Source organism: Crenothrix sp. (assembly GCF_043729335.1).
Taxonomy (GTDB): Bacteria; Pseudomonadota; Gammaproteobacteria; order Methylococcales; family Methylomonadaceae; genus Crenothrix.
Genome location: NZ_JAYTLQ010000026.1, coordinates 114,166 through 170,536 on the forward strand (window position 1 = coordinate 114,166; position 56,371 = coordinate 170,536).

Below are 56,371 nucleotides of genomic sequence, written 5' to 3' on the forward strand. Positions count from 1 at the left end.
AACACACAAAGTCAAAAAGTAGAAATTGCCAGTTTACCTCAAGTCACAATAACCGCAATTGCTGCACCGGGGGCGACGATATCAGCTCAGGTTAAGCCGACAGTGCCCATAGTTAAAGCAGAAAAACCTGCGAATATACCGGAAAAGACTGAGCTAAAACCAGTACAACAATCTCAAGGCCAACCCCATCGGCCATACAACAAGTGGTTATGGGCAGCCTGTGTATTTTTGGCAGCGGGTTGGTTGATTACCGTGATTTACTTTTTTGCTAAACGCTCGCCTAAAAAGCCAGTTATAGTTGAAAGTGAAAACGATATTAGTATTAAAGAATCTATTAAGCGACTCAAAAAAGCCTGTGCGGCTAACGATGTAGAAAAAGCCAAGGAAGCGCTCATGGAATGGGGGCATAAGCAATTTGGGGTGACCAGTCTGGGTGCGGTGGCTACGTTTTGTGAGGCACGTTTGCGAGATGAAATACTGCATCTTAATCAGATTTTATATGGTAAGGATGCTGAAGAGTGGGATGGTAAAAAGTTGTTTCAATATTTTATTGAAAACAAAGCCCGAAGCGCTATCGCCAATAAAGATAATAGCCTGGAACCGTTGTACCGCTTATAACTGACGACTTTTGAAATATTCGACTGTCATAAATAAAGCAGCAATGGAACGTGCTTCGGTGCATTCACCGGTTGCCAAAAGGGCATTGATTTGATCAAGTTTCCAAGGCACTACTTCCAGCTCTTCGGGTTCATCACCGATTAAGCGCTCTTCGTAGAGATCCTGGGCGATAACAATTTCGGTCATGTGTTCAAGATATGACGGCGCAATCGAAAACGAACTTAAATGGTGCAGGCTTCTTGCGCCATAGCCGACTTCTTCTTTCAGCTCACGATTGGCGGCTTGTAAAAACGATTCACCTGGGTCAGTTTTGCCTTTGGGTAATCCCAACTCATAACGATGTGTGCCGGCAGAATATTCCCTGATCAACAAGACTGTGTCGTTATCCAGCATGGGCACTACCAATACCGCACTGGTGTCGCTATTGCTGCGTGCCAGGCGCTCATAATTGCGCCGCTCACCGTTGCTGAACTCAATCTCCAGTGCTTCAATACGAAATAAACGGGTTTTTGACAGCGTAGTCTTGGAGAGAACAGTCGGTTTTTCAGCCATTGTGGTATTTTAGTCATCTATTTTTGTTAAATATAACGTACTCTGATGATAGATTGGAAGCAAATTGATACCGTGTTGCTGGATATGGACGGCACCTTACTGGATTTGAATTTTGATAATTACTTCTGGAAAGAGTTTGTGCCGCTTAAATTTGCCGAGCAGCGGGGGCTATCGATTGAAATTGCAAAACAACAGCTACAGCCGCGCTTTAAAAGCATGGAAGGTCAGCTAGAGTGGTATTGCCTGGATTATTGGAGTAACGCTTTGCAGTTAGATATTGCCGCGTTAAAAACTGAAATTTCCGAGTTGATTGCAGTATTGCCACATGTGCTTGAATTTTTAGAAAAACTTAAACTCAGCTCGCGCAAAGTGGTACTGGTCACCAATGCGCACCGTGACAGTTTGTCATTAAAAATGCAAAAAACCGCCTTGCAGCATTATTTTGATGACATCATCAGCTCCCATGATGTGGGGTTGCCTAAAGAGCATCAAGGTTTTTGGCAGGCATTGCAAACCATGCAGGTGTTTGAAAACCACAACACCGTGTTAATCGACGATAGCCTGGCGGTGCTGCATTCGGCCAAGCAGTTCGGCATTATGCACCTGGTATCTATTAGCAAGCCTGATAGTCAGTTACCCAGTAGGGAGATTACCGATTATCACGCCATTGAAGATTTTAGGGCGTTGATGGACGGGCTTTAGGCGGGCGTGATGTGCTAGAACCTGAACTTGGGCGCGGTTTTGGTGGTCGGGGCTTAGCTGGTCTTTTTTCAGGAATGATGAGTTCCGCCAAAAGATCAGCAGTAATCGGCTTAACTGGAATTTTTTGGCCGATATAATCTTCAATATCGGGCATGGAGTAGGCGTATTCTTCACAAATAAAACTGATCGCCTCACCGCTGGCACCAAAGCGTGCTGTTCTGCCTATTCGGTGTACATAATCTTCGACATCTTGCGGTAAATCGTAGTTGAATACATGCGAAACGTCGGCAATATGCAGTCCTCTGGCCGCCACATCGGTGGCAATCAATAAGGTGATTTTGTTTTCCTGGAAATCATTGAGAAGTCGCTGGCGTTTGTCTTGCGGAACATCGCCACTCAGCGCGGCTGTTTTATAGCCATTGGCATTCAAATAATCATCCAACTGTTCGGCGCAGCGCTTGGTATTGACAAAAATAATGCTGCGTAGCGGTTGATACTGGCGGAGTATGCCAACCAATAACGGTAACTTTTGCTGATTAGATGGGCAAAACGCGCTTTGTTGTATGGCTTTAGAGGTCACGTCTTCGCTTTCTATGCGCACCAGCACTGGATTATTCATGTGCTCATAAGCCAGTTCAGTCACTTTGTAAGACAAGGTAGCCGAAAATAACATGTTTAAACGCTGATCGGGTGCGGGCATGCGCCGTAGTAGAAAACGGATGTCTTTAATAAATCCCAAATCGAACATCCGGTCGGCTTCATCCAATACCGTTACCTGTACGTTGTTGAGTGTAAAAGCATTTTGCTTGTAAAAATCAATGATGCGGCCGGGTGTGCCGATGATGATATCAATATTGGATTTTACCGCGTCCAATTGTTTTTGGTAATCGGTGCCACCGTAAATCAGGGCAAATTTTAGATCAAGATGCTTACTGAGCAGCAACGCATCTTTGTGGATTTGTATGGCCAATTCCCGTGTCGGCGCTAGAATAATGGCTCTAGGGTATTTTACAGGGCTGGGTTGCGCCAGTTTGGCTGCGGCAACAGGCTTTTCTATGAAGTCCTCGTCCTCGTCATCGTAATGAATATGATCTTCTTCCTCATATTCGATTTCATTGATGAGATGCTGAAAAGTGGCCAGTAAAAATGTAGCCGTTTTACCGGTGCCGGTTTGCGCTTGCCCTGCAATATCTTTGCCGCGCAGCAGTAACGGTAGCGCTTTGTCCTGTATGGGCGTGCAATGGTTAAAATGAGCCTCGTTAAGGCTACGTAGGATGGAATCAGATAATTCAAGATTACTGAAGCGTGTTTGTGTCAAATGTTTATCGTTCATGTGCTATAGCATAACTTAAAAACGCATTGGTTTAAAATTCATTGACTCATTACATGATCCCTCCTATAGTTTGAGCTTTTTGGGAGACAACACATGAGTGATGCCGTTCTTCATGTCAGTGATAATGAATTTAACGAAAAAGTGATTTTAGCCAGCAAAGAACAGCCCATATTAGTGGATTATTGGGCGGAATGGTGTGGTCCTTGTAAACAAATCGCGCCACTCCTTGACAAGATAGCTGTTAAATATGACGGCAAGTTGACTGTTGTTAAGATTAATATAGATGATAACCCTGTAACGCCGCAGCATTATGGTGTACGGGGCATTCCAACTCTGATGCTATTTAAAGATGGTGAAGTGGAAGGTACCAAAGTAGGCGCATTATCAGAATCAGCGCTGAGTAGTTTTATTGATAGTAATCTGTAAATTTAAATACCTTGCTCAAACTCGTTACAAATGGTTGGACGAGTTTGAGACCTTAAGCTATACTTAGTTTGTGTGTTAATCTAACGCACTTAGTATATCGTCCGACAAAAATCACATCCCAATATTGTCAATCCTGTCCTGGTTGTTACTGCTGGTTAGCCACAGTAGCACTATTCTTCGAGTTATCCTTTTATATGAACCTTACCGAATTAAAATTAAAACAAATAAGTGAAGTTATTGATATAGCCGAATCTTTAGGGCTGGAAAACGTAGCCCGCGCTCGCAAACAAGATTTAATTTTTGCCATTCTTAAAAAACAGGCCAAAGCTGGCGACGACATCTCCGGTGATGGCGTTCTGGAAATTCTACAAGATGGTTTTGGGTTTTTACGAACGCCCGGCTGTTCTTATCTTGCAGGCCCCGATGATATTTATGTTTCTCCCAGTCAAATTAGGCGATTTTCTTTAAAAACCGGTGACACCATCACCGGAAAGATCAGACCACCTAAAGACAATGAACGTTATTTTGCTATGCTCAAGGTTGATCAGATCAATTTTGAACCCCCCGAAAACACCAAGAATAAAATCATCTTCTCCAACTTAACCCCGCTGTTTGCCAAAGAACGCTTTGTGTTAGAGCAGGGCAATGGCACTACGGAAGACCTCACCGGCCGTATCATTGATTTAATTGCCCCTATCGGTAAAGGTCAACGCGGCTTGATTGTCTCTCCGCCTAAGGCTGGTAAGACCATGATTTTGCAAAGCCTAGCTCAAGCCATCGCGGAACAAAATCCTGAATGTTACCTGATTGTCTTGTTAATTGACGAACGTCCTGAAGAAGTCACCGAAATGGAGCGCTGTGTGCGTGGCGAAGTGATTTCCAGTACCTTTGATGAGCCTGCGACCCGCCATGTCCAAGTGGCAGAAATGGTCATTGAAAAAGCCCGTCGCTTGGTGGAACATAAACACGATGTGGTTATTTTGTTAGACTCAATCACACGATTGGCTAGAGCCTATAACACTGTCGTACCGTCTTCCGGCAAAATATTGACCGGTGGTGTGGATGCCAATGCCCTGGAAAAACCTAAGCGCTTTTTTGGCGCAGCCCGTAATATTGAAGAAGGTGGCAGCTTGACCATTATCGCCACGGCCTTGGTGGATACCGGTTCCAGAATGGACGAGGTGATCTACGAGGAATTCAAAGGTACCGGCAACATGGAGTTGCATCTGGATCGGAAAATTGCCGAAAAACGGATTTATCCCGCGATTAATATCAACCGCTCCGGTACACGTAGGGAAGAATACTTAGTTGACCCTGATTCTTTGCAAAAAACTTGGATCTTGCGCAAAATTCTGCAACCTATGGACGAAACCGCAGCATCAGAGTTTTTGATTGGCAAGCTGAAAGATTTCAAAACTAACGCCGAATTTTTTGACTCCATGAAGCGTTAATATTAGCCGCACAGTTGTGAAGCCAGTTATATGGGGGGCACAACTGATTATTGCGCAGCCATTGGAATGGATAGTTTAGCAACAGTTATTTAACGTTCATTAAAATTACTTTCTAACGCATCATTCCATTAATTCAAAAAAGCATTGTTCAATTTGGGAAGGCTGTTGCTGTTGTAAAGGCAACAACATTCCCAATTCTTTTATTGTTAAATACATTAACGACATATCATGACTGATAGTACCCTCTTGTTGCACGGCCTTATTCTAGGTATTGTTGAAGGCCTCACCGAATTTCTCCCCGTATCTTCCACCGGACATCTCATTTTAGTGGGCCAATGGCTGGGTTTTAATGATGACAAAGGTAAGGTATTTGAAATTGCTATCCAATTTGCCGCTATTTTAGCAGTAGTATGGGAATATCGTGTACGCCTTTGGCATACGGTTATAGGTTTAAAATCTGAAGCAATGTCACAGCGCTTGGCTTTTAATCTTATCATTGCATTTTTACCTTCAGCAATTTTGGGTTTTTTGTTTTTAAAACAAATTAAATTCTATTTGTTTAATCCCATTGTGGTGGCATCTGCCTTTATTGTGGGCGGTATATTGATTTTGTGGGCAGAGCGTCGCCAACATACCATTCATGCCGAAACCATTGATGAAATTACCTGGAAAGATGCGTTAAAAGTCGGTTTTGCTCAGGCGCTGGCCATGATTCCAGGCACATCGCGTTCAGGCGCAACCATTATTGGTGGTTTGTTTTTTGGTTTATCGCGTAAGACTGCGGCAGAGTTTTCTTTTTTTCTCGCCATACCAACCATGTTTGCAGCCACTTCTTATGATGTCTACAAAAATCGGGACTTGTTCAGTGTGGATGATATTGGCTTGTTTGCAGTAGGTGGAATTGTTTCTTTTATCAGCGCATTTTTTGCCGTACGTGGCTTAATACGCTTTATCAGCAAACACGATTTTACCGTATTTGCTTGGTATCGCATTGTTTTTGGCATATTGGTATTGGTTTCCGCGCAGATGGGTTGGGTGGATTGGAAACAGCATTAGTAGTCTTTTTAAATATCGGGGTTTGAGGTGCAGTGCAATGGAAAATCGGGTTAGCGTCTATTATGAGGTGCTTTTGATGTATTCAGTTACTTTCCATAAATTTCCAAATCACCCGATGGCTATCCTCGCACCTAGCTAATATAGATAGCCCAATAGCAGTGGCCAAATTTCATTGCATTTCGTATTATTGGCCACATGTTTTATAGTTAGCCAAATTGAGTATACCCCTTTTGGCTAGCCAAAAGCGCATCAGAAAAGACGCTAACCCGGTTTTGCATGCTCTCCACAAAGCATAAGTTTTGCGACATTGCGCGATCAGTCAATACTGATTATCCTTAGTTAGTCAGAGTGGCTCACAATTACCTATACGTGTATGACTTTAAGCTATTTTAGCAAGTTTGTGAGAGGCCTTTACAGCTACTTATATCAATATAAATATTTGTTCCTTGTAGCTGGTATACAATACGATAGCCCTTTGAAAGTTTTATTTTATACTTAGCAATTGAACATCCATTTTTTGACACATTTTGATGGATTTTAAAATTAGCCTTAGCATTAACAATACCAACTACCTTTCCTTTGTTGTTAAATACAGGCTGCCTTTTAGGAACTACTGTGCAAGTCGCCGAGCCAGCGTTAACGGGAGTCACTGTTGCTAATAGACAAAATGATGCGCAAACTAATAATGAACGTACTTTTATATTGATTGATTTCATAATTGCGTTTTCCTATAGTTAAGTTTGTTATTCCCGATTGAAGGTCGCTATAGTTACTTGTGCCAGAATCGGAAAATATCGCGGCACTGTAAATGTCGCTTTTCATCTTTACACAACAAACCAAATATGTGTATCTTTATTTAACATGTTGGACAAATTGAACTCAATTAAAAACATATCTAAAGCATTGGCGAGGCTTTGTAAGGTTTATCAAGAATGATGCTACCCCAGTTTTTCTTTTTACTGCGCTTCTAACCCCAATACCTTATAGTCATTCTCATCAGGCATTGTTTAGTGCCCCAGTTTAGAGATTAATTTCGCGTTCTTATCTAGTGCCCTGATTTATTTAGCCCCATGACTCTCAAATTTGAGTAGAATAGAGAAATTTTAATCAGCTATAACTGTGAAACAACAACTCTATAATTTAGTACAGACACCTTTGCCCACTAAGCATGGCGACTTCATTCTCCATTACTACAGCAGCAACCTTGATGACAAAGAACACATTGCCTTGGTTAAAGGGGACGTTGCCGGTAGAAATAACGTGCCTGTGCGTATTCATTCGGAATGCTTTACTGGCGATGTGTTAGGTTCTCGTCGCTGCGATTGCGGCGAACAGCTTGATCTTGCCATGCAGATTATTAACGAGGCAGGTTTTGGTATTTTAATCTACCTTCGGCAAGAGGGGCGTGGTATAGGGCTGTTAAACAAACTGCGGGCTTATAATCTTCAAGATCAGGGTATGGATACCGTTGATGCCAATATCGAACTGGGGCATCTTGCTGACGAAAGAGAATACAGTATTGCTGGTTTGATATTGGAGAATCTGCAAGTAACCTCAGTTGAGTTAATTACTAATAATCCTAAAAAAATTGCAGCGCTGGAAAAAATGGGCGTTACCGTAGCAAAGCGCATTCCTGTCGAGGCTGTTGCACACCATGACAATATTGATTATTTAAAAACCAAGGCTAAAAAGATGGCGCATTTGTTATTTGAGCCTAAAAACAAAAAAAAATAGTGTGCTAGGCCAACTCTTTCAATACGGTTTCTACCAGCTTTACCCAATACGCCGCTCCCACGGACAAAATTTCGTCATTGAAATCGTAATGTGGATTATGGAGCAAGCAACTGTTTTCCGAGGCGCCATTGCCAATCCAAAGATAACATCCGGGTTTTTTCTGCAACATAAAAGCAAAATCTTCCGAACCCATGCTGGGTGTAGGATTTTGATTTACACATTGCTCACCCACTACGGCGATAGCGGCTTTTAAAGCCAGCGCTGTTTCTTCTTCACTATTAAAAGTGACGGGGTAACCTGGGTTTTCAGGATTAAAAGCTATTTCAGCGTTTATTCCAAAGCTTGCGGATACCGCATGAACCAAATGCTGGATTTTTTCGGTTATTGTTGTTTTAACGACAGCATCAAAACAGCGAAAAGTGCCTCTTAATAGCGCAGTTTCGGGCAGCGCATTCCAGGTATTGCCAGCATGAATTTGAGTAATGCTGACCACGGCGGGGTGAGCTGGGTCAAGTGTTCTACTGACTATGGTTTGCAAGGTATTAATGACTTGAGCGGCCACCACAATCACATCATTGCCCAAATGCGGCATAGCAGCGTGGGTTGCTTGTCCCGTTAAAGTAATTTCAAAACAGTCGAATGAAGCCATCATAGCACCGGATTTAACCGCAAAATGACCGACCGGAATATCAGGGAAGTTGTGCATACCAAAGACACTGTCTGCTGGAAATTTTTCAAACAAACCGTCATCGATCATACTTTTAGCGCCGGCACGACCTTCTTCGGCAGGTTGAAAAATAAAATACACCGTACCATTAAATTTTTTATGGCCAGCCAAATACTGTGCTGCCGCTAATAACATAGCTGAATGGCCGTCATGACCACAGGCATGCATGGTATTGGCATGACGTGATTTGTGGGAAAAACTATTTTTTTCCTGAATCGGCAGGCCATCCATGTCGGCGCGTAAGGCAATCTTTTTGTGACTATTTCCAGATGAAAGCGTTGCCACTACGCCAGTTTTACCTAAGCCTCGATGAACCTGTAAGCCAAATTCAGTGAGTTTATCAGCTATAAACTCCGCAGTTTGGTTCTCTTGAAAAGCAAGTTCCGGAATTTGGTGCAAATATTGCCGCCAGCTTTTAAATTCATTTTTTTTGCTTAAATCGAACATTTTTAAGGTATATCCAGTAGTTTATTCACAGGAATGATATTTTATTTCTGTGAGAGCTTGGTAGAAGATCATTTTTTGTACGCTATGAATTATAATTGGGCTGTGATTATTTTGAAAAATAATCAGCAGTTATTATGTAACCGTTCAATCCCCCTCTTTGAAAAAGAGGGGTTAGGGGAGATTTTTAAAATAAATCCCCCTTTTTCAAAGGGGAGGTGAACGCATACGTTATTGTCACAACCCAAAATTTGCTTGGAATTTAATTCTTATGACTCAAAAAAAACTGTCTTTACAAGAGCAGCTATTAAAAGCAGGTTTGGCCAGTGAGACAAAAGCCAAACAGATTAAAGCGACTAAGCATAAAGAATCTAAGTTGCAAAAACATAATAATGTACACATTGTTGATGATATCGCTTTACAAGTACAAAAAGCGAAAACCGAGCAACTTGCTAAAGATCGTGAATTAGGCGCGTTACAAAAAAAACAGGCAGAACAAAAAGCCACTGTGGCGCAAATTCGCCAGCTTATAGAGTTACATCGCAAAGCGCCTGATAATGAAAACGGGGTGGCTTATCATTTTAATGATAATAGTAAGGTAAAAACGCTGTATGTCAGCGAATTAATACGTGAGCAACTGATTAAAGGTCGTTTAGCGATAGTCAAGTTCGATCAGCAGTATGCGTTGGTGCCAGCAGACATTGCCGAAAAAATAAGGCTGCGTGATGCAGCCTATATGGTTGTGTTTAATGAAGTGGATGAAAAAGTCGGCGATGATCCTTACGCGGCTTATCAGATTCCTGATGATTTAATGTGGTAGCCGCAAGTGATGCACTCAATCGTCACAACACAAATTGCGTCCTTGCTGTTTAGCCCTGTATAAGGCATTGTCAGCACGGTCAAATGCAGTTTCTGCGCTATCGTCTTCAATAAATTCGGTTATTCCACAAGAGATAGTAATCGGTGTGGACTGTTTGCCGTTAAAATTAAAATCTGTTTGCTCAATAATATAACGTAACTGATTGGCTAATCGAATGGCCATTTGCTTATCGGTGTTGGGCAGCAGCATTATAAATTCTTCGCCGCCAAAGCGGGAAACAAAGTCGGTTTCCCGGCAATGTTCGGACAGCTTTTTTGAGATTATCTTCAGCACTTCATCGCCGTATTTATGGCCAAATTCGTCGTTGACGCGTTTAAATAAATCAATATCCCAAATAATCATACTGAGTGGCATATGATAGCGTTTCCAGCGGGCAAACTCATTTTGCAAGCGGTCTTCGTAAGCAAGTCGATTGGGCAGCTTGGTGAGTGCATCACGTAAAGCTTGATCGCTGGCCTGTTTGAGTTTCACTTTCAAATCATTGGATTCCGCTTCCATGTGCTTGACTTTAAGCGTTAATTCTTCTAGTTGTAACTGGGTTTTTTTACGATGAATAGACTCTTTTTGGGTATGGTCTTGTATTTCAAGCGTAATACATACTAATCGTTCATTAATAATTTCTTTGAGTGATTCTAGCTTGGTGGCAGTAGATGAGCTTATTTGTAATGCTTCCATTTGTGCCGACACAGAACTATCCAGTTTGTTGCGCATCAACTCCGATTCCATTGCGGACTCACTGGCGCCATGTACTGTTTGGCCTAATTCGGTTAACTGCTGGGTGATATGGGTAAGAAATTTATCAATATCCTGGCGTTCCAACTGGTTATGCTGTTTGACTTTCAGTAAAAGATTAATGGACTTGTCCAATACCGCCTGAAACGGCGTGGAGTCGTTAACGGTCATTAACTCATGCTTTACCGCTTGTGCTTGCTTATTGAAAACGATCGGAATATCAATGGCTTCTAATAAGCGCAGCAATTGGTTACTCACTATTTTGATATCGATTGTATGGGTAATCGATTTTGATGGGTCAGTGGAGGATAAGTCGGTGTTAAGGATGGCTAAGATAGTACCAAACAATTGCTCATGATTTACAATGTCGCTACTTTCTGATGCAATTTTTAATGCTTGCAGCGCCGCTTGATGCGGGGTGGAGGTATATTGGCGCAATAAGAAGTTGAAAAGTAGCTCGGTGCTTAACGAATGTTTTTGGGGCGATATCGTATTGATATCGCCCAGCACGGTGGCAAAGTTCTCTAAATCTTGTTTCAAGATATTGTTATTTATACCTTGTTCTAAATGAGCGCGGATATTTTGTAAGTGTGCATCGAGTTGCGCATCAAAACCCGAAGCAGCCAAAGACAAGCGTATTATTGTCTTGCACAATAACGCCTGTTTTTCGCTTTCCTCTATAACAAATTGCTGCTGCTCATCAAACAGTTTTAAATATTTGTTTTTCCACTTATCCTGGTCAGCATCTTTGGTAAAAAAACCCATAATCTAAGCCTTGTCAATGAAAGGGCAGGTCTTGGTGGACTGCCTGTGTGCTATTTTTTTGCGCCGCTTTCTTGCTTAACAAGGCGGGTCATCACTTCAAGCATTTTTTCGTGGGAGCCTGCTAAGGGTCCGTTGGTTTTATATTTTCCATTGATAATAACGGCAGGAACGCCTGTTAAGCCGTAACTTGCTGCCATAAGTGGGGCTTTACGCATTTTGGCATCTACAATAAAAGAATTAAAGGTATCGCGAAATTCAGTTTCTTTAACGCCATGTGCTACAAAAAATTTAGCCAGATCATCTTCAGTTTCCAGGCTTTGCTTTTTATTTTGTAGGGCATCAAAAAAATCATCATGGATTTTGTCGACAACACCCAATGCCTCAGCGGTATAGTAGGCTTTGGCATGTTTGGCCCACACTTCGTTAAATGCAGCAGGCTGTCTTATAAATTCAACATTTTTTGCCTGACTTTTTACCCATTTTTTAAGTTCGGGTTCAAAATCGTAGCAATGTGGGCAGCCGTACCAAAAAAATTCAATGACTTCAATTTTATCAGCATGTTGCGTGGGTTGTGCTGGGGATAGCACTTCATAGCCAAGACTGGCTTCTTCAGCTTTCAATGCAGATGACAACGAAAACAATACAATTAATAAGCCAGCTAAGGGGATTTTCTTAAGCATCGTAAACTCTCTAAAAATAAATTAGGCAAGTAAGATTATGGTAACACTAATTGACCGATGTGACTGAAACAATTCATGTTAATGTTTTATTTCATGGTCGAAAGTTGGTATGAAACGGCTTTAATTTGCTCATCAGTCATTTTTTTGGCAATCATAGCCATCATGTTGTCCGGGTTGGTGCTGCGAACCCCGTTTTTAAAGTCTGTCAGTGTCTGAATGAGGTAGTCAGCATGTTGCGATTGCAGGGTAGGGAACGCAGCCGGTTTGTTACCTTCGCCATTTGGGCCGTGACACGCAATGCAAGCGGATACTTCGTGGACTATGTCGCCATTACGATAAATATTGCTGCCTGCACTCAAAAGTTCTGGCATGGTTAGTTTGGGCATTGTCGGTTTTTGAGTATCGTCATCGTCATCAGGTGGCAAGCTCGGTGCGCCATTGACGGAGATCTTTTTGCTGGCATAATATTCGGCAATGTCGGCGATGTCCTGGTCTGTTAATGCGCTGGCTATAGCTGACATCATGGCATTGTTACGGCTACCGTCTTTAAAGGCATACAACTGTTTTTCCAGATACGAGGCGTGTTGTCCCGCCAGTTTTGGAAACGTAGGCGCAGAACTGTTACCATTTTCACCATGACAGCCCTGGCAAGACGCAGTTTTGTCTTTTCCTGCATTGGTATTGCCTTCTGCGTGTAGAATACACGGAGCACTAACAAACGCTAAAGAAAGTGAAAGTCCCAGCAGTTTTTTCTTCATCAGGTTCCCCTTCGGAATATTGAGTCATATGGTAGCCTCTAATGCACTTAAGCTACGAGGTTATGGTTGAATTTTATCTTAATTAACTTAGCTAAGCGAGACAACGATGAACCCAGTTTATCATCAAGCAAAATTTATTAATAGCTCCCCGCATCTTAAGGACACTCCGGACGATCAGGGATTAGAAATTGCTTTTGCAGGCAGGTCCAACGCTGGAAAGTCTAGCGCCATTAATACCTTGACCCGGCAAAATTCGCTAGCGCGTATCAGTAAAACGCCAGGACGCACACAAATGTTAAATTTTTTTGCCATTACCGAACACCAGCGCTTTGTCGATTTGCCCGGATACGGTTATGCAAAAGTACCAGAAGCTGTAAAAAAACAATGGCATGCGCTCATGGAAACCTATTTGAGTCAGCGAAAGTCGTTGTGTGGTATTGTTTTAGTCATGGATATTCGACATCCACTGACCGAGTTTGACTGGCAAATGATTGATTGGTGCCAGCACTCTGGGTTGCCGCTGCATATTTTGCTCAGTAAAGCCGATAAGCTTAATTACGGCGCGGCTAAAAATACTTTATTGGCAGTACAAAAAGAGCTAAAAGACAGTCCGGTGCCGATTACCTTACAGCTGTTTTCATCACTTAAGAAAACCGGTGTTGATGAAGTGCATCAGGCAATCGATCTTTTTTTTAGTTTATCTCAAGTGGAAATGAATCCAGTTGATGAATGAGTTTGATTATTTAAGGGATATTACACGTATCCAATAGCAATGTTGTCCACGAAGGACACAAATAGCAGCAGTGACTAGGTTTTGTTGGCCTAAATAAATACATTCGGTTATATTGCTTTAAGTTTACTTTTTCTGCTTTCATTTACCTCGCATATTAAATACCCACGCACCATGTCTACTACTGATACTCAAGTTCCAGCACATTTTATTCGTCAAATTATTGCCACTGATCTTAAAGACAACAAGCACAACGGTAAAGTTGTTACCCGCTTTCCACCCGAACCTAACGGCTATTTACACATTGGCCATGCCAAATCTATCTGTCTTAATTTTGGTATGGCCATTGAAAATAACGGGTTATGTAATCTTCGTTTTGACGATACCAATCCTGAAAAAGAAAGCATTGAATTCATGGAGTCTATTGAAAGAGATGTGCAATGGCTGGGCTTTACCTGGGCTGGGTTGTACCATGCTTCGGATTATTTTGAACAGTTGTACATCTACGCTGAAAACTTAATCGAACAGGGCAAGGCTTACGTAGACAGCTTGTCGGCTGAACAGATTCGCGCCTATCGCGGCACATTAATCGAGCCTGGTAAGGAAAGTCCTGACCGTAACCGGCCTATTCCTGAAAATTTGGATTTATTCCGCCGTATGCGTGCCGGTGAATTTGCCGATGGCCAGTATGTATTACGTGCCAAGATTGATATGGCCTCGCCCAATATCAATATGCGTGATCCGGCCTTGTACCGTATTCGCCGTGTCCATCATCATCGCACCGGTAATGAGTGGTGCATTTACCCAATGTACGATTATACCCATTGTATTTCCGATGCCCTGGAAGGGATCACGCACTCGTTGTGTACGCTGGAATTTGAAGACCACAGGCCGTTGTATGATTGGGTATTGGACGAGTTAAAAACACCGTGCCACCCACAACAAATTGAATTTGCCCGTTTGCAGTTGGAATACACTATTGTCAGTAAACGTAAGCTCAACCAGTTAGTCACCGAAAAACATGTTAATGGCTGGGATGACCCCAGAATGCCAACAATTGCCGGATTGCGCAGAGCAGGTTTTACGCCCAAGGCCATCCGTGATTTTTGTGAACGTATTGGTATTACCAAACAGAATTCCTGGATTGAAATGGGGGTTTTGGAACATTGTATACGTGAAAATTTGAATGAAAATTCATCGCGTGTGATGGCGGTTTTGCAGCCGTTGCGTGTGGTTATCGACAATTATCCTGAAGACCAAACCGAACAATTGGAGATCAGCAACCATCCGCAGCACCCTGAATTAGGTAAGCGGCAAGTGCCTTTTTCCAACGTTATCATGATTGAACGCGATGATTTTTCCGATAATCCGCCGCCTAAATACAAACGCTTAGTGGAAGGTGGCGAAGTACGTTTGCGTGGCTCTTACGTGATTAAATGCAATGAAGTGATTAAAGATGCTAATGGCGCCGTCACCGAGCTGCGTTGCAGTTATGATGCTGATACTTTGGGCAAAAATCCGGAGGGCCGTAAAGTGAAAGGTGTTATCCATTGGGTATCCGAGCAGCATGCGCTGTCAGCGGAAGTACGTTTGTACAATCGCTTGTTTGCACTGCCGCAGCCGGATAATGAAGCTAATTTTCTGGATGCCATAAACCCTAATTCGCTGGAAGTTTTAGCGGACTGCAAGGTTGAAGCCAGTTTAGCGGCTGCGTTACCGGAATCGCGTTTTCAGTTTGAACGGAACGGTTATTTCTGTCTGGATAAAGACAGTGTTGAAGGGAAGTTGGTGTTCAATCGCACCGTGACTTTACGCGAGAACTGGGAAAAAGATTGATGCTGTCGTAGAGACGCAAGTATGCGTCTCTACCTATCTTGTTTGTAATCATTCAGTTCCCCTCTTTGAAAAAGAGGGAAGCGAATACTTACTCTTGCTTTAACTTATGGCGCGACGTTTAACAACCAGCCGCCGCTGCCTTTGCAGCCGTTTGGCCCCATTGCGTTAATAGTAATACGGGCAAAATCGCCTTTTGCCGACTCAGGAATAATACCTGTGACTTCATTGCCCGCTTGATTTTTAGGGACGATGGTAATGGCTACCGGCTGGCCTTTAATGGTTACGCTGATGCTGTCGGTGATTGTTGGCGAAGAGGCTCTAAAAGAAAAGCTAGAGTTAGCCTCAACTACAGAGTTAGCAGCAGGTGTAAAGGTGCTAAAGGTAGGTTTTGTACAGTTTGTGCCGTTACTTTTGCTCCCACCGTAGGCTAAACCGCTACCAGTAACAGCCATTAACATAATGAGGCATAACACATTTTTTGTTTTCATTGAAACTCTCTGAGTGATAGCTGATTTTAATTAATCAGGTGCTTAACTTAACTGATTTTGCGGTTTTGTCAAAGCTATTCATGTGGGCAAGAGATAATCCAGTTGCCATTCTTAGCAACGCATTACTGCACGCAGAGTTTACCGCCGGCTTAAGGTAATACTTTTAATAGCCAGCCATCACCGCCTTTACAACCATTTGAACCTTCGGCGGCGATTTTAAGTCGGGCAAAACTGCCTTTTAGGGTTTCAGGAATAGTGCCCGTTACTTCAAAACCTGTTTGGTTTCTAGGAGTAATGTTAATGGCTATGGGTTGATCCTTAATGGATACGCTTATGCTGTCTGGATTGGTTTGTGTCGAAGCTAAAAAGGAAAAGCTGGAATTGGCTGCGACTTCGGTTTTATCGGCGGGCGTAAATTGGCTGAATTTGGGTTTGGCACAGGCTCTAACACTGCTGCTGGGGCTGCCTCCATACGCAAAAACAGTGCTGGAAATAGCCATTAATATCAGTGCACATAATGTATTTTTTGTTTGCATAGTAAGCTCCCCGATGAAAATAGTTAACTGATTGAGTAATTAAGACAATAACTTAACCGATTTTTAGAACCTGTCAAACGTGTTCATGCTGATGAGATATGATCCAAGGTGTGGATTTAGATATCCATAAACAGCATGGGAATACCGTAAGTTAAAATAAAATAGCTGAAGGCTAAAATAACACTGGTACTGGTTTTATAAAACAGTATTTTTCGTAAAATGTAGCTGACAATGGCGATATACCAGCCTACTAAGACAAAGCCTATTGCAATCGAAATTTCTTCTGCAAATTCAATGTGTTCCATCACCATAAAAAAATACATGGCCTCGGTGATGGTGGCTAGTGTCATTATGAAGTTTTCACAGACAAAAATAGCAGTGAACAGTTGCTTAAAATATCCCAGTTTTTTGACAATTAACAATAAGGTGGCACTGGATGCAAATGCCATGATGGTACGCAAAAATACTTCCAGCGAACCATCCGCAGGATCTGAAATCAGTCCTTCTACAATGCAGCCGGAAATCAGATAAAACGCTACGGTATTCCACATAAATGATTTATGTGGCATTAGATCGGCGGGGTTGTTTCTAAAAAAACACAGGGCGAGATATTTGAGTAGTAAGGTCATGTGGTCAACGGTATTTGCACTTGTGGTAAACGAGTGGATTGAGTGGGTTGTAAATAACCTTCTATTATAAGCTTTACAAAAATATCATTGGCGTTGCTTTTATATGGATTTGGGAGAGCACTTTGCCCCCACTAACGCTAGACATGCTCGCTGTTTCGGCTAGTGGGTGGTCGAGGGGTGTGATTGATTATGGAATACATAGATTATTTTGGGGTAAGCACAATCAGTCCTTCGGCGGCACATAACCTTCTGGCATTTCGGTGTTACCTTCGAACAGAAATTTTGTTCTTTCTTCTGCTAAAAAAGCCCGATGTTTAGGGTCAAAGCTGGCCAGTTTGTTTTCATTAATTAACATGGTTTGTTTGCTTAACCAGTCTTTCCAGGCTTGCTTGGATACTTTTTCAAATATCTCCTGACCTTTAAGGCCAGGGAAGGGCGGCTCATCCAAGCCTTCGGCGTTGATACCCAGTTTTACGCAATCTACAAATCTAGTCATTGTTACCCTCGTGGTTAAAGTGTTGTTGTAAGAGTTGTTTAATGGGTGCGGCCAAGCCTAGATTATTCATTAGCTCTGGACTGCACCATAGTTTTTGTTCTACATCCATAACGTTATTGACGACATTATTGTTAGTTTGTATCAACACGGGCGTATAGTCTAAATGATAATGCGAAAACGTGTGTCGCTTGATAGCTAACGTGCGCTGATTAATGATGGCTATATGGTGAGTTAAACACCAATTTTGCGCTGATTCTAGGCAGGAAAATTCAGGCAAACTCCATAATCCTCCCCAGATACCATAAGCCGGTCTTTTTTCAAGCAATACTTGTCCTGTAGTGTTATGCAGTAGCAATAAAACCAGTTGTTTGATCGGTATCTTTTTGCTGGCTTTGGGGGTAGGAAATAAGGATATAGTATGGGTCAATCTAGCTTGGCAGTCGTCATTAACAGGGCATAGTACACAGTTAGGCTTGCTGCGTGTACATACGGTTGCGCCTAAATCCATAATGGCTTGGGTGTAATCGGCAACCCGCTGTACAGGGGTTAAATGGGTACTGAGAGCCCATAATGCCTTATTAACAACACTATCGCCAGGCCAACCCGAAATGGCGTTAAATCGCGTTAATACCCGTCTTACGTTTCCATCCAGAATAGGCTGGCTTTTTTGAAAAGCAATACTCAGTATGGCGCCAGCTGTCGATAAACCTATACCGGGCAAAGCTAGCAGTGCATCCAGCGTGTCTGGAAAATAGCCTTGTGCGGCGATAATCTGTGCGCTTTTGTGCAAATTTCTGGCTCTGGCGTAATAGCCCAAACCTGACCACAGGCTCAATACCTCATCTATGGGCGCTTGTGCGAGATGCTCTACGGTAGGAAATTTTTCGGTAAACGCAGCAAAATAAGGCATGACCGTGGCGACTTGGGTTTGTTGCAACATGGTTTCAGACAACCAGACGCGATACGGGGTGATGTCGTGTTGCCAAGGTAAATCTTTGCGGCCATGCACATCAAACCAGGTCAGTAGCTTATCTTGAAAACTTGCAGCATCAATCATAGGTTTTACTCGCCCAGTGTAAGTTGAATATCTCGCAGGGTAGCGTTATTTATGGCCAGTTTATTGATGGCTAGCGACCCTGTTGTGCGTAGATTTCTTAATGTTTTAATGGGAATAGCGCTTAAAGTGGAGGCTGGGTCAGCGGGTTTTGAATGTTTATTCATAGGCGGCGGTAAATAACGGTCCATATTAATGGAGTCGATGGCTAAATTAAAGGTAGTTGATGGCCTGGCGTAATCGGTTATGATCACCGAGCCAGTTATCAAACTATCATCAAGCGTCATCATTAATGGGTTGAATTCAACGCTGTCGTGGGTGGCATGAAAAGAAAACTGGCTATCCAGATAGTTTAACGTGTTGCTATCTTTGCGTTCTGGTAGATGTAACGCTAACCGTGTCATCAACTGACTGGGATTAAACGGCATAATACGAATTTTGCCACTGAGTGTAGGCGGTGAATTCAAGTTGGCCACCATATCCGAAGTTATCAGTAAATTGGCTGATTTTAATTGTAATTCGTGGACTTTAATGGATTGCCGGGGTATATCAATTAACACTTCTGGGCTGTTTAAGGTAAACGTTACTGGTTTTTCAGCCATAAGTTTGCGGGTAACTGTAGTGTGTAAATAGGTGTTGTTCAGAGCAAAAATATCCAGATTATCTTTAAACGTTAGTGTGGTTTGCCCGGTGATTGATGCCGTTATCTGCTTTGCTTTATCAACTGCAAGCAGCGAAAAATCGCTGGTAACCGGTGTGTTTTCGGCAATAGATGAAGTGTTTATATTAAGGTTTTTAATTTCAATATTCTGGCCGGTTTGCTGATTGTCCCAGTTGATGTGCGCATTTTTTATATCGATGCCATTGAGAGATAGCCCAGCGATGAGTGCGGAACTATGGGTAGAGCTGTCGTTTATTTTGGTAAACACGGTATCCCAATTATGAATTCCTTGTGGCGTAGTGATTAAATTCAGCTTGAAGCCTCGTATTTGTACAGTATCGGCATCGATTTTTTTCAGTAGCAGTGGCAATGGTTTCAGGCGCAGACTAATATCGTCGACAGCCATAAAATAACCTTGAATGCCATCAGGATTGCCGAGCACAATAGCACCTGTTGAAAGGCTTAAGTCTGGAAACAGGGTTAGCTTGAGTTGTTCATTAAACGTTACATTGCGGCCAGTCCTGTTTTTTATTGCAGTACTAATCTCAGGTTTAAAATCATTAATATCAATGACAAGCAACAAGGTGCAAACGATGATTAATAGAATCAAAATCGATGCTACAATGCAAATGAGCATGATTTTAATCGGTTTGATCACTGTAAATTCTCCGTGTTTAAAAATGTTGATATTCACGTTTAATCTATAAATATGCGCATTTTTATTAGAATTCTTATCAAGACCGTAATCTAACTCATTGCATTAAAATAGAGACATTCTGTATTGTATTAGTTGGCTAACAGGCTCCTTCTGAGCTTGCTGAAACAATTGTGTAGTGCAGTAGTCAAAAAAATAGGCTATCGATTTAAGCCGGAACAATTTTTGTGGGTATGCGGCATCATGTTTTCGGGTTCCTAGCGTCACCCCAACCAGTCATTGCAATTTGTTCCAGCTTAAACGGGTAGCCAAAAAACTGAAGTATATAATAACTAAAATTAAAGGGGTGGAAGATGTCACTTTTAGCTAAGTTGGGAGCTATTGCCGTTATTGTGTGGTTTTATATGACGGCAAAAGAAAAAGGCGAGAATGCAACCAAATGGGCAATTGTTGGATTTATTGGCTATTGTTTATCGGCAGTTTTAGGTTATTTTGTGGTTTACAAGCCGTTGTCGGCGCTGTTTCTTACTCATGGTACGGCCAGCAGTCCGCTAATGGTGATGTTGATTAGCCAGATACCTGCGCTTGTTGCTATCGCTGCCGCTGTGTTAATCAGAAAGCGATTAATCGCCAGTATTCCGGAAAAATAAGCACACGCAAAAAAGGCGCATTGTGTTGAAACAATGCGCCTTTAAGAATGTTACGGATTAACGCTTACAATTTGTCCGCGTGTTTATCCAGGTAGTCCGCAACACCGGCAGGGCTTGCATTCATACCTTTGTCGCCTTTGTTCCAGCCTGCTGGGCAAACTTCGCCATGCTCTTCAAAGAATTGCAGGGCATCAATCATGCGCAGTAATTCATCCATGTTACGGCCTAGCGGCAGATCATTCACTACTTGATGGCGCACCATGCCGCTGCGATCAATTAAAAATGTACCCCGGTAAGCTACCGCAGGTGCTGCCGCTTCAACATCATAATCTTTACAAATACTGTGTGCCATATCGGCAGCCATTGTATAACGTACAGCACCTATGCCGCCTTTATTGACCGGCGTGTTACGCCAGGCATTATGGGTAAAATGTGAATCGATAGACACGGCAATCACTTCAACATTACGGCTGGTAAATTCATCCATCCGGTGATCTAAAGCAATCAATTCACTAGGACATACAAAAGTAAAGTCTAAGGGATAGAAAAATACTACGGCGTATTTTCCGCTGGTTGCCGCAGAAAAGCTGAAAGAATCAACAATCTGGCCATCGCCCAGAACGGCAGGAACTGTAAAATCAGGGGCTTGTTTACCAACTAAAACGCTCATCGATTATCTCCAAATAATATTTATTGTTCGGCTCAGGGGGAGTAAAGCTGGGCGTTCAAACATTAATGTCAATGGCTTGACATCCCAGCGGTACCTGAAGAATTTTACACTAAATCAATTAATAAGTGGTTAGTGTTATTTTTTGCTTGCTTTTTTTTTACATTAGCGATAATTTGTAGTCATTGGATTACAAAATTAACAGTAATTCTGAGTTTTAAAATACACTCACTGTTAAATTAAGTACTCTGGTGTGATCATCGTAATATTTAGCCAATGATTCTTGATGGGGGAATTGTTCCATGCCAAAAAATAAACATATTACCGAGCCTGACGTGTTCGGATTTCAAGTACGCATCGTAAGGCGCGGTAAAGAAAGCAGCCGTTATTTTTCTCACAAATTGTGGGGCAATAAAGGTAAATCTTTACAAGCAGCCATTACCTGGCGCGACCAAATGCTAGTGGTGTTAAAGGGTAGCAAAATGCGCTTCCTGAAACCGCCCAAAAATAAAACTACCACCGGTGTTACCGGGGTTTCCCGTACCATCAAATACGACCATCGTAAAGATAAGAGTTATTTGTGTTATACCGTTTTTTGGGTTAGCAATTGTAAATCCAGAAATAAAACCTTTCAAGTCGGTAATGTCGACAGAGTTACTGCGGATGATGAATTGCATGCATTTCGTACTGCTAAGTTGTTTAGAAGCTGCTATGAGTTCTCAATTGACAATGATATTGAATTTCATGATCACAAATTTGTGGGCTGGAAAAGAACTCGTTTGTACGACAATGAGAATTTAAATCCAGTATCCTGATATTTTTTTAAAAGTTTACTGAGTCGATTATCTAGTGGTTAATCTGTTCTGACTTTGTGAATTTTGTAAAATTGTAGATTGATTTTAAGTGCTGGATTTTTTTGTGTGAAAAATTGAAACAGTTTGGTTTCGCTTGCTGGGTAGTTTTTGGTATGCGCAAACAGGTAAGCCAATGACACAACATTATAGATAAATTAAGTGCTAAACAGCAGTCGTTCCAGCAACTGCTACGAGTTTGCCGAAACATGCACTATAAGTCCGTTATATGACGGACTTTACTAACATATTCAATCTCGGTTTTGCTTTTAACCAAAGGCAAATAAAGCGTCAGCTTGTTAATAGCCAGTGCTGATACGATGGTTATTTGCCTGTCACCTGAGCACTGACATTAGCCTACCGCATCCGAATTAAGCTGCTTTTTTTCATGGGGTATCCACGATAACAATATTTTCTCGATATCGGACGGTTTTACCGGTTTGGCGATGTAATCATCCATGCCGGCGGCTTTGCATATCTCATCATCACCCTTCATGGCGTTGGCGGTAAACGCAACAATTGTGGTTCTGATTAAATTTTTCTGATGTTCAATTTCTCTAATCAATTTGGTGGCTTCAAGTCCGTCCATCACCGGCATCAGGCAATCCATAAATATCAGATCAAACTTTTGCTGCCTGAAAAGCCTGACCGCCTCTTCGCCATTACCCGCTGGTGTTACATAGCAGCCATATTTTTCGATCATTAATATTGCCACCTGTTGATTTACCGGATTATCCTCAACCAGCATTATCTGCACATTAGTAAACTTAAGTTTATTGACAGTTTTATGCCTGTTGATATCATCAATTTCTTTAAGGGTATGCTGGGTAATAAACGGAATTGTTTTGCCTTGCTTTTTGGCGTTTACAAGTATTCCAACAATTTTCTTGAACACTTCCTGTTTGATGGGCTTACTGAGATACCCTGAGAATCCAGCATTTTCAAGCCTTTTTCTGTCCACTTGATTGGGCGCTGAAGTCACAATAAGCAGTGGCAGGTCTTTTATTGAGGTATTTTCACGAATCTTTATTCCCAAGCCTTCGCCGTTCATTTCTGGCATCATGTAATCGATAATAACCGCATCATAATTGCTGTCTTTTGAAAGCACAGTTAAGGCTTCATCAGCGGAATTTACCGACACAACCTCAACACCGGAAGGCGAAAGAATATCTTTTACAATCATGCACGCCGTTTTATTATCATCAACAGATAGAATCCTGGTGTTTTTTAAGGATAGCCCAGTCTCTCTGGGTAAAGAGGCTCTAGTGCCACCTTGGTCATCCTCTGAAAGCACAATGGAAAACCAGAAGGTAGAACCTGTGCCGACTGTGCTCGTTACTCCAATAAAGCCCTTCATCATCTGTGCAAGTTCTTTTGAAATGGATAAACCTAAACCGGTACCGCCAAATTTTCGGGTTGTTGAGCTGTCCGCCTGGGTAAACTTACTGAATAAGTTGTGGGCTTTTTCTTCAGGAATGCCGATGCCTGTATCTTCAACCAAAAATTTATATTCTATTTCCCCATCTGTTTTTTTGCTGAAGTCTATATCTACATAAACGTGTCCTGATGGTGTAAATTTGATGGCATTATTAATAAGATTAAGCAGAATCTGTCTTACTCTGCCTGGATCACCTTTAACATATCTTGGTGTATTCAAGGGAAAACGAAGCAGCATTTCAAGGCCATTGTCTGCTGCTTTTATGGCCATAAATTCGCACGCTTCTTCGCAAAGAAGCCGAATATCGAACGGAATTATTTCCAGGTCTATTTTTCCGGCCTCAATCTTTGAGAAATCCAGAATATCATTAATAATCTGAAGCAGGTTATCGGCAGAACTCATTACCGTGTGGGTGTAATTCCTTTGAATAGGCTCCAATTGCGTATCTAACAGCAAGTTAGACATGCCAATAATGCCGTTCATGGGGGTACGAATTTCGTGGCTCATATTGGCAAGAAACTCGCCTTTAGCTTTCGATGCATTTTCTGCTTTATCCAGTGCCGACTTTAATTCCTGGGTGCGCGCGACAACTTTTTCTTCCAAATCCTTGTTTTTTGATCTTATCAGCGCAAAATTTCTCTGCATAAAGCTACAGAGAGCGAGACATAACCCCACAAAAAAAGCGGTAGAGATATAGCCGGCATATTTAAAATGACGAAGAGCTATTAAATCCCTGCTCTGAATGAATTTTTCATCCGGATAACCGACCCATAATGACCATTGGCTTTGTGGCTCAGGGGTTGCAATGGGTAGGATTGCCGAGAAAAGCAGCTTCGGATCGGGCTTGTTGCGTAGCACCCAGTCATGTGACTGGCGCTCTTGCCCGGCCCCGTGTGACAGGGCTATATAATTATGACCAGTGTTTACCAGCGCATAGTCCTTGTTGGGCATCAGGTCTCTAAGCGCATGGCTGAGAATAATTGCAGATACACTGCCTTTCAATTCGCCGTCCATCCCGTAAAACGGCACTGAAAAAATCAGCCCGGAGCGGTCAGCATCTAGCTTTGTTATTCTTGAAAACCGGGAATTATCGCAGGTAATCACTTCACGGCCAGAGATGACTGGCGTATTGATGCCGTCAATTTTATCCGTAGTGGGGAAATTTTGCTTGAGCCAACTCAGTTGCTCCTGCAAAAGCTTGTACTCATAGGTTTCTATCTCTTTTAATGGCTCCTCACCCGCCTCAGTTGTTTTTGAGATTTTTTTAGAATCCAAAAAACGCCCCACTATAAGCTGGTCATACATTATTATGGGCTCTTCGGGCTTTCCTGTAACAGGGTCTATTTTGTCAGGATCTAAATCGGCAGGGACAATGTAAACTTCTGACACTGAAACCGAACTGGCCAAGTTGTTATATATTTCCTGGATAGTTCTACGGGCATCAGCATCCAGATTAGCGCCATGCCTGTCAATTTTTCTAACGCTAGGCAAGAAACTGATTGTCCTGATATTTTGGTAGATATGCCTGGTTACGTCTTCTATTTTTCCCCTAGCATCTTTGGCTTCATCGTATGAAGCCTTATTGTAGTGTTCCAGGGCAATATCATAATCCTTGCGTACTTTTTCATGTATAAGTGAGGCAATACAGCCCCCTGTTATAATGATAAAGGTATAGGCGAGTAACCATTTGTTTTTTCGGCTAACTCCTTGCGGAATAATAGGAGCATGCGTACTTTTCATATCAGTTTTTCCTTATCGGGATTTGCCTTTTAATAGGCTATTATGTGATATTGATTAGCTTGTAAGCTTAGTATAGACGGATATAGCTTATTGAATTTAAAAGAGTAAAATTAAGTGGCATTGAGCTTTCGTAACAGTGGGATTAGAGTGATTAAGCTTTAATTCTAGCCCACATTGTAAATATTTCACGAAAACTATACGATTGCTCACAAAAATCTAAAAAAACTGTAGTTGTTCTTGTTCAATCCCCCTCTTTGAAAAAGAGGGTTTAGGGGTTTTTCATTAGAAAAACCTCCCTCCACTGCCCGTAAACTCTCCCCTTTTCAAAGGGAAAGTGAATGCTTACAAAAAATTAAGAATTACTGTAAGCCAATATGAACGTATCAGAAAAATGAATATTTAAAATGGCCGAGTATTTATTCAATATTTAAATGGTTAGCTGAAGGTTAAATTAGCCAAGATGAGAAATAAGCAATGCCTTATAGATTAACAAGGGAGTAATCTCACTTGCATAAAATAATATTTTTAAAAAATCTTAATAAAAAAACGTCCTGAGGAGGGTTCATGATCTATTTAAAATTTAAAAAACTGGCACTGTGTTCATTGGTAAGTTTGTTTGTAGGCCACGCTTACGCCCATACCATTGTTAGAGACGCAGTTGTCGAAGGTAAAGCGAGTTATAACGGCTTCGTTATTACCCACGGTTGCAACTCTGCTAGCGAAGGTAGTCCGTATCAGGAACCTTATCCGGTGCTGGGCCAATCAGCGATATTTCCAATGATGGATAGCGCAGTGTGGCGAAAAAATGGCAAAAAAATAATCGGCACCGATGGAGCAAAAACCATTGATGCGGGAACAACACTCAAATTAGGTGTTACCGGTTTAGCGGGGTTGAGTTCGGCTTTTCGCGTTACAGAAGAAATCGTCGATAAGTTAGGTAATGTGCATGCTTTGCATTGGAAAAAAGGCGGGTTGGAACCTAAATTAAATACCGTTACACCCTTTAAAATAACCGCACCCCTTATTGCTGATAACTGCGTAAAAAGTTTAATAGTGCGTATTGGCGTGATTAATTGGTGCGATGTCAATCAAAACGCCGCTACTGATAAAAACGGGCCGTATTTGCAACCTAAAGATGCTTTTGGTGATGCGATACCTAGAGTAACGGGTTTTGACAATGGCGGTATACAGCGCAATGTACCGGGTGCAAAATTTTATACTAAGCTGCCCCTGGGTAATGGCGATAATAATCGTGCCGATTGGTGGTTTCCGGCACTTGATGGTGGCAGTAAGCTATATAACGATGTCGATTTGCTGCAACAAGCCTCTGTTGCTAGCACAACAACAGTGGCTAGCCCGGCCTTTTGGACAACAATGACGATAAGTAACAGTGCCGCTGATGTGGCTAAATGTAAAGGCAAGCTGGTGAATGTGACTGTTGAGCCTTCAGGTGCAGATTTTGATGCTTATTTGACTGGCGCTAATACAAAACCCTTTACCCGAGGTAGTTTAAACTTCTAATGTTTGAGGGACGGGGATTAAAGAGGGGATTACTTGTTTTAGGTTAGGTAATTTCCGACGCAGAATTTACCGAGTAGAGACGCAAAATCTTGCGTCTCTACATTAATTCCACGATGGGATCGTGGGCTTATTATTTCCACCGATCGTCTTAGGTCTTTAATCCGGGTTTCAGTTTACCCAGGAAGTACTTAGGGTTAATCAATCTTTTAATTAAACTGTGTTATTTAACACACTACACATGTGTCATTTCACCTGTTTTTTATAACTATCTAATTAATAATTGTTTTTTTGTTTAAAAAAACAAAAAAACACGTCATATCGCCTATCTCCTTTTAAAAGCACCCCACAATAATGGCTTTTTTCTATTTTTTAGGCCAGTCGCACAATAAGTTATTGCCCTTAAAAAATTTTATTTTCATTTTATTCAAATGGTTATAATTTTTTCCAGTTAAAAAATGGGTTAGGCAAATACATTAAACATGGCATGGTTAGTGCACTGCATTAGATGTGGCTAAGTCACTTGCATACATAATTTTAAAACCCCTAATAATAAGGAAAATTCATGACTTGTTTAAAATTTAAAAAATTGGCACTTTGTTCATTGGTAAGCTTGTTTGCAAGCCAAGCTTACGCACATACGGGCGTTAGAGACCACGCCGAGGAAGGAAAGGCGAGTTATAACGGTTTTACCCTTGGCCACGGCTGTGCTGCCGGTGAAAGCACTGCATTTCAGGAGCCTTATCCAGTATTAGGGCAATCAGCTGTATTTCCTATGATGGATAATGTGGTGTGGCAAAGAAATGGTAAGAAAACAATCGGTGGCGATGGTGGCAAAGTCATTGAAGGTGGAACAACCCTTAAATTAGGTGTTGCCGGTTTAGCGGGTTTGAGTTCGGCTTTTCGCGTTACCCAGGAAATCGTCGATAAAAATGGTAACGTGCATGCCTTACATTGGAAAAAAGGTGCTATGGAACCTAAATTAAGTACGGTAACGCCTTTTAAAATAACCGCACCTACGATTGTAGATAACTGCGTAAAAAGTTTAAAGGTACGGATTGGTATTATTAACTGGTGTGATGTGCAAAAGAATGCCACTAATGATAAGCAGGGGCCTTATTTACAACCTAAAGATGCTTTTGGTGAAGTAATACCCAGAGTGAATGGCATTGACAACAAAGGTATACAACGGAATGTGCCAGGTGCACAACACTACACTAAACTGCCTGCAGGTAATGGTGATAATAACCGTGCTGATTGGTGGTTTGGCGACATTGAGGGGGGTAGTAAGTTGTATAACGATCCAAACCTGCTGCAGCACCCTACAGCGGCTACAGCTACTGCGCCTGCAAGCCCCGCTTACTGGACAACGTTAACTATTAATAACAGTGCAGCTGATGTTGCCAAGTGTAAAGGTACGCCAGTCGATGTTACCGTAGAACCTTTGGGTATAGATTTTGATACTTATTTGTCGGGAGCTAATACCCAGCCATTTACAAAAGGCGCTTCAAATTTCTGATTTTAAATAAAAATTTTGGCAGTGTTGCGGCAAAGCTGAATCTTTTGGCACTATCAATGTATGTTCTTGCCATTCCAGGAAGTCGAGGATGTACTTCCTGGGTTTTTTACAAAGCAAATAATTACTCCAATTAATATAGGGTTGCCATAAAAATAGAATCCCAATATTTTCGGTCAGTGACTTAATGCTAAAGAGGTGAATTTTGAAAATTTTATATAGAAAAAAACTATGTGCTCTGTTGTTAATCGTTGTGCCAGGGCTTGTCTCGGCACACACTCAACCGGGTACTCTGGGTAAAAGCACTAGCGGAACTGCGGCAACTGATGTTTGGACGGTTAATTGCAATGATGATGGTAGTGGCGCAGGTGTTCCTAGCCGGATTACTGTACATGTTAAAGATAACGCCTCAAAATTAGCGCCGATAATCAGTACACAAGTGATTAAAGGTGGTTTAGCCACCATACCGAGTATTGATGCAATAGATGGTGATGCTAAATATAGCCCAGCAGTTAGTTTGGCAAAAGGTGCAGGTGACTACACCATTTTAGTCAATAAGTCTGCCTCGATAGTTAAAGGTATAGAGAATTATTCTCTTGAGTTTCACTGTGAATCTGCTAATGGTGGCCATGCAGGTACTGATCTTTCGATGTCTCAAAATCAGTAGATGATTAATTTTTAGAATTCATTTTTTGGGGGAGAGATTGAATTAAAATCTCCCCCTTCAATATGATTTATAAGCTATTGAACACCCGTTCAGCACTGTCCAACGTTTTTTCCAAATCGGCATCACTGTGTGCCATAGACATAAAGCCTGCTTCAAAAGCAGACGGTGCAAAATAAACACCTTCTTCCAGCATGGCATGAAAAAAGCGTTTGAATAGGGCTTGATCACATTGCATCACCTGTGCAAAGCGGGTCATATTATCTTCTTTACTAAAAAACAAACCAAACATACCGCCTACTTGTGTGGTAGTAAAAGCAATACCCGCTTGTTTAGCGCGTGATTTTAAACCTTCGGTCAGGGTTTTGGTTTTTGCGGCCAGTGTGGGATAAAAATCCGGTTGCGCCAGTAATTCCAGCGTTTTTAAGCCAGCAGCCATCGCTACCGGATTGCCGGATAATGTACCAGCTTGATACACCGGCCCTAGCGGTGCCAGTTGTTCCATAATATGCTGTCTGCCACCAAACGCACCCACAGGCATGCCGCCACCAATGATTTTCCCTAATGTCGTTAAATCTGGCGTGATGTTATACAAGCCTTGTGCGCCATTTAACGCCACCCTAAAGCCAGTCATTACCTCGTCAAAAATCAGTACGCTGTTGTATTGGTCGCAGACTTGGCGTAGAGTCTCAAGAAAGCCCGGTAGCGGTAAAATACAGTTCATATTGCCTGCTACGGGTTCCACGATAATAGCGGCAATCTGTTCGCCCATCTTGCTGAACAGGGTTTTAACCGCTTCGCTATCGTTATAAGGCAGAGTAATAGTGTTTTCAGCAACAGCTGCGGTTACGCCTGGCGAGCTGGGTACGCCTAAGGTTAACGCGCCAGAACCTGCTTTGACTAATAATGAATCAGAATGGCCATGGTAACAGCCTTCAAATTTAACGATTTTATCGCGACTGGTATAACCTCTGGCTAAGCGGATGGCGCTCATGGTGGCTTCTGTACCGGAGCTGACCATGCGGACTAGATCAATGGATGGCAAAATTTCGCAAATGCGTTGTGCCATTACTGTTTCAATCTCAGTGGGTGCGCCAAAGCTAAGGCCTTTGTCGGCAGCAGTTTTAACGGCAGCAATAACCTCGGGGTGTGCATGACCCAAAATCATAGGCCCCCAGGAGCCTACATAATCAATATAAGATTTTCCAGAGCTGTCGTAGATATATGCCCCTAGGGCATGATCGATAAAAACCGGTGTGCCGCCAACACCGCTAAATGATCTGACCGGTGAATTTACCCCACCGGGGATAACTTGTTTGGCATCAGAGAATAATGTACTTTTGTTGATCATAATCAATTTGTGGCGTGGTAATAAGTGTTATAACTTTACCATGAATACGGGCGTGAGATGCGGTAGAATGGCCGATTTGACGTTTTGTTGATACATCTTGATACGGTGTTTCGCAATTCATGAAGGGTAATTTATGAAATCCAGAGAGCGACGTAAAGGGCTGGTCGTGGTTAATACCGGAGAAGGCAAAGGCAAGTCATCCAGTGCCCTAGGCATGGTATTTCGTGCCGCAGGTTGGGGGATGAAGGTGTGTGTTATTCAGTATATTAAAGGCCAATGGCAAACCGGCGAACAAAAAGCCGCAGAGCGTTTTGATAATATTGAATGGCATGCTTTGGGTGATGGCTTTACCTGGGATACTAAAAATCCTGAGCAAGACATCAAGACCAGTCGGGAAATATGGGAGTTCAGCAAGCAAAAAATACTTTCCGATGAATTTGATGTTGTCTTGCTGGATGAGATTAATTACTGCTGCGGCTATAACTGGATTTCAGGCCAGGAGATTGCGGATTTTATTGCCAATGATAAGCCCGAATGGTTGCATTTGATTTTAACAGGCCGTAATGCTGCGCCAGAAGTCATCGCCATTGCCAACACAGTGACCGAAATGACTAAGGTAAAGCATGCTTATGAGCAAGGTATTAAAGCAGAGCAGGGCATTGAGTTTTAGGCGGGTCAGAATCAAAATGATGCTGAGGTTAACAGCCCGCATAAAGCCGTACAAATTTACCTCGAAAGAGGATTGATGATAACAATGAGAGAGGATTGATATGTCTGAAGAAAAAACATCGGAAACAAGTAAACTGGCCTTCGCGATTATCGCTGTTTTTGTTATAGGCTTTGCGATGGTGGGGCTGAGCAAAATGGATACGGCAACGAGTGAACAAAAAGAAGGTGCGGCACAGGTGACAGGTTATGCGGCACTACATACGCTGGCAAGCCAAAAATGCCCGGCAGCTATTAAGGAGGCTACCAAAGAGCAGGTGTATTTTACGTCAGAAACAGAGAGCGATAAAGAGTCGTATCTCACGCTGAAGTGGGTGGGTGAAAATGCAGGCAAAGGTGGCTTTAAAACAGCTAGCTGCACAGTACGTACTATTGTAGGCGGCATTACTGAGTTAATCATTGATGGTAAAGTGTTGATCAGTAAAAAGCCTATGCCTTAAGCTTTATCTCTAAGTTTTTAGTTTTTTAAAGCCCCGATAACTTATGTTATCGGGGCTTTTTTATGCAAAAACTACGACTCTTCAACGGCTTTAATCGTCGGCACACGGCGCTTACCAATATTTTTCTTATCGCGGTCGCGTATTTTTACCTTTTTTGCAGGTTCTTTTTTAGGCTCGATCTTTTCTTTGCTCCCAGCCGCTTTGCCTGAACCTTTGACTTTCTTCGGGCCTTTATAACTGCCTATTAAGCCTTCAACCGTTCGCCTTGTGAAATTTTGTTTTAAGAAGCGCTCAATACTGGCCATCAGGTTCCATTCGGTATGTTTTACCAAAGAAATCGCCACGCCTTGTTCATCGGCACGACCACTGCGGCCTATGCGGTGAATATAATTAATGCCGTTGCGCGGCACATCAAAATTAACCACCAGATTAATGCCGCTAATATCCAAACCACGCGCAGCCAAATCAGTAGCGGTCATCACATTAACGCTGCCGCTACGAAATAAACCCATCACCCGGTTACGTTCTTTTTGTTCCATTTCACCGTGTAATGAGGCTACGCGGCAATCGTGTTGTTGTAGATAATTACCCAGCTCAACCGCTTGAATGCGGCTGTTGGTAAAAATCAAGGCTTTGTCGTAAGGCTGGTTTTGCAGTAGCCACGCCAGCAATTTTTGCTTATGCTCGTTGTGATCGGCCAGGATAACCTGTTGCTCAATATTGCTGTGGCCATCATGCAAAGTATTAAGCGCTACCGTCTTGGGATTTTTTAACACTTGGTCGGCGATTTTAATAACGCCGAAATGCGTTAATGTAGCCGAGAACAGCAAGGTCTGCCTTTCCTCATTACTGCAATGTTTAACAATGTTAAGTACATCTTCTCGGAAGCCCATGTCCAACATACGGTCGGCTTCGTCAAGAATCAATACTTCTACGCTGCTTAAATAGGGCGTATCCAAAGCCATTAGTTCCAGCAATCTACCCGGCGTAGCAATGACGATGTCGGTGTTTTTTCTGAACAGGTTTTGCTGGCGTTTGAAGTCATCACCACCGGTAATTAAGCCCGCCGTTAAGTTGGTAAATTCCGCCAGCTGCTGGCAGTTTTGCAAAATTTGCTGCGCTAGCTCGCGGGTAGGAGTCAGTATCAATACACGTGCGCCACGTCTTGATGGCGGTACGTTGAGTAAATGCTGTAAGGTAGGTAGCAAGAATGCCGCTGTTTTGCCACTACCGGTTTCAGCGCTGACCAACAAATCAAGTTGTTTAAGCGCAGGTGGTATGGCTTCAAGTTGCACGGGCGTGGGTTTTTCATAACCTAATTTACTAACCGCTTGCAGTAAGGGCACTAGCAGTTGCAGGTCTTCAAATGAGGTGGGGTTTTCTAAAGATTCGGTAAGCATGTGTTGTCCGGTGAGCCTGCGGTATTGCAATCAGTGGATTAGAAAGATATCTTTTTGGCATGTTGCCAACATCTAACCTTGTTGATGATATTGCATTATACGTTCAACTTCGTGTTTAGAACCGAGAATAACCGGCACACGCTGATGTATGCTTTCAGGTTTGATCTCCATAATGCGTTCACGACCGGTAGAGCACAGTCCTCCCGCTTGTTCAATAATAAATGCCATCGGGTTGGCTTCATACATTAACCGTAATTTGGCGGGTTTGTTGGGGTTTTTGCAATCTAGAGGATACAAAAATACCCCGCCACGCGTCAAAATACGGTAAACATCTGCCACTAAAGAGGCAATCCAGCGCATGTTGTAATTCTTCTCAATGTTGCCATCGATACCGCGTACGCAGTCGTCTATATAACGTTGTACCGGCGGTTCCCAGAAGCGTTGGTTGGACATGTTAATGGCAAATTCGCTGGTGTCTTCAGGGATGCGCATATTGCAATGGGTGAGTATGAATTCACCGATGTCTTGGTCAAGCGTGAAAGCATTTACGCCATGTCCGGTAGTGAGCACCATCATCGTTGAGGGGCCATACAATACAAAACCGGAGCATACCTGTTCGGCGCCTTTTTGCAAAAAATCCTGCACTTCCGGATGAATGCCTTCGCGGCAACGTAAAATTGAAAAAATAGTCCCCACTGCCAGGTTAACATCAATATTTGACGAGCCATCCAGCGGATCAAACAGAACTAAATATTTGCCTTTAGGATATTGTTCCGGAATTTTAATGGGTTCATCAATTTCTTCTGAAGCCATGCCCGCTAAGTGGCCAGTCCAGTTTAGTTCATTCACCATAATGTCATTGGTGATAATATCGAGTTTCTTTTGGATTTCACCTTGCACATTCTCTGATTCGGCGCTGCCCAATACGCCAATCAATTCTCCCCGATTAACCAGGTGTGATATTTTTTTGCAAGCAGTAACAATGTTGTTTAGCAGCAAGGTGAAAGTACCAGAAGCATCTGGCAAGCCGCGTTGTTGTTCAATCAGAAATTGGGTCAGGGTAATTTTATGGGACATGTATTCGGTTCCGAGTGATAAGTTTTATGATAGAGGCAGTTGAGCAGCACACATTATTCTTTTTTGCGGATCATATTATAAATTTTGCAAAAAAGTATTGATGCTGATAGCACTAAGGTAATCGCATTTGCGCAAATAATGGCGTTATTTGACAGATAAAGGCCGTAGATTAACCAAAATAACACGCCCAGGGTAAACAAGCTGTACATGCTAAAAGATAGCGAGGAAGTGTCTCGGGTTTTAAGGGTTAAAATGGCCTGTGGCAAAAATGATGCCGTGGTTAGGCTAGCGGCGATGTAGCCAATAATGTCTGCGGTGATGGTCATGACCGGTTTTGAGTAGGGTTCGGGTTAGGTTTTTGTGGATAAATCACCTAGGCTTTTATTATTCAGGTGGTATGAAGTTATGCACAATTTATGTGGATAACTCTGTGGATTACTCGTTTTAATGGCGCTCTACTAGGTGATTTTATTACAGTTTTGTTACATTGTATAAAAACGATGCAGCTTTGGATTTAATATAAAATCAATGACTTATGTTTTTTGTTATCAGAGTAATAATGCAAAAGTCAAGCCAAAGTTGAATATTAATTTTTCTGTGTATAATTCCATGACCTGTATTGCTATTGTACCTTAATACCACTGACTTTTCTGGTTAAACGCCTTGGTTTGAGGGACTACTTTACGGGACATCCGTCCGCCTTGAGCTTGTCGAAGGGTTTTGTTGTTCATGGTTCGACAAGCTCACCACGAACGGTTTTTTAAAAAATTGGCCGACAAATCATTATTGACTGAGTACTAGCCTCTCTTTTTAAAAGAGGCTGAGCGATTACCTTCAATTCCTGTTCTATTTTACTTATCAGCTAGTAATAATAAAGCGCACTGCATCCAGTCGCAGTTGTGCCGCTTGAATATGCTCATGGGCCAGCATGGTCATATCTTTGAGCTGTTCAATTTCTTCAGTTTTAATAGACGGGTTTACTTTTTGTAGTCTCACTAAGCGTTTAATTTCAGCACTCAGTGATGCCAGCATGGTATTGGTCGCTTCGCTAATAACACTTTGCATATCCGTTCTCGCGTGCTGTTCAGCAACATTTAAAATGGCACTGATTAAAGCACGTTGTTTATTGAGGAAAGCAACAATCTGTGATTTATCGAAATGTGTGCCGGTGTCTCGTAAACTGTCATGACTAAAAGTGGCGCTAAGGTTTTTCTGGGTTTGATCAATTAATACCCGAATGGGCGTATGCGGTAAAAAGCGACCGATTTGTAATTCGGCAGGCGCACTACACTCGACTATAAACAAGCATTCCAGTAAAAATTGTCCGGCTTTAAGCTGTGGATCTCTGACGACACTGATGGTCGCGTTACCGGTTTCGCTGGATAGCACCAGTTCCATTGAGGCTGTGACCAATGGATGTTCCCAGGTGATAAACTGTAATTCTTCGCGTGCCAACGCACAGGCACGGTTGTCGGTTACCGTCATGCCATCTTCAGAAAGTTCTGGAAAATGCGCGACGCGTAAATGATCGCTAGGGCGAATTATGAAGCAATCCGGTGAATGGTATTCGGTGTCAACGCCGTAACATTCAAATAACTCTTCCATATACGGCCACAGTGCGCCTTCATGATCATAAGCTCTCAGCTGATCAATTAGATTGTCAGCGACATCCTTACGGCAGGAATTTAATTCCAATAAAGGATCACGCCCCTGATGTAACTGCTCTTCTATTTGAGCGTGCAAAGCGCGGGTTTTATCGATGAAAGCGTTGATTTCAAAAAGATCGTCGCTGTGGATTACCGTTAACAACTCATCACGCAGAACATCTGCCACCGCTTGTGCCGCCGTGCTATTGTGGCGAAATGAGTCCAAGCCTTCGTCATACCAGCGATACAGAACAGCCTGTTCGGTGTTTTGCAAATAAGGGATGTGAATCTGGATAACATGTTTTTGGCCAATACGATCCAGACGCCCGATGCGCTGTTGCAGCAAATCAGGGTTAGTGGGCAAATCCAGTAGCACTAAATGCTGCACAAACTGAAAGTTGCGGCCTTCACTACCGATTTCTGAACAGATTAATATGCGGGCTGCGCTGGCAGGGTCAGCGAAATAGGCGGCGGCACGGTCACGTTCGATAATCGTCATGCCTTCATGGAACACCGCAGAAGCGATGCCGGCACGATTTCGTAAGGTTTGCTCCAGATCAATAACCGTTTGCGCGTGTTTGCAAATCAGTAAGATTTTTTCGCCCGCCAGTTGTTTAACGTGCTCAACTAGCCATTGATAATACGGGTCTTGTTGTAGATCCTCGGTGTTTTTTTCGCCGCGCAAAGAGTAACCATATCGCTCGCGTTCGGGGAATCCTTGCACGGTTTGCCGGGAATTTCTAAATAATATGCGACCAGTACCATGGTGGTCGAGCAAGATGTTCACTAACGTAGCACGGGCATCGGCTGATTTTTCCGGATCATCTAGATTTTTTAACAGCCCGGTGACATTGTCATCTTTCAGTAACTCAGCTAACAATTGTTTGCTGTCATTGTTGAGGGGTTCATCGGCGAGCAAAAATTGCGTGGCTTTGGCCACCGGTTCAAAGCGTTTTTCCTCTTCGAGGAAGGCGTTAAAATCGTAAAAACGATCTGAATCTAGCAAACGCAGTCTTGCAAAATGGCTTTCTTTACCCAGTTGTTCCGGCGTGGCGGTCAATAAAATCAAGCTAGGCGAGATCAGTCCCAGATGCTCAACAAATTCATATTCTGGGCTGGCGAATTGTGGACTCCATTGCAGATGATGGGCTTCGTCGACAATTACCATATCCCAGCCTGCCAAAATAGCTTGGCGCTGGCGTTTTGGGTAGGCGGCGAAAAACTCCTGACTGGCAAGAATTAACTGCGCGTTTGTAAACGGATTATCGGCGCTGTATTCATTATCTTCATCTGTTTGTGTGCCCGCTAATATGTTATTATCGCCAAGCTCTTCAAGACAGCGCGCTTCATCAAACACGCTAAAGCGTAGATTAAAGCGTCTGAGCATTTCTACCAGCCACTGATGTAGCAAGCTTTCCGGAACGATAATCAATACACGCTGACTTAGGCCGTGTATGAGCCGATGGTGCAAAATTAACCCCGCTTCAATGGTTTTACCCAATCCTACTTCATCAGCAAGCATCAGACGTGGCGCGGCGCGATTAGCAGCTTCATGTGCGATAAACAATTGGTGTGCAATAAGCGATGTTCTACCACCCAGCAAGCCTTTTACAGGGGATTGTTGGTGTTTTTGCAGCCTGCGCCAGGTGTCGTAACGCAGTAAAAACCAGCTATTAGGGTCGATTTGGCCGGTAAATAACCGATCTTGTGGTTTATTAAATTGAATATGATGATTTAATTCAATTTCGTCGAGCTGAATGTCTACGCCATAAGCATCTTTGCCAAGGTAGGTAATTAAGCCATCTTGCTCTACTACGCTAGAAATAATGAATTTTTCTTCATCTGTAGACTCAATAGTATCGCCTACTGAAAAGCGTACCCGTGATAATGGCGCATTGTCTATGGCATACAGCCGTTGTTCGTTGCTGGCCAGATACAGTACAGTAACGCGCTTGAAGCTGACTTCCAGAATAAGGCCTAATCCAAGTTCAGATTCGGTGTTGCTAATCCAGCGTTGGCCGGGGATGAAATTTTCCATTTATGTGAGGTAGATATGATTTTTTACTAGAAATTGGCGTAATTATAAGCGGTAGGGCAGAATTATTCTGAATATTAACTAAAATTATCAATAGGTAAAATCGAAAAAGAGGAGTGTACGGCTATTGTGTACATTCAGGTAAACATGGAAGAGGTAATTAACTGCGTTTGTTAAGTTTGTATTCAGCTTGTATGGAATATTATCAACGTAAGGCTTTCAATCGATGAATTTAGATTTTGGTGACCTAAAAATGACACACTAAGGAAATATAATGTTTATGAACAAAAGACTATTTTTAATTTCACTCACGGCCATTGCGCTGTTGTGCAGTACAGTTGGTGAAGCTTACAATCATGATGGCAAACACTCTGGCCGTCATAGTTATCGCAAGCGTTATCAGCAACCGCGTGATTATTACCCGTTACTTCCGCAATATCAACGCTCGCCTGTGCACGAAAGTGTAACCAGTGGTGTTTTGGGTAGCGTTTTAGGTTATGAAATTGCTAAAGACAATACGGTGACCAGTAAGCTTGACGCAACAAATGATTCTTATCTAGGGAGTGGTTTTTCAAAAAAACGATAACAGGCGTTTAAGTGCGCATCGTCCTGTTATCGTGGTAGTGATGGGGCTTTTAATATATTACAGTTTAATGTTGACTACTTAACTGCACCTTTCCAGTCGTAAGAATAAGTGTAATTTGCACTTGCGCCGTATAAAGCAACAAGATTAAAGTTAAAGCTGGCTAATTCCTTTACTTCAAAGTATCGAGTAGCTACGCCTTTAACTATTTTTTGGGTCATCACGGCTGTATAGCTGTATTTGGTATTTTTCCAAAGGCTAGTCCCACTTTTCTGTCCCGCTGCAGCAAGCCCTGATAACAGCGACCCTTGTGCATCAGTCATTTTTAAGCTGTAGGTATCGGGTTTAATGGGTGTCATGATGCCATCAAACGTGCCTTCTGGATGATTCAGCTTAAACGGTATGGTTCCATTGGCTTTCTTTTGACCAAAGATATAGGTTGTCCGCCAAATTCCACTGTTAAGTCCCGGTGCAGAAAAAGGGACGTTATGCCCTAGGTAAGATACCCTGCCCGATATTGACAGTTTGCCCGACAGATTGATTGTTTTTTCCGCTAATGAATATTTATTTTGTATACGGGGAGCAACTTTTCCCAGCACTAAGCCGTTTTGATCAGCAAAATCTATAATTTCTTGCGGTATGGTTTCTGCTGCGGAGAGTGAATTTGAATGGCTGTAAATAAGCGCAAAACCAAGTGACGCGGCTAAGACATTAATGTATTTCATGGTATACCCCTAAGCTAAAAGAATTGATAGGCTTGAAAGCTAATGAAAACCGCCATAACAATTCGTTGGTGTGGTAATGATTAGCCTTATATGAGGTATGAAGCAGAATACGTGCCGTTATTTATTTTTAATTTAAATTCAATTGCTTATGCTGAGTGGTAAAGTTGTTTTGGGGGCTTTATTTAAAAAATCCACGACATTTTTTGTCTGCACTAGACAAAATTTGTCTCAGCGAGACTTTAAAGCAATAAAGCTTTGTTTGCTGTTTAGGCTTTACTGCATAATTCCGTTATATTGTGGCTGAAAAAATAGTCCCCACTCCCAATCCTTAAAGGCCAGTTAGCCATAAATGAAATCACTCGCCATTTTCGGAACCAGTTCCGATGCCGGAAAAACCACAGTTACAATGGCGTTATGCCGTATTTTTGCCGACCGTGGCATTAAAGTCGCCCCGTTTAAAGCACAAAACGTATCCAATAATTCGGCGGTAAGTAAAGAAGGACGGGAAATATCCAGGGCGCAGTATTTTCAGGCGGAAGCGGCCAGAGTAGAACCCAGTTACTGGTTTAATCCTGTGTTGCTAAAATCCTATGGCAGCAGTGCAAGTGATTGTGAATGGCTTGGTGTATCAAAACCAATCAGTGGCGACTTACTATGATGAGATTGAAACCTTGCAACAAGAAGTACAACGGGCATTTACCCGTTTGCAGCAAGATTACGAGCTGGTAATCGCAGAGGGCGCGGGTTCACCGGTTGAGCTGAATCTGATAGACAAAGATTTGTCCAACACGTTTATCGCCAAGACATTTGGCACTAAAAATATTTTGGTAGCTGACATTGAGCGCGGCGGTGTGTTTGCTTCCATTTACGGTACGCTGGAATTAATGGATCCGGTAATGCGCCGTAATTTAATTGGCGTGGTTATCAATTAATAGACACTACCAGGGTTATGATTATCCGCAGTATCGCGAGGTGCAGATACAAGGTTTTGCCGATATGGTCGCTGATAATCTCGATATAGAAGCCATATTACGTGCTGTACAAGAGGATTAAGATGAAAACGTTATTTATCGGTGGAGTAAAAAGTGGTAAATCGCGTTTGGCTGAGGCGTATATTTTAGATCAGTACCCAAATTCTAAAAAACAGGGCAAGCCTTATTATTTGGCGACTACTGAGTTTATTGATGAGGAAATGCAAGCGCGTATTCATATTCATCAGCAACGTCGCCAAGATGCTTTTGTTACCCTTGAAGAGCCGATAAAGTTACTGGAGGCACTGCAATTTTGTACTCGACCTGTGTTGGTGGAATGTATATCGATGTGGCTAAATAACATGCTGTATCATCAAATAGCAGAAGCGGACATTCTATTTGAACTTGAGGCGGTGCTAAGCTTATCTTGTGATGTGGTGATGGTGCATAATGAGGTAGGTTTTGGGGTGATTCCTGATAACGCACTGGCTCGTCAGTTTGTGGATTTGTCCGGCAAAGCGGCACAAATGATGGGGAAATATTGCGATAGAGTATTTTTTTGCAGTGCTGGTTTAAAAATAACGATGAAATAAATATTTTTATTAATGAACTTTCTATAAAAAATGACAACTAATGGCAGTTTTTGCCGAATTTTTCGGATGAAGCCTAAATTTAAGAAAAGTCAAGTTACTGGTAATATTTAACTTTTTTAGAAAAAATAAATTTTTTTAATAAAATTAATTATCATTCAATAGACATAGTGTTTTTTAGATGTACAATAGCCTCAGCTTTTAGGAGCTAAGCCGGTTGAAAAGCTGGTTTAAAGAGGGGGAGGAAGTAGTCGTGAGGCTATTAATAATAATAAATAGATAAAAAAACTTTTTGAGTAGGCTTTCAACCATTGGTGTTGATAGCTAAATAATAAAAATAACAAAACTCAGAGTGCCCGCTTTATGCGGGCTTTTTATTGCCTGAAGTTTTTGCAGTTACAGCATTTTCAGTAACGGTTAGTTATATTCGATGGAGTGCAAACCTAGGTTTGTACTCCACTGTAAAAATTAACATTATTAACCCTATATGAAAACGCTGTAAGTGGTTCGTGCTTCGGCAGGCTCAGTACGAACCGGACAGTGAGTGCTGTCAGTTTAGATATTCAATCTTATCCCTATCCAGCCCGCTCTAGGTGCGCCAGGCGATACAAAACGGCCATCATTGTAAGCAGAACCTAATACTGCTTGCGCTTGGCCATAAACGCCAAAACTGTTGTAATGCGTATCGAATATATTGTCTAGTTTGCCAAACAGTGCAAAATGTTTGTTGAGCTTATATTCTGCCGTGGCGTTAAATAATAGATATCCACCTAATTTGGGTGTTATATTCGACTCATCCCCCCTGAACACGCGGCCGCCACTGTAAGTACCGTTAATTCCCAATGACAGTTTTTTCCATAAATCTACTCCGATTGAAGCTTTAAAGATATGTTCAGGTATGCCTGGAATTCTGTCGCCAGAGTTAACTGGGGTATTCTTTTCAGGATCGAGTGGATTTGGGTTGTCAAAACCATCTTGGAATCGGGCATTGAGATAGGTGTAGTTACTAGAAAAATGCCAGTCGATCGCAGTGAACAATTGAGGCATGTTGGCTGTTGCACCTGTTTCGATACCATAACGACGAGCTTTCCCGACGTTATCGAAATAGCCTTCGCTTAAAATATTACTTCTGCTGGCATCGTGGCGAAAAATAATATCGTTGTGGTTAATGGTATGAAAAAAGCCCAGATTCCATTTTAAATCGCCTTGGTTGGGTATAAAACGATTTAAATCGCCTCTGATACCCGCTTCCCAGGTTTTGGCAACTACTTGATCTAAAGGTGGGTCAGACAGAAAGGCATTCGGCAGTTTGCACATATCTTCAGGATCGGCACAACTGAGTTCCATAGGCGTTGGCATACGGGTTGATTCGCTGTAACTGCCGTACACGCCCAGGTTTTTCAACACTTGGTAAGTTAAGCCAGCCGAAGGATTGAGCCTTTCAAAGGTATGCGAGCCGTTCAGGTTTTTTTTGGGGTCGCCACTATATTGACTAATGTATTTGTCGGCCATACTGATATGACTGTAGTTGTAGCGTCCGCCGATAGTGGCAGTGAGTTTATCGGTAATGGAAAAACTGTCAGTCAGATACACGCCAACGGTTGATGTGTTGGTGTGCAAGCGTACTTTGGATTCGTCAACAAAAATGCCATTTTGTGTTGTTCCGCGTGTTTTTGTTAATGTGCCAAGTTCAGTATCAGCGCCATAATGTACGTTGGAAAAATCATAATTACTGCCTACTGTTAAGGTATTTTCGTGGCCGAATAAAGCCTGATTAAATACCGTTTGTAACGTACCGCCTTGGCTACGCATTTGGGTGGCGCTAGTATTGTTAGTCGCACCAATGATACCAGGAGGGTTGCCTGTCACCAGATTTTTGGACGCTATATCATTACCGTTAGCATCCTGAAGGCGATTGTTATCATCATCACAGATAAAGCCAGGCTGTTCTGGGCATTCACTGTAATCACTGTTATCACCGTTAAAGGTGTGGACACGATTTTGGCGGAAATAGGCATTGCCACTAAGCTCAATATTATCGGATAAAGCATAGCTGCCCGCTAGTTCAGAAAAGAACATGCGGGTAATGGTTTGGTCGTATTGGGTGAATATCGCTTTTCTATTTTGGGCTAATAACTGCACGGGCGCTGGTCCATTGCCGCGCAAATCATTGTCATTGGCGGCTACAGTCAGGTCTAAATTACCCTTGTCATTTTGCCAGCTTAATGTACCTAAAATTTGTTTGGCAGTTGAAGGTGAAAAGTTGCGCCAGCCATTTTCAGCAAAATTATGGACATCCAAAAAATAACCCCAGGTGCCATTATTCCAGCCACTGGTTAATTCTTCTGAATGCCTGTCCCAAGAACCGCCATAAACTTCAAGCTGATGGCCAGGTGCTGAAAAACCGGTTTTAGTCCTGATTGAAATAGCGCCACCTAAAGTATTTAAACCGTATACGGGATTGGAGCCTGGAAACAAGGCCATCGTATCAATTGCGCCTTGCGGAATTAAATCCCAATTAACGGTATCACCAAAGGGTTCGTTGAATCTGACGCCATTGACGTAAGTGGATAAGCCTTGGGGCAATCCCATAAGCGGGGATGCCACAAAGCCCCGATATGAAATATCGGGTTGCAGGGGGTTATTCTGGGCTTCGTTAACATGCACGCTGCCTAAATACCGATTCATATAATCGGCTAGGGAGATGGTTTGCGCTTTTTGCAATTGTTTAGAAGAGATTGTTTGAGTATTGGCGGGTATTTTTTCTGCGGAAATAAAACTGCCGGGTATGGGCGTAATGCCCACGACCTCCACCTCACCAAGGTCAACCGGAGTTTGTTCCGTCGCAGCGATGCCCGTTCGGGATATTAACCCCAATAGCCCAAACGCTAAGCATACCCATTTTTTCATGACTCACTCTAATAAATTAAAATGAGTCATTATAGTTAAATTAGATTGTTAGGAGGATATGCGCGTTGTAAAAAGGAAAAATTCCCAAGACGTAAAGCCTATGCTACCCAATAAATCTATTTTTTTTAAACGGGCTGGAAAGGCTTAAAAGCATCATTATTGTGCTGATTGCAGGCAGCAAATAAATAGGTTTTGCCGTTAACGTCAAGTTGTAATTGATTAAGACGTAAGGTGTTGCGGCATTGCGTTCCTTTAGTGGTGCCGGCTTGACATTGGTTCGCGCCAACTGATAAATCAGTTACGCCCGCAGCTTTTTTAGCCGCCGGTTCTTTTTTGGTTGCGACAGGCGTGTCTTTTTTTACGGTTTCTTTAGGAGCAACAACTGCCGCTTTTTCCGCTACTTCAGTTTTTTTTTTCGCTGCTGGGGCGCTTTTTGCAGGCGCTTCAGCCTTTTTTGCGGGTGCGGTTGTCGCAGCTTTTGCTGGGCTAGATGACTGGCCGGCCAAGTATTTATCAACTTTGCTTAAAGGTGCAGCAGGTTTTGTAGCTTGAGTTTTTGATGCGCCAGCTTGTTTGGCCAAGTATTTTTCAACGCTGGTTAAGGGTGCTTTAGCTGCTTCAGCTGTTTGCGTAGCACACACATGTTTGGCCAAATATTTCTCAACACCCGTCAGTGCTTTTGGTTCAGACACCGCTTGCGCTGCCGCCTGTTTTGCCAAGTATCTTTCTACGCTAGAAATACTGCTAGCATCTTGAGCGGGTGCTTGTGCTGGAGGGTTATGGGTTGGCTGAACATCCGCTTCAGACCATGCGCTACTAACCAAGCCACGAAGTTTTCCCAAAAAATTATTTGCCATATTCAAGTACCTGTAAGTTTATTAAAATAAATGATAACTCTGTTAATAATAATCTAAACCCTAGCTTGGGTAAAGGATTAGTACCGTATGTTAAAGGCTAGGCGTGTCAGCCTATCAAATCATCACTGAAGCTTTTAAAATACAGGGTAATGGTATTAGAGTGCAGTAAACAGATGCCTTATTGAGATGTTTGTCTTTGTAGGTAAGCCACTGCAACGGCAGGCGCGCAATCCGCAGCACTGAGATCAGGCTGGGGCATAATTGATGGAAGTAAGCTTGAAAAATCCAGGTAAGCATGGCCTAGCTCGATAGCCATCTCTTTAACTAAAAAACGTCCTACACCCGCACCAATAAAGGTAATAGGTATGCTACCAGAGTGGCGCTGTAGCTGTGCTTGGCAGCCTTGCTGAATGTGTTCCAATTGTTGCCTGCGTATGTCTTTAGCCAAACGTTGCCAGCGGGGTAGGGTGTTGCTGCTAGCATCACAGCCTATCATGCGAGCCAGTCGTTTGGCACTGGCTAGGGGTGTTTTTTCCGCGCCATCGGCAGTGTCAGTTTGGTCGTGGCGTTCGTTCAGTTCGCCGGTAAGGCGGTAGACATCGGCCATGGTTGCGAAATATTCCGCCATTAACCCTACGCTATGGCCTTCATCCTCGACTGTGCGCGCCACTGCCATGACTGCGGTTCTGATAATGCCGGTGTAAATAAGCTCCTTAGAAATCAGTCGCTGGTAGTCACTATAGCCTTGTGCCAGCACCTGTTTGTCGTTGAGTAGTAAAATATCGGTGGTGGTGGTGCCTATATCAACAAATAAGCCGTTATTAACATGTTGCGCCGCAAACAAGGCGCTGGCCAGCCAGTTTGCAGAAGCAATCGCTGCATAATGTTGAATGCCAATGTGCTCGGTAGGCACAAGCCCTGATTGCCCCGCAAAAACGCTGATCTGTGTGCCTGCTAAGAGTGTGCTCATGGCGTTGATAATTTGTTTAACGCCGTCATCTCTATCGGTAAACAAATCTACCAGTTCACCGGTCATGGTGATGGCGTGCTGACTTATGGGTAGGCTATCCAAGGCTTGCATAACCGCGTTAACCGCTTGCTGCAAGTGTTCAAGGCCTTTCCATAACGGGCAGGGTTGCTGAAAAATGGCGATAATTTCACCGGCTTGATTAAGCGCTGCCGCTTTAAGGTGCGCACCACCAATATCCCAGCCGACAAGGTTAGCTTGCACGGATCTCTTGCGGAATAGTTACGGTTACTGGCTTGTTATGTTGCGGTTTTAGGGTTGGCGAGCCTGTCAGTAATTGCAAGACAGTATCGGCAATATTGATGCCCAAAGCCACTTCTATACCTACGAAGGCGGTGGTTAAGCGGGGGTTAATCTCCAATACCCAAGTTTGTACGGGTGTTTCAATTAAATCGATACCCACGTAGCCCCATAGGTCAGGAAACGCATAGGCAATATCATCTACTAAATATTGGTAGCGATCGATATCCGGGTTTTTATTCACAATAATTGCCGATAAATGATAGCGTTTATCCATAATGCGAAATTGTTGTTCATTAATACTTATAATCCAGACCAGGCCATTTTTAAACAGACAAGATAAGCTGGTTTTTTTGCCGTGCAAATGCGGCTGGATGATGTAGTTTTCTTTGTTGGTTATGGCGGCAATGTCTTGTAAGTCCGAGATTATCCAACTATCGATACAGCCTACGCCGTCTATGGATTTAATGATCCATTCGCTGGTGTCGGTGGGGTAATGGGAGGCGGTAATGGCTGGTATATCGTGCGTCAGCGTTTCCTCGGCTGCGAGTAGGCAGGTAGGTACGGTGGCAATGGCGTATTTTTGTAAATGCTGATAAGTGTGGTATTTATTGGCTGTTGCTTTTACTACAGTGCTTGGGGAGCTTAATAGTCGTTTTCCGCTTGCTTCAACGGCTTCGCAAAGGCCTTGCAAAATACCATCAAATTCCGGGGCTATTGGCCATACGGCATCGCAGTGCGGGATAAGGCGCACAAATTCATCATAGCTATGCTGTGAGGCATTAATAACGGCCGTTTCATAATGCTGGGTCTCCACTGTATCCACTAGACGATGATCTAGCATCACCAGCAAATCAATGTCTGTGAGTGAAGTAAAGTTATCAAGCAAGGCTTGTAGCATCAAACAGCCTTCACGCGTTAAAGCATCGGGCAATTCTTGCTTATTAAAACCACCACCGGTGATATACTCAAAGATCAGAATTTTCATGCTTTACCTTGTATCTACAAAAACTATTTATTCAATCGTGAAAATAATCCCTGTCATCGATTTAAAAAACGGCGTGGTGGTTCATGCCCAGCAAGGCCAGCGTGATCACTATCAGCCTATTCAGTCATCGTTGTGCCAGTCTTCCAATATCTATCAGGTTATTCGCGCTTTTTTATCGCTGTACGCATTTGATGTTTTTTATATTGCCGATTTAGATGCGCTTACCGGTCAGGGTGATCATGATAATACCATTAATGCCGTGTTGCGTTGTTATCCAAAAATCATGTTTTGGGTGGATCAAGGGTATAGGCTTTCTAGTCATCGTACAAACTATTTAAGCAATTATATGCCAGTATTGGGCAGTGAGTCTTACTGTGAAAATACTGTGATGCAACTTAAAAATTTTAAGGGTAGTTTTGTATTGTCGTTGGATTATAAAAATAATGAGATGTTGGGCGCAAAAAGTTTGTTTAATAACTCGGCATTGTGGCCTAACGATATTATTATCATGACTTTGGATCAGGTCGGCAACACAAAAGGGCCTGATTTCGATAAGCTGCGGCAATTTTGTCAGCAATACCCTGACAAAAATTTTATTGCAGCCGGTGGGGTAAGAGACGCCGAAGACTTAATAAGTTTGCAAAATGGCGGCATTAACCAAGCTCTGGTTGCCAGTGCATTGCATTCCGGTGCATTAAGTGCCGCAGATATTGCTGATTTCTAGTTAAAAAAATACCCCGCAAGCGAGGTATTTTTTAACATCTGAAACTAGCTAACTAAAACTCAGTTAGGTGCGAACGGATGTTTTGCAGTAGATTTTTGTGCGACAACTTCAGCAGCTGTTGGTGAACCCGCTACAGCGCGTTCTAAAGCTTCTTTGGTAGCTTGGTAGTTGTACAATTGAATCTTGGCATCGTCTTCAGCAGCCCAGTGAATGAATACACCGACTGAGATGAACAAATCATCAGCTTCATCAGCTGGGATAGTGCCGTTTTCTACGCAATCAGCAACAGCCATGGCAACACCACGTTGTGCAGGGCCAAACATTTGTACAGCTTGTTTTGCGCCTTTGATGGTTACTTTGTTGAACATAACAGTTGCAGGTTTAACCATCAGGTTAGGTGCAACAACAGCCAAAAGACTAGAAAAGCCATCTTTATTGTTTGTTAAGCAATGTGCAAATGCAGTTTCAGCTGCTGAACCTCTAGGCCCAATCAAAAGATCGATATGAGCTACTTCGTTACCGTCACCAACTAAAGATTCACCGACGCTTAATTTATTGATTTTAGCCACGCTTGTTTTCCCCTATGCAGAAATAAAAAATTGAATGATATGCTTTAAGCTTTATTAAAAATTTCAATAAACGCTGTTAATACGGTAGCGACAGTTAAGTCGGCCGTAGTGCCAGGGTTTATTTTTTTTGACTTAAACTGTTGATCTATGTTGCGAAGTAACGGCTCAATATATTCAGGATGTGTGGCCTGCTCTAACTCTGCTTTAAGCAGACTCATCTGTTCGGCTACCATCCCAGAATAGCGGTCACCGTACTTTCTTTCGATGTGGCTATCGGGGTATTGGCTCAGTAAGTTGGCATATATTGCAACCACCGCCCAATAATTTCGATCCTCCCACCTATCTAAATAATTGTAATAGATTGGAAGCGAAAAATCAAAGATATTTTCATAATCGCTGATATATTGTAGTGCGATGCGGTCTTTTTTGCTGGCTAAGCGCATGGCTTCGGTGAGTGTTACCGAGGCGTGTTGATTGACATCTTGCTCATCGGCACTGCCTAATCCACCAGGCGCTGCCAGTGCGATGGCTTGAAATACCCAGTCGGCATCGCTGATGGTTGTCTCTGCCAACACACGGCTTAACCTGTGCCGTAATGTCTCAGTAGGATGCAGTTGGCTTGCTGCTTCAATCAAAGGCGCACACAGTAAAAGTATACCCAGATTGGTGTTGCAGCCGACCGCCTCGCGCGTGGCTTTGACGGCGTAGTAAATTTTTTCGCCCAAGGAGTATTCAGGATTACATAACGGTTCGGCACTGACTTTAGCACTAATGCGAAAATCCGCCACCGTCATGTCATGGCCTTCTGAGTAGACGCTGACGTTGCCGGGCTTAAAGGCTTGCAGTTCTAGCTCACAGGCTTGCTGGTAAAATTCACGCAGTTGCAGGGTAGACAGCATCAGGCGGCAACACCAGTATTTATTGCGATATCACTGAGGTAGCGGCTGATCATGTCGTCCACCAATAATTCGGCAACATTGATATCGCACACGCTTTGCAGTCCTTTCCAGGCCGGAATGCTGTTGACTTCAATCACCAGGTACTGGCCGTTTTTATCCTGGATAATATCGACACCGGCGTAATCCATCTTTAGTGCCACGGTTGCCCTAATGGCCAAGCTGGCCATTTCTGGTGTCAGGTCGATGGCTTCGCAACGCGCACCACGCGCCACGTTGTTCAGCCAAGATTTACCGCGCCGCTGCATGGCGGCCACGGCACGACCATTGATGACAAACACGCGGCTGTCGGAAAAACCCTCACCGGCACAATGGATAAAGCGCTGTAGATAATACACGCCGTGGCTGCTGGTCAACCAAAACAGATCGGTCATTTTTTCGATACGCCGTATACCTTCGCCTTGTGAGCCAAAGAGCGGTTTGCTGATTAATAGCTGGCCATTTTTCAGCTCGGTTTCGGCAATCGCCAAGGCTTCTGAGCGGTGTCGCAATACCCAGGTTAACGGGGTCGGTATGCCAGCATGGCCTAGCAAAAAGCTGGTCATGCCTTTATCAACGCTGCGCTCCACGGCATGGCCATCGTTATACACCGGTATGCGCATGATTTTTAACGCATGCAAAATATCCAGATACAACACCACTTCTTCCAGTGAGCCACCGGGCACGCCGCGCACAAACACGGCATCTGGCAGTTGCTGCTCAAAGCCTGGAATAACAATAGCGGTTTGCCCGGCTGCAATCGCAAAACGACAATCGGTTAACGAGACATACTCACTGTCGTAGCCTCTATCGGCAAAAGCAAGACGCAATTGACGACCATGCCAGCCAGGGTCGTCAGTAAAAATAACGATACGCGGCACGGAGAATCTAGGCTCCGAAAGACAGGTCTAATAAGGCATTGTCCAGTTTACCTGCACGGAAACTTTTGCCCGATTCCACCGCTGTGACAATCACGCTGGCAGGGCTGAACAACATGGCATCGATCTTGAAAAAATCGTATTCGTATTGCTTGAAAATCTCGGCAAACGGTTTGCCGTAGTCTTTGGAGGTGGAGCTGGGTAATTCGTTGGCCAGTTTTTCGGCGGCTTCGTCGCTACCTTTCACAAACAAATGCACCAGGCCTGCAAATAAAATCGCGTCGTTGGTGCGCCCCATCGCCTTTACAAACTTGGGGTGTGGTGGACAAATGGGGGCACTGCCGCTGCCATCGATAATATTTTCCAGCGGGAAATGCAAGGCATGCGCCTTGTGCATGGACACTTCCAGCACCCGCGATACCACTTGTACGCCACCGGCCAAGCTACTGGTGGGCGTGACGATAATGGTTAGCTTGGAAGCATCCAGCTGGCAGGCAGCGGCAATTTTATCCACTATTTCAATCGGGGGCAGCGCATCATTTTCTATGATCAGCACCGTTGCATCATGGCTGTCGCGGTACGCCAGTTCTTTGTACAGTTCTTCGACCGGCTCTTGCTTGTTGTCTTTTAGCTTAGTGGCCATAGCACGCGCAGGACCTGAACCCAATGCGTAATATTTATCATGCGACAGGCTCCAGCCCGCATACTGGCTGCCCAAGCAGGCTAATACGGGATTGCTGGAGTAGACATTAACCGACAATGGCCAGTTAGTGGTATACGAGCTGTGGCTAATACTGACTGTGCCCATGCCGCCCATGCAAATTTCGGCAATAATACGACCCGCTTCAAGTCCGCCGGGTACGCTGATGCCAGCGTCAATAACGGTGCAGCCATTGGCCAGTTTTTGTACGCCTAGCCGTAATTTGTCAGCATTATTAATTAATTCTTGCACCAGCGGCTGAGCCAGTTTATTAACGCTCGCTTTAAATTCCATGCCTAATACCCTTATCAAGTTGATTAATAATTATCTGTTGCTTAATCACTAGCTGCTGCATCATGTGCTGTGATTGCTTGTGGCTGGCAATAATACTGCAAACCGGCTGCCCTGTGTGAATTAATGCCCCGTCATTGGGTAAATCCATGCACCAGGACGGCCATGCAAAATCCATTGGAATTTGTGTGTCATGCCCAGCGTAAATAATTTGGTAGGCTTTGTAGTTATCAGATGGGATGGCTGGAGACTCATACAATTGCCCTTGACAGGCTTCGATGTGCCGCACAAATAACGCATCATCATAGAGCTGCATACTGGCCGGTGGCCTAGCGTTTATTTCCAGCACATAACAACTGTCGGCTGTGCAGATAAAATCCAGCGAATTTAAGCCTTTGAGCGCAAAGACAGGGATGATTTTTGCTAGCCACCCCGCAACGCTGGCTTTGTGTTGATCTGGAATATTGCCGTCATTGCTGATGCCGGAAAAAATAAAATCATCCAGTTCAGATTGCACCGACCATTGGTTGTTGAAGCCAATGATTTGCAGGTTTACACCGTCAGCTAAAAACAGCACCGAGTGTGATGTGCCTTTTACGTAGTGCTGCCAATATACCGAGGTAGGTAGCTTATCATTGGGGCGATAATGATTAATACCTACACCGCCGTGGCCTTGCAAAGGTTTAGTCAGCCATGTGTCGCTGGTGTTTTTTGGTTCGTTAAAGGTAACGTGAGGGTAGGGGATGGACAGCTGATCCAGCACTGAAAAAAAATATTTTTTGTTGAGTATGTTAGCGAATACATCGGGCGGATTACCCACTATTGTCAAACGATTGGCGAGATAATCCAGGCTTTCGGGATGGTCTTCAAAACCACTGCCATAGATGACATGAGTGAGTGGAATGCGGGCAAAAAAAGCCTCTAAGGCGGGGAGGATATGGTTTAAAGCCAAAGAGGCAATTAGGAGAGTTTCTTGCGCATATAAACAGGTATCGCGGTCTGCGTACAGATCAATGACAAAAGGTTTGTAACCTGCTTGGTGTGCAGCTTGTGCAAGCATGCGTCCGGAGCTGGCTACAATAAGTACGTATTCAGGGTTGTTCACCGTTATGATGTTATCCCGAAGCCGCCAAAAACACGTCTGATAGAAATGGAGTGAATTTCAGGCGTGAGAGGAGATTATCATGCAAGCTAAATAGTTAACGCGCCATGCCATTGCCTAAGAATGCACCTGCGGCGGCACCAAGGCCTGCACCAAGCGGATGGCCATTGCCTATTTCATAACCTAAAACACTGCCGACCACGCTGCCTGCCAAGCCTTGGTGTGAACGTGGGTCAGGTGGGGGTTGGTAGAAATTTTGTTGTGGATAATAGCCGCCATTGTTGTAGTTTTGCCCACCACCATAACCGCCATGATGTCCGTGGTGGCCATGATGTCTACGATGCCCATGGTCAGCAAAAGACAAATCAGAGTACAGTGCAATAGCTAACGTGAATTGAATCAAAAAAAGTAGCTTTTTCATAAATCCTTCCTAAACAAAGTGTATGTTAAATTTAATAAGTTTTCTTCAGTTGCTGCACACTATACAGGCCGAAAATGAATCTTAGCTTAACGAATGCCATGTTTTTTGAAATTTTTTTTATTGGCTACATGTATAGTTCTTAAATGTTCGGTAGGCTGTGTATAGTAAAAAAATTAATAATATAATCATTATGTTGAGTGTTTATGGCTTTGAATATAAGCTTAACGATACATTGTCTCAAACTTTTGAAGAGGCTTGTGCCAGCGTTCAAGCTAACTCGTTAAGCTGTACAATGGTGATGATTTTATTGGCGCTCAGTGCGCAGTAAACATTGAGCGTCTCTGTATAAGGTAAATTAATATCTTTTACACACCAGCTTGTAACGTTCCCGCATTGATTTGGAATACGTAGAAATGCATTGGGTTGTTCAGGGTTAATAACACAGTGTTGCAAGCCTAAGGCAATACCAAAGCCTGTGGCTTTTACAAAGGCTTCTTTGCGTGTCCAAAAGCGGTAAAATTCGGCCGTTTTTTGCTCATCGGGTAATTGATGCCAATAAATGGTCTCTTCTGGGGCAAAACATTTTTTGACTAACCCGGCAAGATTAGGGCGCATCTTATAATTTTCAACATCAATACCGAGCTGGCAATTCCAGGCTATTGCGATAACAAAAACACTACCGGAATGGGATATATTAAATGCAAGCTGTGGGTAATCTGCTAGATAAGGCTTGCCGTGTGTGGTTTTGCTGATGATTGTTTTTGCCGGTGCTTGCTGTAATATTTGCGCGAGTAACTTTCTTAACTGGCCATGCACTGCTACATAGCGTTTGTGTACCTGTTCATTTTTAAGTTGCTGGGCATAATGTTGTTCATTCGCATTAAGCATTTTCCAGTAACGGCGGTAGTCATTGTCTTGGGTTTTAATCAATCCGTACCACACCGTGATTGTTTCGGATGACAGGGTTGCAGTGATGTCGGTGGTATCCGTTAAAATGGGTGTTGGTGTCATGTGGAAATGTGCGTGGTACCGTCAAAATTAGCGTTCGGGTGAAGTCTTGCGCGGGCAAATGGTTTATCATTAGCTTATTACAACTATAAGCTTAAAAAGCGATTTATAAAACAATGAACAACTCTACAGATGTAAAAACAGACCGACGTTTCTCGCTGATATTGCTGTTTGCGCTGACTTTGTTTACCAGTGCATCGCTGATGTTTGTTATACAGCCTATGTTTGGCAAGATATTACTGCCCTTGCTCGGCGGATCGCCTGCGGTATGGAACACTTGCATGGTGTTTTATCAAACCATTTTGTTTCTGGGCTATTTTTACGCGCATGTACTTTCCACGCGCTTTAGCCAGCATCAACAAATTTTGATACATATTGTGGTTATTGTTGTCAGTTTTTTGGCCTTGCCTTTAGGATTGCCCGATAACGCCGTGCCGCCCACAGAAGGCAATCCGGCGTTTTGGTTGTTCTGGATATTGTTGCTGGCGATTGGCTTGCCGTTTTTTGTGGTATCGACCACCGGGCCGCTAATTCAAAAATGGTTTGCCAGTGTTGGCCATCATACCAGTCATGATCCGTATTTTCTGTACGTAGCCAGTAATATCGGCAGTTTGTTGGCGCTATTAAGCTACCCGTTCTTACTGGAACCCAATATCGGTTTGGCTAGCCAGAAGACACTGTGGAGTGTCGGTTATGGCGCACTGTGTGTATTAATTACAGTGTGTGCGTTTGTGTTATGGAAGTCGCAACAAAACGTTTTGATTTCGGAAGCCGCTAGCGAAGACAAACAGGAGCTGAGTGTCGCCACCCGTTTGCATTGGCTGGTGCTGGCGTTTGTACCGTCCAGTTTACTGTTGGGTTTGACCAACTTCATCAGCACCGATATCGCCTCGGTGCCGTTGCTGTGGATTATTCCGCTGACTTTGTATTTGCTGTCGTTCGTTATTGTGTTTTCCAAATGGAATGACAAAATTCATCCGCTAATGGTGCAGTTGCAGCCGATCGTGTTGTTACCGTTTATTGCCTATTCTTTCATCAATCCCGCTGTATTGCCGTACTGGGTCGATTTGGGACTGCATCTGCTGGCGTTTTTTCTGGCGATTATGGTCTGTCATGGCGAGTTGGTTAAGAACCGGCCTTCCACCCAGCATCTGACCACGTTTTATCTGATTATGTCGTTTGCCGGTATGCTGGGTGGTATGTTCAATAGCTTCGTCGCACCGTTTATTTTCAATGCGGTTTATGAATATCCGTTGATGATCGTGGCCGCGTTGTTGTTGCGTCCAGGTGTAAGGGCGGCATTTGCTGATGGTAAGCAAGCATTGTTACAAGCGGCATTCCCGTTGTTATTGATTGTTGTCGGCACAGTGGTGTTTTTTAGTATTGATGATTGGTCGGCGTATTTTGATACGCTGGGCGTGGCATTGATTTTGTTAGTGGGTTTAACCTATAGCTTTAGAAATAAGCCTATTACTCTGGCTCTGTTATCGGGTGCGTTGATTGCCTTTACTATGGCATTGCACGGTTTGATGTCGAATACCTTATATCAGGAACGCACATTTTTTGGTGTGCTGGCAGTGCGCGAAGCTACCATAATGGATGAGCAAGGTCACCCTGAAAAAGTCCATGAGCTGTTTCACGGCACTACCAAGCACGGCGCACAACGCTTGAGCGCTGAAAATTCCCGCACCCCGTTAACCTATTACAGCGTACCAGGCCCGATGGGGCAGTTGTTTAAAGCCTACGATGGCGTGAGCCAGAACTGGAATGTCGGCGTGGTCGGTTTGGGCGCGGGGGCGTTAACGTGTTATGCCAAAGAAGGCCAAACCTGGACGCAATACGAGATTGATCCGCTGGTCGTTGCAATTGCCAGTGATCCTAAATATTTTACCTACATCAGCCAGTGTGGAAAAAATACCACAATGCGCGTGGGTGACGCACGCTTGTCCCTAGATAAAGAACCGGATGCCAAGTTTGATTTGTTGGTGCTGGATGCATTTAGTTCGGATTCTGTGCCGACGCATTTGTTAACCCAGGAAGCCTTGGCGATGTATTTCAAAAAACTCAAGCCGAATGGTTTGCTGGCTTTCCATATTACCAACCGGCATTTAGAGATTAAGCGCGTACTGGCAGATCATGCTAAAAACCTGCATTTCGATGGTTTGCTGCAAGAGTTTAAGCCCAAACAAGAAATGCCTTTGGTGGTTGACACCGATTGGGTGGTGATGGCTAAAGACAGCGCGGCGCTGGAGCCGTTGCGGGTAAGTGGTTTGGGCAGTTGGCAGAAATTGCCGTTGTCATTTGACTTAAAACCCTGGACGGATGATTTCACCAATATCGTCAGCATTTGGCGCTAGGGATTTTTATGGTCAAACTTTGTTTTTATGTGCCGGAAACGCATTTGGAATCGGTAAAAACGGCCTTGTTTGCTAAAGGTGCTGGCCAGTATAAGGCTTATGACCAATGTTGTTGGCAGGTGAGGGGAGAAGGGCAATTCAGGCCTTTGCAACATAGCCAGCCGTTTCTGGGTTTAATCAACCAACTGGAAAAAGTGCTGGAATATAAAGTGGAAATGGTTTGCGATGAGGCTATTGTTAAAGATGTGTTGTCGGCATTGATTAAAGCCCATCCTTATGAGGAGCCTGCTTATGAGATTTACAGGATTTTGACAGCTGAGGATTTGTAGTATTTGATAGTTTACCGAGGATATTTGATGCAATGCAGAATCGGTTGTGGTGCCTGTTGTATTGCGCCATCAATTTCGTCCGCCTTACCGTTGCATCCTTTGGGTAAGCCAGCTGGCGTGCGTTGCCTGCATTTGGATGCGGGCAATAAGTGTGCGATTTTTTTGTCGCCGAGCAGGCCATCGGTGTGTCATGGCTTTAAGGCGACAGTGGATGCGTGTGGCAGTTCCCGTGAACAAGCACTGGCTATTTTGTCGGAATGGGAGACTTTGACGGCAGAAAATTAAAGTTGATTTTTCGGTTGTGTCTTTCGGAATTCATAGCATGATGATTTCGGTACCTTATCCACTAATTTATCCAGCTTACTGTGCTACAGTTTCAGCCTCGCTACACAACTGTCTCGCATCCGCTAAACACATCGCCAACAACACCTCAGGTACTTGATGGCTTTGGTTTAACGCCACCACCCGCACAATGGCCGCACCGTGCTCGGCGGTTAAAATTTT

The 56,371-nt window shown here is 43.2% G+C and carries 58 protein-coding genes (2 of these 58 running past the window's edge); 25 read left to right on the forward strand and 33 right to left on the reverse strand.

The features are described from left to right. Positions 1-618, forward strand: the 3' end of a protein-coding gene (locus ACHZC4_RS06320; protein WP_394752976.1) for a BatD family protein. The gene continues 1,110 nt to the left of window position 1, outside the view; the window shows 618 of its 1,728 coding nt (coding positions 1,111-1,728); the start codon falls outside the window, past its left edge; it ends in the stop codon at positions 616-618. On the opposite strand, the gene nudE is transcribed toward ACHZC4_RS06320, so the two are convergent. Continuing rightward, on the reverse strand, positions 613-1,170 hold the full coding sequence (nudE, locus tag ACHZC4_RS06325) for an ADP compounds hydrolase NudE (RefSeq protein ID WP_394752977.1): 558 nt from the start codon (positions 1,168-1,170) through the stop codon (positions 613-615). The genes ACHZC4_RS06320 and nudE overlap by 6 nt on opposite strands. A 45-nt stretch (positions 1,171-1,215) precedes the next feature. Here nudE and yrfG point away from each other — a divergent pair, with 45 nt between their 5' ends. Continuing rightward, a complete protein-coding gene (yrfG, locus tag ACHZC4_RS06330; protein WP_394752978.1) occupies positions 1,216-1,872 on the forward strand; it encodes a GMP/IMP nucleotidase in 657 nt (218 codons plus the stop codon). Here yrfG and ACHZC4_RS06335 read toward each other — a convergent pair. Continuing rightward, on the reverse strand, positions 1,847-3,205 hold the full coding sequence (locus ACHZC4_RS06335) for a DEAD/DEAH box helicase (protein WP_394752979.1): 1,359 nt from the start codon (positions 3,203-3,205) through the stop codon (positions 1,847-1,849). The two genes, yrfG and ACHZC4_RS06335, sit on opposite strands and share 26 nt — an antisense overlap. Before the next feature lie 93 nt (positions 3,206-3,298). On the opposite strand from ACHZC4_RS06335, the gene trxA reads away from it, so the two are divergent. The 3 genes from trxA to ACHZC4_RS06350 all read left to right on the forward strand — a co-directional run bounded on the left by trxA (position 3,299) and on the right by ACHZC4_RS06350 (position 6,138). Further along, positions 3,299-3,631 carry a thioredoxin TrxA gene (gene trxA / locus ACHZC4_RS06340; protein WP_394752980.1) on the forward strand — a complete coding sequence of 111 codons (333 nt, stop codon included), beginning with the start codon at positions 3,299-3,301 and terminating at the stop codon, positions 3,629-3,631. 194 nt (positions 3,632-3,825) lie between these two features. Continuing rightward, positions 3,826-5,082, forward strand: a complete 1,257-nt coding sequence (rho, locus tag ACHZC4_RS06345; protein ID WP_394752981.1) for a transcription termination factor Rho — start codon at positions 3,826-3,828, stop codon at positions 5,080-5,082. A 228-nt stretch (positions 5,083-5,310) separates the two neighbouring features. Then, positions 5,311-6,138, forward strand: coding sequence for an undecaprenyl-diphosphate phosphatase (locus ACHZC4_RS06350; RefSeq protein WP_394752982.1), 828 nt, complete (start codon positions 5,311-5,313; stop codon positions 6,136-6,138). A gap of 389 nt (positions 6,139-6,527) precedes the next feature. Here ACHZC4_RS06350 and ACHZC4_RS06355 read toward each other — a convergent pair whose 3' ends face one another. Then, positions 6,528-6,854: a hypothetical protein gene (locus ACHZC4_RS06355; RefSeq protein WP_394752983.1), complete on the reverse strand. Its 327-nt coding sequence runs from the start codon at positions 6,852-6,854 to the stop codon at positions 6,528-6,530. 403 nt (positions 6,855-7,257) lie between these two features. On the opposite strand from ACHZC4_RS06355, the gene ribA reads away from it, so the two are divergent. Continuing rightward, positions 7,258-7,872, forward strand: coding sequence for a GTP cyclohydrolase II (gene ribA / locus ACHZC4_RS06360; RefSeq protein ID WP_394752984.1), 615 nt, complete (start codon positions 7,258-7,260; stop codon positions 7,870-7,872). A gap of 4 nt (positions 7,873-7,876) precedes the next feature. Here ribA and ACHZC4_RS06365 read toward each other — a convergent pair whose 3' ends face one another. Beyond that, positions 7,877-9,046, reverse strand: a complete 1,170-nt coding sequence (locus ACHZC4_RS06365) for a M20 aminoacylase family protein (protein ID WP_394752985.1) — start codon at positions 9,044-9,046, stop codon at positions 7,877-7,879. Positions 9,047-9,314: 268 nt separating this feature from the next. On the opposite strand from ACHZC4_RS06365, the gene ACHZC4_RS06370 reads away from it, so the two are divergent. Continuing rightward, the gene (locus tag ACHZC4_RS06370) at positions 9,315-9,863 is read left to right on the forward strand and encodes a DUF2058 domain-containing protein (RefSeq protein WP_394752986.1); all 549 of its coding nucleotides are present in this window, start codon (positions 9,315-9,317) and stop codon (positions 9,861-9,863) included. A 15-nt stretch (positions 9,864-9,878) separates the two neighbouring features. Here ACHZC4_RS06370 and ACHZC4_RS06375 read toward each other — a convergent pair whose 3' ends face one another. The 3 genes from ACHZC4_RS06375 to ACHZC4_RS06385 all read right to left on the reverse strand — a co-directional run bounded on the left by ACHZC4_RS06375 (position 9,879) and on the right by ACHZC4_RS06385 (position 12,858). Beyond that, entirely contained in the window at positions 9,879-11,420 is a 1,542-nt protein-coding gene (locus tag ACHZC4_RS06375; RefSeq protein ID WP_394752987.1) for a GGDEF domain-containing protein, read from the reverse strand. A 50-nt stretch (positions 11,421-11,470) separates the two neighbouring features. Next, positions 11,471-12,100, reverse strand: coding sequence for a thiol:disulfide interchange protein DsbA/DsbL (locus ACHZC4_RS06380; protein ID WP_394752988.1), 630 nt, complete (start codon positions 12,098-12,100; stop codon positions 11,471-11,473). 86 nt (positions 12,101-12,186) lie between these two features. Then, complete coding sequence (locus tag ACHZC4_RS06385) at positions 12,187-12,858, reverse strand: c-type cytochrome (RefSeq protein WP_394752989.1); 672 nt, start codon at positions 12,856-12,858, stop codon at positions 12,187-12,189. Between the two features lie 106 nt (positions 12,859-12,964). On the opposite strand from ACHZC4_RS06385, the gene yihA reads away from it, so the two are divergent. Both yihA and ACHZC4_RS06395 read left to right on the forward strand, forming a co-directional pair. Further along, positions 12,965-13,591 carry a ribosome biogenesis GTP-binding protein YihA/YsxC gene (yihA, locus tag ACHZC4_RS06390; RefSeq protein WP_394752990.1) on the forward strand — a complete coding sequence of 209 codons (627 nt, stop codon included), beginning with the start codon at positions 12,965-12,967 and terminating at the stop codon, positions 13,589-13,591. A gap of 171 nt (positions 13,592-13,762) precedes the next feature. Further along, entirely contained in the window at positions 13,763-15,424 is a 1,662-nt protein-coding gene (locus ACHZC4_RS06395) for a glutamine--tRNA ligase/YqeY domain fusion protein (RefSeq protein ID WP_394752991.1), read from the forward strand. Positions 15,425-15,528: 104 nt separating this feature from the next. Here ACHZC4_RS06395 and ACHZC4_RS06400 read toward each other — a convergent pair whose 3' ends face one another. From ACHZC4_RS06400 to ACHZC4_RS06425, 6 genes are all read right to left on the reverse strand, one after another. Beyond that, positions 15,529-15,912, reverse strand: coding sequence for a hypothetical protein (locus tag ACHZC4_RS06400; protein ID WP_394752992.1), 384 nt, complete (start codon positions 15,910-15,912; stop codon positions 15,529-15,531). Positions 15,913-16,061: 149 nt separating this feature from the next. Further along, positions 16,062-16,448: a hypothetical protein gene (locus ACHZC4_RS06405; protein ID WP_394752993.1), complete on the reverse strand. Its 387-nt coding sequence runs from the start codon at positions 16,446-16,448 to the stop codon at positions 16,062-16,064. Positions 16,449-16,564: 116 nt separating this feature from the next. After that, positions 16,565-17,017 (reverse strand): hypothetical protein, encoded by a 453-nt coding sequence (locus ACHZC4_RS06410; protein WP_394752994.1) that lies wholly within the window; start codon positions 17,015-17,017, stop codon positions 16,565-16,567. Positions 17,018-17,300: 283 nt separating this feature from the next. Further along, the gene (locus ACHZC4_RS06415; RefSeq protein WP_394752995.1) at positions 17,301-17,573 is read right to left on the reverse strand and encodes an oxidative damage protection protein; all 273 of its coding nucleotides are present in this window, start codon (positions 17,571-17,573) and stop codon (positions 17,301-17,303) included. Further along, complete coding sequence (mutY, locus tag ACHZC4_RS06420) at positions 17,566-18,630, reverse strand: A/G-specific adenine glycosylase (protein WP_394752996.1); 1,065 nt, start codon at positions 18,628-18,630, stop codon at positions 17,566-17,568. The genes ACHZC4_RS06415 and mutY overlap by 8 nt, the downstream gene beginning before the upstream one ends. Positions 18,631-18,635: 5 nt before the next feature. Continuing rightward, positions 18,636-19,946 carry an AsmA family protein gene (locus ACHZC4_RS06425; RefSeq protein ID WP_394752997.1) on the reverse strand — a complete coding sequence of 437 codons (1,311 nt, stop codon included), beginning with the start codon at positions 19,944-19,946 and terminating at the stop codon, positions 18,636-18,638. A gap of 350 nt (positions 19,947-20,296) precedes the next feature. Here ACHZC4_RS06425 and ACHZC4_RS06430 point away from each other — a divergent pair, with 350 nt between their 5' ends. Next, positions 20,297-20,593, forward strand: a complete 297-nt coding sequence (locus ACHZC4_RS06430; RefSeq protein ID WP_394752998.1) for a hypothetical protein — start codon at positions 20,297-20,299, stop codon at positions 20,591-20,593. A 64-nt stretch (positions 20,594-20,657) separates the two neighbouring features. On the opposite strand, the gene ACHZC4_RS06435 is transcribed toward ACHZC4_RS06430, so the two are convergent. Next, positions 20,658-21,263, reverse strand: a complete 606-nt coding sequence (locus ACHZC4_RS06435) for a peroxiredoxin (protein ID WP_394752999.1) — start codon at positions 21,261-21,263, stop codon at positions 20,658-20,660. Positions 21,264-21,562: 299 nt separating this feature from the next. Here ACHZC4_RS06435 and ACHZC4_RS06440 point away from each other — a divergent pair, with 299 nt between their 5' ends. Continuing rightward, on the forward strand, positions 21,563-22,075 hold the full coding sequence (locus ACHZC4_RS06440) for a hypothetical protein (RefSeq protein ID WP_394753000.1): 513 nt from the start codon (positions 21,563-21,565) through the stop codon (positions 22,073-22,075). Between the two features lie 388 nt (positions 22,076-22,463). Here ACHZC4_RS06440 and ACHZC4_RS06445 read toward each other — a convergent pair whose 3' ends face one another. Beyond that, entirely contained in the window at positions 22,464-25,289 is a 2,826-nt protein-coding gene (locus ACHZC4_RS06445; protein ID WP_394753001.1) for a response regulator, read from the reverse strand. A 564-nt stretch (positions 25,290-25,853) separates the two neighbouring features. Here ACHZC4_RS06445 and ACHZC4_RS06450 point away from each other — a divergent pair. The 3 genes from ACHZC4_RS06450 (at position 25,854) to ACHZC4_RS06460 (ending at position 28,990) form a co-directional block, all read left to right on the forward strand. Beyond that, the gene (locus tag ACHZC4_RS06450) at positions 25,854-26,810 is read left to right on the forward strand and encodes a hypothetical protein (RefSeq protein ID WP_394753002.1); all 957 of its coding nucleotides are present in this window, start codon (positions 25,854-25,856) and stop codon (positions 26,808-26,810) included. Between the two features lie 562 nt (positions 26,811-27,372). Beyond that, positions 27,373-28,326, forward strand: a complete 954-nt coding sequence (locus ACHZC4_RS06455; RefSeq protein WP_394753003.1) for a hypothetical protein — start codon at positions 27,373-27,375, stop codon at positions 28,324-28,326. A 202-nt stretch (positions 28,327-28,528) separates the two neighbouring features. Beyond that, complete coding sequence (locus ACHZC4_RS06460) at positions 28,529-28,990, forward strand: hypothetical protein (RefSeq protein WP_394753004.1); 462 nt, start codon at positions 28,529-28,531, stop codon at positions 28,988-28,990. 67 nt (positions 28,991-29,057) lie between these two features. Here ACHZC4_RS06460 and hemL read toward each other — a convergent pair whose 3' ends face one another. Continuing rightward, complete coding sequence (gene hemL, locus ACHZC4_RS06465; RefSeq protein ID WP_394753005.1) at positions 29,058-30,338, reverse strand: glutamate-1-semialdehyde 2,1-aminomutase; 1,281 nt, start codon at positions 30,336-30,338, stop codon at positions 29,058-29,060. 133 nt (positions 30,339-30,471) lie between these two features. Between hemL and cobO the strand changes: the two genes are divergently transcribed. Both cobO and ACHZC4_RS06475 read left to right on the forward strand, forming a co-directional pair. Next, on the forward strand, positions 30,472-31,008 hold the full coding sequence (gene cobO, locus ACHZC4_RS06470) for a cob(I)yrinic acid a,c-diamide adenosyltransferase (RefSeq protein WP_394753006.1): 537 nt from the start codon (positions 30,472-30,474) through the stop codon (positions 31,006-31,008). Positions 31,009-31,108: 100 nt separating this feature from the next. Then, on the forward strand, positions 31,109-31,504 hold the full coding sequence (locus ACHZC4_RS06475; protein WP_394753007.1) for a hypothetical protein: 396 nt from the start codon (positions 31,109-31,111) through the stop codon (positions 31,502-31,504). 71 nt (positions 31,505-31,575) lie between these two features. Here the strand turns inward: ACHZC4_RS06475 and ACHZC4_RS06480 are convergent, their stop codons facing one another. From ACHZC4_RS06480 to rapA, 4 genes are all read right to left on the reverse strand, one after another. Beyond that, entirely contained in the window at positions 31,576-32,904 is a 1,329-nt protein-coding gene (locus ACHZC4_RS06480; protein WP_394753008.1) for a DEAD/DEAH box helicase, read from the reverse strand. 72 nt (positions 32,905-32,976) lie between these two features. Next, positions 32,977-33,981: a class 1 fructose-bisphosphatase gene (locus ACHZC4_RS06485; protein ID WP_394753009.1), complete on the reverse strand. Its 1,005-nt coding sequence runs from the start codon at positions 33,979-33,981 to the stop codon at positions 32,977-32,979. Positions 33,982-34,034: 53 nt separating this feature from the next. Beyond that, the gene (locus tag ACHZC4_RS06490; RefSeq protein WP_394753010.1) at positions 34,035-34,307 is read right to left on the reverse strand and encodes a SemiSWEET transporter; all 273 of its coding nucleotides are present in this window, start codon (positions 34,305-34,307) and stop codon (positions 34,035-34,037) included. 532 nt (positions 34,308-34,839) lie between these two features. Beyond that, complete coding sequence (rapA, locus tag ACHZC4_RS06495; RefSeq protein ID WP_394753011.1) at positions 34,840-37,665, reverse strand: RNA polymerase-associated protein RapA; 2,826 nt, start codon at positions 37,663-37,665, stop codon at positions 34,840-34,842. A gap of 277 nt (positions 37,666-37,942) precedes the next feature. Here rapA and ACHZC4_RS06500 point away from each other — a divergent pair, with 277 nt between their 5' ends. Next, the gene (locus tag ACHZC4_RS06500) at positions 37,943-38,248 is read left to right on the forward strand and encodes a hypothetical protein (RefSeq protein ID WP_394753012.1); all 306 of its coding nucleotides are present in this window, start codon (positions 37,943-37,945) and stop codon (positions 38,246-38,248) included. Positions 38,249-38,322: 74 nt separating this feature from the next. Here ACHZC4_RS06500 and ACHZC4_RS06505 read toward each other — a convergent pair whose 3' ends face one another. After that, a complete protein-coding gene (locus tag ACHZC4_RS06505) occupies positions 38,323-38,970 on the reverse strand; it encodes a hypothetical protein (RefSeq protein WP_394753013.1) in 648 nt (215 codons plus the stop codon). 349 nt (positions 38,971-39,319) lie between these two features. On the opposite strand from ACHZC4_RS06505, the gene ACHZC4_RS06510 reads away from it, so the two are divergent. Genes ACHZC4_RS06510 through ACHZC4_RS06525 form a run of 4 tightly spaced genes read left to right on the forward strand, consistent with a single transcriptional unit; the run spans position 39,320 to position 40,534 of the window. After that, positions 39,320-39,628, forward strand: a complete 309-nt coding sequence (locus ACHZC4_RS06510; protein WP_394753014.1) for a hypothetical protein — start codon at positions 39,320-39,322, stop codon at positions 39,626-39,628. Further along, the gene (locus ACHZC4_RS06515; RefSeq protein WP_394753015.1) at positions 39,561-39,902 is read left to right on the forward strand and encodes a hypothetical protein; all 342 of its coding nucleotides are present in this window, start codon (positions 39,561-39,563) and stop codon (positions 39,900-39,902) included. The genes ACHZC4_RS06510 and ACHZC4_RS06515 overlap by 68 nt, the downstream gene beginning before the upstream one ends. After that, the gene (locus ACHZC4_RS06520) at positions 39,883-40,023 is read left to right on the forward strand and encodes a hypothetical protein (protein ID WP_394753016.1); all 141 of its coding nucleotides are present in this window, start codon (positions 39,883-39,885) and stop codon (positions 40,021-40,023) included. The genes ACHZC4_RS06515 and ACHZC4_RS06520 overlap by 20 nt, the downstream gene beginning before the upstream one ends. 1 nt (position 40,024) lies before the next feature. Next, on the forward strand, positions 40,025-40,534 hold the full coding sequence (locus ACHZC4_RS06525; RefSeq protein WP_394753017.1) for a bifunctional adenosylcobinamide kinase/adenosylcobinamide-phosphate guanylyltransferase: 510 nt from the start codon (positions 40,025-40,027) through the stop codon (positions 40,532-40,534). Positions 40,535-41,086: 552 nt separating this feature from the next. On the opposite strand, the gene ACHZC4_RS06530 is transcribed toward ACHZC4_RS06525, so the two are convergent. The 4 genes from ACHZC4_RS06530 to ACHZC4_RS06545 form a co-directional block, all read right to left on the reverse strand. Continuing rightward, complete coding sequence (locus ACHZC4_RS06530) at positions 41,087-43,441, reverse strand: TonB-dependent receptor (protein WP_394753018.1); 2,355 nt, start codon at positions 43,439-43,441, stop codon at positions 41,087-41,089. Positions 43,442-43,566: 125 nt separating this feature from the next. After that, a complete protein-coding gene (locus tag ACHZC4_RS06535) occupies positions 43,567-44,298 on the reverse strand; it encodes a hypothetical protein (RefSeq protein WP_394753019.1) in 732 nt (243 codons plus the stop codon). A 178-nt stretch (positions 44,299-44,476) separates the two neighbouring features. Further along, on the reverse strand, positions 44,477-45,529 hold the full coding sequence (locus ACHZC4_RS06540) for a hydantoinase/oxoprolinase family protein (RefSeq protein ID WP_394753020.1): 1,053 nt from the start codon (positions 45,527-45,529) through the stop codon (positions 44,477-44,479). Then, on the reverse strand, positions 45,519-46,553 hold the full coding sequence (locus ACHZC4_RS06545) for an ATP-grasp domain-containing protein (protein ID WP_394753021.1): 1,035 nt from the start codon (positions 46,551-46,553) through the stop codon (positions 45,519-45,521). The genes ACHZC4_RS06540 and ACHZC4_RS06545 overlap by 11 nt, the downstream gene beginning before the upstream one ends. A 37-nt stretch (positions 46,554-46,590) precedes the next feature. Here ACHZC4_RS06545 and ACHZC4_RS06550 point away from each other — a divergent pair, with 37 nt between their 5' ends. Continuing rightward, the gene (locus ACHZC4_RS06550; protein WP_394753022.1) at positions 46,591-47,277 is read left to right on the forward strand and encodes a HisA/HisF-related TIM barrel protein; all 687 of its coding nucleotides are present in this window, start codon (positions 46,591-46,593) and stop codon (positions 47,275-47,277) included. A 59-nt stretch (positions 47,278-47,336) separates the two neighbouring features. On the opposite strand, the gene fae is transcribed toward ACHZC4_RS06550, so the two are convergent. The 7 genes from fae to ACHZC4_RS06585 form a co-directional block, all read right to left on the reverse strand. Beyond that, positions 47,337-47,846: a formaldehyde-activating enzyme gene (gene fae, locus ACHZC4_RS06555; RefSeq protein WP_394753023.1), complete on the reverse strand. Its 510-nt coding sequence runs from the start codon at positions 47,844-47,846 to the stop codon at positions 47,337-47,339. A gap of 44 nt (positions 47,847-47,890) precedes the next feature. After that, positions 47,891-48,745 carry a triphosphoribosyl-dephospho-CoA synthase gene (locus tag ACHZC4_RS06560; protein ID WP_394753024.1) on the reverse strand — a complete coding sequence of 285 codons (855 nt, stop codon included), beginning with the start codon at positions 48,743-48,745 and terminating at the stop codon, positions 47,891-47,893. Next, positions 48,745-49,662, reverse strand: a complete 918-nt coding sequence (locus ACHZC4_RS06565) for a RimK family alpha-L-glutamate ligase (RefSeq protein WP_394753025.1) — start codon at positions 49,660-49,662, stop codon at positions 48,745-48,747. The genes ACHZC4_RS06560 and ACHZC4_RS06565 overlap by 1 nt, the downstream gene beginning before the upstream one ends. A 7-nt stretch (positions 49,663-49,669) precedes the next feature. Further along, complete coding sequence (mch, locus tag ACHZC4_RS06570) at positions 49,670-50,653, reverse strand: methenyltetrahydromethanopterin cyclohydrolase (protein ID WP_394753026.1); 984 nt, start codon at positions 50,651-50,653, stop codon at positions 49,670-49,672. After that, a complete protein-coding gene (locus ACHZC4_RS06575; protein ID WP_394753027.1) occupies positions 50,643-51,755 on the reverse strand; it encodes an ATP-grasp domain-containing protein in 1,113 nt (370 codons plus the stop codon). The genes mch and ACHZC4_RS06575 overlap by 11 nt, the downstream gene beginning before the upstream one ends. Before the next feature lie 94 nt (positions 51,756-51,849). After that, entirely contained in the window at positions 51,850-52,173 is a 324-nt protein-coding gene (locus ACHZC4_RS06580; protein WP_394753028.1) for a hypothetical protein, read from the reverse strand. 267 nt (positions 52,174-52,440) lie between these two features. Beyond that, entirely contained in the window at positions 52,441-53,184 is a 744-nt protein-coding gene (locus tag ACHZC4_RS06585; protein ID WP_394753029.1) for a 4'-phosphopantetheinyl transferase family protein, read from the reverse strand. Between the two features lie 113 nt (positions 53,185-53,297). Here ACHZC4_RS06585 and ACHZC4_RS06590 point away from each other — a divergent pair, with 113 nt between their 5' ends. The 3 genes from ACHZC4_RS06590 to ACHZC4_RS06600 are packed head-to-tail and all read left to right on the forward strand — an operon-like array spanning position 53,298 to position 56,152. Beyond that, on the forward strand, positions 53,298-55,538 hold the full coding sequence (locus ACHZC4_RS06590) for a spermidine synthase (protein WP_394753030.1): 2,241 nt from the start codon (positions 53,298-53,300) through the stop codon (positions 55,536-55,538). Between the two features lie 8 nt (positions 55,539-55,546). Further along, positions 55,547-55,867 carry an NGG1p interacting factor NIF3 gene (locus ACHZC4_RS06595; RefSeq protein ID WP_394753031.1) on the forward strand — a complete coding sequence of 107 codons (321 nt, stop codon included), beginning with the start codon at positions 55,547-55,549 and terminating at the stop codon, positions 55,865-55,867. A gap of 27 nt (positions 55,868-55,894) precedes the next feature. Then, a complete protein-coding gene (locus tag ACHZC4_RS06600) occupies positions 55,895-56,152 on the forward strand; it encodes a YkgJ family cysteine cluster protein (protein ID WP_394753032.1) in 258 nt (85 codons plus the stop codon). A 75-nt stretch (positions 56,153-56,227) separates the two neighbouring features. Here ACHZC4_RS06600 and ACHZC4_RS06605 read toward each other — a convergent pair whose 3' ends face one another. After that, positions 56,228-56,371 carry the final stretch of an SNF2-related protein gene (locus ACHZC4_RS06605; protein WP_394753033.1) on the reverse strand. 2,916 nt of this gene lie beyond the right edge of the window, so only the last 144 of its 3,060 coding nucleotides appear in the window; the start codon falls outside the window, past its right edge; it ends in the stop codon at positions 56,228-56,230.

What these genes read in the sequence shown, in the direction of transcription:
- nudE (WP_394752977.1), bottom strand. Translation starts at nt 1,170, where the DNA reads ATGGCTGAAAAACCGACTGTTCTCTCCAAGACTACGCTGTCAAAAACC.
- yrfG (WP_394752978.1), top strand. Translation starts at nt 1,216, where the DNA reads ATGATAGATTGGAAGCAAATTGATACCGTGTTGCTGGATATGGACGGC.
- ACHZC4_RS06335 (WP_394752979.1), bottom strand. Translation starts at nt 3,205, where the DNA reads ATGAACGATAAACATTTGACACAAACACGCTTCAGTAATCTTGAATTA.
- trxA (WP_394752980.1), top strand. Translation starts at nt 3,299, where the DNA reads ATGAGTGATGCCGTTCTTCATGTCAGTGATAATGAATTTAACGAAAAA.
- rho (WP_394752981.1), top strand. Translation starts at nt 3,826, where the DNA reads ATGAACCTTACCGAATTAAAATTAAAACAAATAAGTGAAGTTATTGAT.
- ACHZC4_RS06350 (WP_394752982.1), top strand. Translation starts at nt 5,311, where the DNA reads ATGACTGATAGTACCCTCTTGTTGCACGGCCTTATTCTAGGTATTGTT.
- ACHZC4_RS06355 (WP_394752983.1), bottom strand. Translation starts at nt 6,854, where the DNA reads ATGAAATCAATCAATATAAAAGTACGTTCATTATTAGTTTGCGCATCA.
- ACHZC4_RS06365 (WP_394752985.1), bottom strand. Translation starts at nt 9,046, where the DNA reads ATGTTCGATTTAAGCAAAAAAAATGAATTTAAAAGCTGGCGGCAATAT.
- ACHZC4_RS06370 (WP_394752986.1), top strand. Translation starts at nt 9,315, where the DNA reads ATGACTCAAAAAAAACTGTCTTTACAAGAGCAGCTATTAAAAGCAGGT.
- ACHZC4_RS06375 (WP_394752987.1), bottom strand. Translation starts at nt 11,420, where the DNA reads ATGGGTTTTTTTACCAAAGATGCTGACCAGGATAAGTGGAAAAACAAA.
- ACHZC4_RS06380 (WP_394752988.1), bottom strand. Translation starts at nt 12,100, where the DNA reads ATGCTTAAGAAAATCCCCTTAGCTGGCTTATTAATTGTATTGTTTTCG.
- ACHZC4_RS06385 (WP_394752989.1), bottom strand. Translation starts at nt 12,858, where the DNA reads ATGAAGAAAAAACTGCTGGGACTTTCACTTTCTTTAGCGTTTGTTAGT.
- yihA (WP_394752990.1), top strand. Translation starts at nt 12,965, where the DNA reads ATGAACCCAGTTTATCATCAAGCAAAATTTATTAATAGCTCCCCGCAT.
- ACHZC4_RS06395 (WP_394752991.1), top strand. Translation starts at nt 13,763, where the DNA reads ATGTCTACTACTGATACTCAAGTTCCAGCACATTTTATTCGTCAAATT.
- ACHZC4_RS06400 (WP_394752992.1), bottom strand. Translation starts at nt 15,912, where the DNA reads ATGAAAACAAAAAATGTGTTATGCCTCATTATGTTAATGGCTGTTACT.
- ACHZC4_RS06405 (WP_394752993.1), bottom strand. Translation starts at nt 16,448, where the DNA reads ATGCAAACAAAAAATACATTATGTGCACTGATATTAATGGCTATTTCC.
- ACHZC4_RS06410 (WP_394752994.1), bottom strand. Translation starts at nt 17,017, where the DNA reads ATGCCACATAAATCATTTATGTGGAATACCGTAGCGTTTTATCTGATT.
- ACHZC4_RS06415 (WP_394752995.1), bottom strand. Translation starts at nt 17,573, where the DNA reads ATGACTAGATTTGTAGATTGCGTAAAACTGGGTATCAACGCCGAAGGC.
- mutY (WP_394752996.1), bottom strand. Translation starts at nt 18,630, where the DNA reads ATGATTGATGCTGCAAGTTTTCAAGATAAGCTACTGACCTGGTTTGAT.
- ACHZC4_RS06430 (WP_394752998.1), top strand. Translation starts at nt 20,297, where the DNA reads ATGTCACTTTTAGCTAAGTTGGGAGCTATTGCCGTTATTGTGTGGTTT.
- ACHZC4_RS06435 (WP_394752999.1), bottom strand. Translation starts at nt 21,263, where the DNA reads ATGAGCGTTTTAGTTGGTAAACAAGCCCCTGATTTTACAGTTCCTGCC.
- ACHZC4_RS06440 (WP_394753000.1), top strand. Translation starts at nt 21,563, where the DNA reads ATGCCAAAAAATAAACATATTACCGAGCCTGACGTGTTCGGATTTCAA.
- ACHZC4_RS06445 (WP_394753001.1), bottom strand. Translation starts at nt 25,289, where the DNA reads ATGAAAAGTACGCATGCTCCTATTATTCCGCAAGGAGTTAGCCGAAAA.
- ACHZC4_RS06450 (WP_394753002.1), top strand. Translation starts at nt 25,854, where the DNA reads ATGATCTATTTAAAATTTAAAAAACTGGCACTGTGTTCATTGGTAAGT.
- ACHZC4_RS06455 (WP_394753003.1), top strand. Translation starts at nt 27,373, where the DNA reads ATGACTTGTTTAAAATTTAAAAAATTGGCACTTTGTTCATTGGTAAGC.
- hemL (WP_394753005.1), bottom strand. Translation starts at nt 30,338, where the DNA reads ATGATCAACAAAAGTACATTATTCTCTGATGCCAAACAAGTTATCCCC.
- cobO (WP_394753006.1), top strand. Translation starts at nt 30,472, where the DNA reads ATGAAATCCAGAGAGCGACGTAAAGGGCTGGTCGTGGTTAATACCGGA.
- ACHZC4_RS06475 (WP_394753007.1), top strand. Translation starts at nt 31,109, where the DNA reads ATGTCTGAAGAAAAAACATCGGAAACAAGTAAACTGGCCTTCGCGATT.
- ACHZC4_RS06480 (WP_394753008.1), bottom strand. Translation starts at nt 32,904, where the DNA reads ATGCTTACCGAATCTTTAGAAAACCCCACCTCATTTGAAGACCTGCAA.
- ACHZC4_RS06485 (WP_394753009.1), bottom strand. Translation starts at nt 33,981, where the DNA reads ATGTCCCATAAAATTACCCTGACCCAATTTCTGATTGAACAACAACGC.
- ACHZC4_RS06490 (WP_394753010.1), bottom strand. Translation starts at nt 34,307, where the DNA reads ATGACCATCACCGCAGACATTATTGGCTACATCGCCGCTAGCCTAACC.
- rapA (WP_394753011.1), bottom strand. Translation starts at nt 37,665, where the DNA reads ATGGAAAATTTCATCCCCGGCCAACGCTGGATTAGCAACACCGAATCT.
- ACHZC4_RS06500 (WP_394753012.1), top strand. Translation starts at nt 37,943, where the DNA reads ATGAACAAAAGACTATTTTTAATTTCACTCACGGCCATTGCGCTGTTG.
- ACHZC4_RS06505 (WP_394753013.1), bottom strand. Translation starts at nt 38,970, where the DNA reads ATGAAATACATTAATGTCTTAGCCGCGTCACTTGGTTTTGCGCTTATT.
- ACHZC4_RS06510 (WP_394753014.1), top strand. Translation starts at nt 39,320, where the DNA reads ATGAAATCACTCGCCATTTTCGGAACCAGTTCCGATGCCGGAAAAACC.
- ACHZC4_RS06515 (WP_394753015.1), top strand. Translation starts at nt 39,561, where the DNA reads ATGGCAGCAGTGCAAGTGATTGTGAATGGCTTGGTGTATCAAAACCAA.
- ACHZC4_RS06525 (WP_394753017.1), top strand. Translation starts at nt 40,025, where the DNA reads ATGAAAACGTTATTTATCGGTGGAGTAAAAAGTGGTAAATCGCGTTTG.
- ACHZC4_RS06530 (WP_394753018.1), bottom strand. Translation starts at nt 43,441, where the DNA reads ATGAAAAAATGGGTATGCTTAGCGTTTGGGCTATTGGGGTTAATATCC.
- ACHZC4_RS06535 (WP_394753019.1), bottom strand. Translation starts at nt 44,298, where the DNA reads ATGGCAAATAATTTTTTGGGAAAACTTCGTGGCTTGGTTAGTAGCGCA.
- ACHZC4_RS06545 (WP_394753021.1), bottom strand. Translation starts at nt 46,553, where the DNA reads ATGAAAATTCTGATCTTTGAGTATATCACCGGTGGTGGTTTTAATAAG.
- ACHZC4_RS06560 (WP_394753024.1), bottom strand. Translation starts at nt 48,745, where the DNA reads ATGCTGTCTACCCTGCAACTGCGTGAATTTTACCAGCAAGCCTGTGAG.
- mch (WP_394753026.1), bottom strand. Translation starts at nt 50,653, where the DNA reads ATGGAATTTAAAGCGAGCGTTAATAAACTGGCTCAGCCGCTGGTGCAA.
- ACHZC4_RS06580 (WP_394753028.1), bottom strand. Translation starts at nt 52,173, where the DNA reads ATGAAAAAGCTACTTTTTTTGATTCAATTCACGTTAGCTATTGCACTG.
- ACHZC4_RS06585 (WP_394753029.1), bottom strand. Translation starts at nt 53,184, where the DNA reads ATGACACCAACACCCATTTTAACGGATACCACCGACATCACTGCAACC.
- ACHZC4_RS06590 (WP_394753030.1), top strand. Translation starts at nt 53,298, where the DNA reads ATGAACAACTCTACAGATGTAAAAACAGACCGACGTTTCTCGCTGATA.
- ACHZC4_RS06595 (WP_394753031.1), top strand. Translation starts at nt 55,547, where the DNA reads ATGGTCAAACTTTGTTTTTATGTGCCGGAAACGCATTTGGAATCGGTA.
- ACHZC4_RS06600 (WP_394753032.1), top strand. Translation starts at nt 55,895, where the DNA reads ATGCAATGCAGAATCGGTTGTGGTGCCTGTTGTATTGCGCCATCAATT.